Annotated in this window: 57 protein-coding genes and 1 tRNA gene; 29 read left to right on the top strand and 29 right to left on the bottom strand. The window is 62.0% G+C overall.

Features of this window, described 5'->3' with window-relative positions; genetic code table 11:
• Positions 1 to 361 precede the first annotated feature (361 nt).
• The gene (locus R6U53_RS08855) at positions 362 to 2,341 is read left to right on the top strand and encodes an SLC13 family permease (protein ID WP_410322002.1); all 1,980 of its coding nucleotides are present in this window, start codon (positions 362 to 364) and stop codon (positions 2,339 to 2,341) included.
• 635 nt (positions 2,342 to 2,976) lie between these two features.
• Here R6U53_RS08855 and R6U53_RS08850 read toward each other — a convergent pair.
• The gene (locus R6U53_RS08850) at positions 2,977 to 4,002 is read right to left on the bottom strand and encodes an amidohydrolase family protein (RefSeq protein ID WP_410322001.1); all 1,026 of its coding nucleotides are present in this window, start codon (positions 4,000 to 4,002) and stop codon (positions 2,977 to 2,979) included.
• 235 nt (positions 4,003 to 4,237) lie between these two features.
• Between R6U53_RS08850 and R6U53_RS08845 the strand changes: the two genes are divergently transcribed.
• The 4 genes from R6U53_RS08845 to R6U53_RS08830 all read left to right on the top strand — a co-directional run bounded on the left by R6U53_RS08845 (position 4,238) and on the right by R6U53_RS08830 (position 6,277).
• On the top strand, positions 4,238 to 4,531 hold the full coding sequence (locus tag R6U53_RS08845) for a hypothetical protein (protein ID WP_410322004.1): 294 nt from the start codon (positions 4,238 to 4,240) through the stop codon (positions 4,529 to 4,531).
• Positions 4,532 to 4,696: 165 nt separating this feature from the next.
• Entirely contained in the window at positions 4,697 to 4,879 is a 183-nt protein-coding gene (locus R6U53_RS08840) for a winged helix-turn-helix transcriptional regulator (RefSeq protein ID WP_410322003.1), read from the top strand.
• Between the two features lie 457 nt (positions 4,880 to 5,336).
• Positions 5,337 to 5,600: a hypothetical protein gene (locus tag R6U53_RS08835; protein ID WP_410322000.1), complete on the top strand. Its 264-nt coding sequence runs from the start codon at positions 5,337 to 5,339 to the stop codon at positions 5,598 to 5,600.
• 437 nt (positions 5,601 to 6,037) lie between these two features.
• Positions 6,038 to 6,277, top strand: a complete 240-nt coding sequence (locus R6U53_RS08830; protein WP_410321999.1) for a hypothetical protein — start codon at positions 6,038 to 6,040, stop codon at positions 6,275 to 6,277.
• A gap of 308 nt (positions 6,278 to 6,585) precedes the next feature.
• Here the strand turns inward: R6U53_RS08830 and R6U53_RS08825 are convergent, their stop codons facing one another.
• The gene (locus tag R6U53_RS08825) at positions 6,586 to 8,562 is read right to left on the bottom strand and encodes a DUF460 domain-containing protein (protein WP_410321998.1); all 1,977 of its coding nucleotides are present in this window, start codon (positions 8,560 to 8,562) and stop codon (positions 6,586 to 6,588) included.
• A gap of 71 nt (positions 8,563 to 8,633) precedes the next feature.
• Positions 8,634 to 8,715, bottom strand: a tRNA-Ser gene (locus R6U53_RS08820).
• A gap of 142 nt (positions 8,716 to 8,857) precedes the next feature.
• On the opposite strand from R6U53_RS08820, the gene R6U53_RS08815 reads away from it, so the two are divergent.
• A complete protein-coding gene (locus R6U53_RS08815; RefSeq protein WP_410321997.1) occupies positions 8,858 to 9,112 on the top strand; it encodes a hypothetical protein in 255 nt (84 codons plus the stop codon).
• 233 nt (positions 9,113 to 9,345) lie between these two features.
• Here R6U53_RS08815 and R6U53_RS08810 read toward each other — a convergent pair whose 3' ends face one another.
• A complete protein-coding gene (locus tag R6U53_RS08810; RefSeq protein WP_410321996.1) occupies positions 9,346 to 10,086 on the bottom strand; it encodes a hypothetical protein in 741 nt (246 codons plus the stop codon).
• Positions 10,087 to 10,196: 110 nt separating this feature from the next.
• Between R6U53_RS08810 and R6U53_RS08805 the strand changes: the two genes are divergently transcribed.
• The 4 genes from R6U53_RS08805 (at position 10,197) to R6U53_RS08790 (ending at position 13,359) form a co-directional block, all read left to right on the top strand.
• A complete protein-coding gene (locus tag R6U53_RS08805; RefSeq protein WP_410321995.1) occupies positions 10,197 to 10,415 on the top strand; it encodes a hypothetical protein in 219 nt (72 codons plus the stop codon).
• A 12-nt stretch (positions 10,416 to 10,427) separates the two neighbouring features.
• Entirely contained in the window at positions 10,428 to 11,150 is a 723-nt protein-coding gene (locus R6U53_RS08800) for a hypothetical protein (RefSeq protein ID WP_410321994.1), read from the top strand.
• A gap of 84 nt (positions 11,151 to 11,234) precedes the next feature.
• A complete protein-coding gene (locus tag R6U53_RS08795; RefSeq protein WP_410321993.1) occupies positions 11,235 to 12,230 on the top strand; it encodes an NAD-dependent epimerase/dehydratase family protein in 996 nt (331 codons plus the stop codon).
• 70 nt (positions 12,231 to 12,300) lie between these two features.
• Positions 12,301 to 13,359: an NAD(P)-dependent glycerol-1-phosphate dehydrogenase gene (locus tag R6U53_RS08790; protein ID WP_410321992.1), complete on the top strand. Its 1,059-nt coding sequence runs from the start codon at positions 12,301 to 12,303 to the stop codon at positions 13,357 to 13,359.
• Positions 13,360 to 13,376: 17 nt separating this feature from the next.
• Here R6U53_RS08790 and R6U53_RS08785 read toward each other — a convergent pair whose 3' ends face one another.
• From R6U53_RS08785 to rdfA, 8 genes are all read right to left on the bottom strand, one after another.
• Complete coding sequence (locus R6U53_RS08785) at positions 13,377 to 14,141, bottom strand: Nif3-like dinuclear metal center hexameric protein (RefSeq protein WP_410321991.1); 765 nt, start codon at positions 14,139 to 14,141, stop codon at positions 13,377 to 13,379.
• A 44-nt stretch (positions 14,142 to 14,185) separates the two neighbouring features.
• On the bottom strand, positions 14,186 to 14,800 hold the full coding sequence (locus R6U53_RS08780) for a hypothetical protein (protein ID WP_410321990.1): 615 nt from the start codon (positions 14,798 to 14,800) through the stop codon (positions 14,186 to 14,188).
• Between the two features lie 35 nt (positions 14,801 to 14,835).
• Positions 14,836 to 15,636 carry an arginase family protein gene (locus R6U53_RS08775; protein ID WP_410321989.1) on the bottom strand — a complete coding sequence of 267 codons (801 nt, stop codon included), beginning with the start codon at positions 15,634 to 15,636 and terminating at the stop codon, positions 14,836 to 14,838.
• A 12-nt stretch (positions 15,637 to 15,648) separates the two neighbouring features.
• Positions 15,649 to 16,023: a translation initiation factor IF-5A gene (locus tag R6U53_RS08770; RefSeq protein ID WP_410321988.1), complete on the bottom strand. Its 375-nt coding sequence runs from the start codon at positions 16,021 to 16,023 to the stop codon at positions 15,649 to 15,651.
• A 105-nt stretch (positions 16,024 to 16,128) separates the two neighbouring features.
• The gene (gene mch / locus R6U53_RS08765) at positions 16,129 to 17,064 is read right to left on the bottom strand and encodes a methenyltetrahydromethanopterin cyclohydrolase (protein WP_410321987.1); all 936 of its coding nucleotides are present in this window, start codon (positions 17,062 to 17,064) and stop codon (positions 16,129 to 16,131) included.
• 63 nt (positions 17,065 to 17,127) lie between these two features.
• Positions 17,128 to 17,811, bottom strand: coding sequence for an endonuclease III (nth, locus tag R6U53_RS08760; protein ID WP_410321986.1), 684 nt, complete (start codon positions 17,809 to 17,811; stop codon positions 17,128 to 17,130).
• Between the two features lie 90 nt (positions 17,812 to 17,901).
• On the bottom strand, positions 17,902 to 18,363 hold the full coding sequence (locus tag R6U53_RS08755; RefSeq protein ID WP_410321985.1) for a hypothetical protein: 462 nt from the start codon (positions 18,361 to 18,363) through the stop codon (positions 17,902 to 17,904).
• Positions 18,364 to 18,963: 600 nt separating this feature from the next.
• Positions 18,964 to 19,584: a rod-determining factor RdfA gene (rdfA, locus tag R6U53_RS08750; protein ID WP_410321984.1), complete on the bottom strand. Its 621-nt coding sequence runs from the start codon at positions 19,582 to 19,584 to the stop codon at positions 18,964 to 18,966.
• A 150-nt stretch (positions 19,585 to 19,734) separates the two neighbouring features.
• On the opposite strand from rdfA, the gene R6U53_RS08745 reads away from it, so the two are divergent.
• The gene (locus R6U53_RS08745) at positions 19,735 to 21,684 is read left to right on the top strand and encodes an archaea-specific SMC-related protein (RefSeq protein WP_410321983.1); all 1,950 of its coding nucleotides are present in this window, start codon (positions 19,735 to 19,737) and stop codon (positions 21,682 to 21,684) included.
• Positions 21,685 to 22,383: 699 nt separating this feature from the next.
• Here R6U53_RS08745 and R6U53_RS08740 read toward each other — a convergent pair.
• Positions 22,384 to 23,079, bottom strand: a complete 696-nt coding sequence (locus tag R6U53_RS08740) for an SDR family oxidoreductase (RefSeq protein ID WP_410321982.1) — start codon at positions 23,077 to 23,079, stop codon at positions 22,384 to 22,386.
• 92 nt (positions 23,080 to 23,171) lie between these two features.
• On the opposite strand from R6U53_RS08740, the gene R6U53_RS08735 reads away from it, so the two are divergent.
• Genes R6U53_RS08735 through cruF form a run of 3 tightly spaced genes read left to right on the top strand, consistent with a single transcriptional unit; the run spans position 23,172 to position 26,342 of the window.
• Positions 23,172 to 24,650: a phytoene desaturase family protein gene (locus R6U53_RS08735; protein ID WP_410321981.1), complete on the top strand. Its 1,479-nt coding sequence runs from the start codon at positions 23,172 to 23,174 to the stop codon at positions 24,648 to 24,650.
• Complete coding sequence (locus R6U53_RS08730) at positions 24,647 to 25,519, top strand: prenyltransferase (RefSeq protein WP_410321980.1); 873 nt, start codon at positions 24,647 to 24,649, stop codon at positions 25,517 to 25,519. The genes R6U53_RS08735 and R6U53_RS08730 overlap by 4 nt, the downstream gene beginning before the upstream one ends.
• Complete coding sequence (gene cruF, locus R6U53_RS08725; RefSeq protein ID WP_410321979.1) at positions 25,512 to 26,342, top strand: bisanhydrobacterioruberin hydratase; 831 nt, start codon at positions 25,512 to 25,514, stop codon at positions 26,340 to 26,342. Before R6U53_RS08730 ends, cruF begins: the two co-directional genes overlap by 8 nt.
• Before the next feature lie 10 nt (positions 26,343 to 26,352).
• Here cruF and R6U53_RS08720 read toward each other — a convergent pair whose 3' ends face one another.
• The gene (locus R6U53_RS08720) at positions 26,353 to 27,306 is read right to left on the bottom strand and encodes a phytoene/squalene synthase family protein (RefSeq protein WP_410321978.1); all 954 of its coding nucleotides are present in this window, start codon (positions 27,304 to 27,306) and stop codon (positions 26,353 to 26,355) included.
• 119 nt (positions 27,307 to 27,425) lie between these two features.
• On the opposite strand from R6U53_RS08720, the gene R6U53_RS08715 reads away from it, so the two are divergent.
• A complete protein-coding gene (locus R6U53_RS08715; RefSeq protein WP_410321977.1) occupies positions 27,426 to 28,094 on the top strand; it encodes a ribonuclease H in 669 nt (222 codons plus the stop codon).
• On the opposite strand, the gene radB is transcribed toward R6U53_RS08715, so the two are convergent.
• Positions 28,091 to 28,792 carry a DNA repair and recombination protein RadB gene (radB, locus tag R6U53_RS08710; RefSeq protein WP_410321976.1) on the bottom strand — a complete coding sequence of 234 codons (702 nt, stop codon included), beginning with the start codon at positions 28,790 to 28,792 and terminating at the stop codon, positions 28,091 to 28,093. The two genes, R6U53_RS08715 and radB, sit on opposite strands and share 4 nt — an antisense overlap.
• A 134-nt stretch (positions 28,793 to 28,926) precedes the next feature.
• Between radB and R6U53_RS08705 the strand changes: the two genes are divergently transcribed.
• The gene (locus tag R6U53_RS08705; RefSeq protein WP_410321975.1) at positions 28,927 to 29,652 is read left to right on the top strand and encodes a hypothetical protein; all 726 of its coding nucleotides are present in this window, start codon (positions 28,927 to 28,929) and stop codon (positions 29,650 to 29,652) included.
• A gap of 75 nt (positions 29,653 to 29,727) precedes the next feature.
• Positions 29,728 to 30,099, top strand: a complete 372-nt coding sequence (locus R6U53_RS08700; protein ID WP_410321974.1) for a 30S ribosomal protein S8e — start codon at positions 29,728 to 29,730, stop codon at positions 30,097 to 30,099.
• A gap of 101 nt (positions 30,100 to 30,200) precedes the next feature.
• Here the strand turns inward: R6U53_RS08700 and cmk are convergent, their stop codons facing one another.
• From cmk to R6U53_RS08685, 3 genes are all read right to left on the bottom strand, one after another.
• Positions 30,201 to 30,818: a (d)CMP kinase gene (gene cmk / locus R6U53_RS08695; RefSeq protein WP_410321973.1), complete on the bottom strand. Its 618-nt coding sequence runs from the start codon at positions 30,816 to 30,818 to the stop codon at positions 30,201 to 30,203.
• 73 nt (positions 30,819 to 30,891) lie between these two features.
• Complete coding sequence (locus tag R6U53_RS08690; protein WP_410321972.1) at positions 30,892 to 31,722, bottom strand: aldo/keto reductase; 831 nt, start codon at positions 31,720 to 31,722, stop codon at positions 30,892 to 30,894.
• Positions 31,723 to 31,758: 36 nt separating this feature from the next.
• Entirely contained in the window at positions 31,759 to 32,463 is a 705-nt protein-coding gene (locus tag R6U53_RS08685) for a helix-turn-helix domain-containing protein (RefSeq protein ID WP_410321971.1), read from the bottom strand.
• Positions 32,464 to 32,562: 99 nt separating this feature from the next.
• Here R6U53_RS08685 and R6U53_RS08680 point away from each other — a divergent pair, with 99 nt between their 5' ends.
• The 3 genes from R6U53_RS08680 to R6U53_RS08670 are packed head-to-tail and all read left to right on the top strand — an operon-like array spanning position 32,563 to position 34,391.
• On the top strand, positions 32,563 to 33,207 hold the full coding sequence (locus tag R6U53_RS08680) for a metal-dependent hydrolase (RefSeq protein ID WP_410321970.1): 645 nt from the start codon (positions 32,563 to 32,565) through the stop codon (positions 33,205 to 33,207).
• Positions 33,207 to 33,869, top strand: coding sequence for a metal-dependent hydrolase (locus tag R6U53_RS08675; protein WP_410321969.1), 663 nt, complete (start codon positions 33,207 to 33,209; stop codon positions 33,867 to 33,869). Before R6U53_RS08680 ends, R6U53_RS08675 begins: the two co-directional genes overlap by 1 nt.
• Before the next feature lie 18 nt (positions 33,870 to 33,887).
• Positions 33,888 to 34,391, top strand: coding sequence for an N-acetyltransferase family protein (locus R6U53_RS08670; protein ID WP_410321968.1), 504 nt, complete (start codon positions 33,888 to 33,890; stop codon positions 34,389 to 34,391).
• A gap of 5 nt (positions 34,392 to 34,396) precedes the next feature.
• On the opposite strand, the gene R6U53_RS08665 is transcribed toward R6U53_RS08670, so the two are convergent.
• The gene (locus R6U53_RS08665) at positions 34,397 to 34,963 is read right to left on the bottom strand and encodes a hypothetical protein (RefSeq protein WP_410321967.1); all 567 of its coding nucleotides are present in this window, start codon (positions 34,961 to 34,963) and stop codon (positions 34,397 to 34,399) included.
• Between the two features lie 142 nt (positions 34,964 to 35,105).
• Here R6U53_RS08665 and R6U53_RS08660 point away from each other — a divergent pair, with 142 nt between their 5' ends.
• Positions 35,106 to 36,449: an LLM class flavin-dependent oxidoreductase gene (locus R6U53_RS08660; protein ID WP_410321966.1), complete on the top strand. Its 1,344-nt coding sequence runs from the start codon at positions 35,106 to 35,108 to the stop codon at positions 36,447 to 36,449.
• Positions 36,450 to 36,492: 43 nt separating this feature from the next.
• On the opposite strand, the gene R6U53_RS08655 is transcribed toward R6U53_RS08660, so the two are convergent.
• The 3 genes from R6U53_RS08655 to R6U53_RS08645 are packed head-to-tail and all read right to left on the bottom strand — an operon-like array spanning position 36,493 to position 38,828.
• A complete protein-coding gene (locus R6U53_RS08655) occupies positions 36,493 to 37,332 on the bottom strand; it encodes a TatD family hydrolase (protein ID WP_410321965.1) in 840 nt (279 codons plus the stop codon).
• 37 nt (positions 37,333 to 37,369) lie between these two features.
• Positions 37,370 to 38,380 (bottom strand): sodium:calcium antiporter, encoded by a 1,011-nt coding sequence (locus R6U53_RS08650; RefSeq protein ID WP_410321964.1) that lies wholly within the window; start codon positions 38,378 to 38,380, stop codon positions 37,370 to 37,372.
• Position 38,381: 1 nt separating this feature from the next.
• Entirely contained in the window at positions 38,382 to 38,828 is a 447-nt protein-coding gene (locus R6U53_RS08645) for an NYN domain-containing protein (protein WP_410321963.1), read from the bottom strand.
• Between the two features lie 61 nt (positions 38,829 to 38,889).
• Between R6U53_RS08645 and gcvT the strand changes: the two genes are divergently transcribed.
• Together gcvT and gcvH are read left to right on the top strand one after the other, a co-directional pair.
• Positions 38,890 to 39,972 (top strand): glycine cleavage system aminomethyltransferase GcvT, encoded by a 1,083-nt coding sequence (gene gcvT, locus R6U53_RS08640; RefSeq protein WP_410321962.1) that lies wholly within the window; start codon positions 38,890 to 38,892, stop codon positions 39,970 to 39,972.
• Positions 39,973 to 40,231: 259 nt separating this feature from the next.
• Positions 40,232 to 40,615, top strand: coding sequence for a glycine cleavage system protein GcvH (gcvH, locus tag R6U53_RS08635; protein ID WP_410321961.1), 384 nt, complete (start codon positions 40,232 to 40,234; stop codon positions 40,613 to 40,615).
• Positions 40,616 to 40,633: 18 nt separating this feature from the next.
• Here the strand turns inward: gcvH and gltB are convergent, their stop codons facing one another.
• A complete protein-coding gene (gene gltB / locus R6U53_RS08630; RefSeq protein WP_410321960.1) occupies positions 40,634 to 45,157 on the bottom strand; it encodes a glutamate synthase large subunit in 4,524 nt (1,507 codons plus the stop codon).
• A gap of 193 nt (positions 45,158 to 45,350) precedes the next feature.
• On the opposite strand from gltB, the gene R6U53_RS08625 reads away from it, so the two are divergent.
• From R6U53_RS08625 to R6U53_RS08615, 3 genes are all read left to right on the top strand, one after another.
• Positions 45,351 to 45,854 (top strand): DUF5817 domain-containing protein, encoded by a 504-nt coding sequence (locus R6U53_RS08625; protein WP_410321959.1) that lies wholly within the window; start codon positions 45,351 to 45,353, stop codon positions 45,852 to 45,854.
• Positions 45,855 to 45,861: 7 nt separating this feature from the next.
• Positions 45,862 to 46,323 (top strand): hypothetical protein, encoded by a 462-nt coding sequence (locus R6U53_RS08620; protein ID WP_410321958.1) that lies wholly within the window; start codon positions 45,862 to 45,864, stop codon positions 46,321 to 46,323.
• 64 nt (positions 46,324 to 46,387) lie between these two features.
• Positions 46,388 to 46,720, top strand: coding sequence for a hypothetical protein (locus R6U53_RS08615; protein ID WP_410321957.1), 333 nt, complete (start codon positions 46,388 to 46,390; stop codon positions 46,718 to 46,720).
• 9 nt (positions 46,721 to 46,729) lie between these two features.
• On the opposite strand, the gene R6U53_RS08610 is transcribed toward R6U53_RS08615, so the two are convergent.
• On the bottom strand, positions 46,730 to 47,698 hold the full coding sequence (locus R6U53_RS08610) for a phosphoadenosine phosphosulfate reductase family protein (protein ID WP_410321956.1): 969 nt from the start codon (positions 47,696 to 47,698) through the stop codon (positions 46,730 to 46,732).
• A 283-nt stretch (positions 47,699 to 47,981) separates the two neighbouring features.
• Here R6U53_RS08610 and proS point away from each other — a divergent pair, with 283 nt between their 5' ends.
• The gene (gene proS, locus R6U53_RS08605; protein WP_410321955.1) at positions 47,982 to 49,427 is read left to right on the top strand and encodes a proline--tRNA ligase; all 1,446 of its coding nucleotides are present in this window, start codon (positions 47,982 to 47,984) and stop codon (positions 49,425 to 49,427) included.
• 53 nt (positions 49,428 to 49,480) lie between these two features.
• Positions 49,481 to 49,819 carry a cupin domain-containing protein gene (locus tag R6U53_RS08600; RefSeq protein ID WP_410321954.1) on the top strand — a complete coding sequence of 113 codons (339 nt, stop codon included), beginning with the start codon at positions 49,481 to 49,483 and terminating at the stop codon, positions 49,817 to 49,819.
• A 119-nt stretch (positions 49,820 to 49,938) separates the two neighbouring features.
• On the opposite strand, the gene icd is transcribed toward R6U53_RS08600, so the two are convergent.
• Positions 49,939 to 51,195, bottom strand: coding sequence for an isocitrate dehydrogenase (NADP(+)) (gene icd, locus R6U53_RS08595; RefSeq protein ID WP_410321953.1), 1,257 nt, complete (start codon positions 51,193 to 51,195; stop codon positions 49,939 to 49,941).
• A gap of 171 nt (positions 51,196 to 51,366) precedes the next feature.
• On the opposite strand from icd, the gene R6U53_RS08590 reads away from it, so the two are divergent.
• Positions 51,367 to 52,611 (top strand): DNA double-strand break repair nuclease NurA, encoded by a 1,245-nt coding sequence (locus R6U53_RS08590; RefSeq protein WP_410321952.1) that lies wholly within the window; start codon positions 51,367 to 51,369, stop codon positions 52,609 to 52,611.
• A gap of 4 nt (positions 52,612 to 52,615) precedes the next feature.
• On the opposite strand, the gene R6U53_RS08585 is transcribed toward R6U53_RS08590, so the two are convergent.
• From R6U53_RS08585 to R6U53_RS08570, 4 genes are all read right to left on the bottom strand, one after another.
• Entirely contained in the window at positions 52,616 to 52,960 is a 345-nt protein-coding gene (locus R6U53_RS08585) for a hypothetical protein (protein WP_410321951.1), read from the bottom strand.
• A gap of 477 nt (positions 52,961 to 53,437) precedes the next feature.
• Positions 53,438 to 54,721: an RNA-guided endonuclease InsQ/TnpB family protein gene (locus tag R6U53_RS08580; protein WP_410321950.1), complete on the bottom strand. Its 1,284-nt coding sequence runs from the start codon at positions 54,719 to 54,721 to the stop codon at positions 53,438 to 53,440.
• Positions 54,722 to 54,724: 3 nt separating this feature from the next.
• Positions 54,725 to 54,874, bottom strand: a complete 150-nt coding sequence (locus R6U53_RS08575; protein ID WP_410321949.1) for a DUF2080 family transposase-associated protein — start codon at positions 54,872 to 54,874, stop codon at positions 54,725 to 54,727.
• A gap of 199 nt (positions 54,875 to 55,073) precedes the next feature.
• A partial coding sequence (locus R6U53_RS08570) for an aldo/keto reductase (RefSeq protein WP_410321948.1) occupies positions 55,074 to 55,637 on the bottom strand: 564 nt, incomplete at its 5' end.

Genomic DNA, 55,637 nt, shown 5'->3' with positions numbered 1-55,637 from the left:
GTATTTTGAACACTCGACTGACATTATTTTCGGGTGATACGTATACTCTGCTTGCAGAAGTGATTCCGACGATGCCACTCGATTACAACGACTGTGGCGTCAACGACTGGGGAGCGCGTTCAGACGGTGGGCAGGCACATCACCTCGAAGCTATACGGCTCTAAGCGATGCCTCGGCGAGACACGAACAGACCGACTGGCCGTCCCCAGCGACTCGTCGAACGGGCGAACTTTCGAGCTGCTGGGGTTTATCTCATCCAAGCCGACGAACTCCGATTTGCAAGATTCAAGAGAATTCGTCGTTTCCGTGACGCACCCTCTCAAGGAGAACCACTATTATAGAGTCACGAATGAATTCAATTATGTGGTTTCGATCTATCCATTTTGCGTACTTTCATCAACTACTCCCACTCGAACCGCCACTTCCGATCGACGTACTCGTCGTCCTCGCCGTCCTCACCGTTACGCTCGTCCTCTTCGTACTCCAACCGGTTCCCATCGACGCCACGGCGATCGCGCTCATGGTCGCGTTGATTATCTTAGGACCGTGGACAGGGGTTTCCCTCGAGGAAGGTGTCTCCGGGTTCTCGAATCCGGCGACGCTCACCGTACTGGCGATGTTTATCCTGAGTGAGGGGGTCAGACAGACCGGCGTGATTCAAATCCTCACTCGCCGAATGGAGTCGTTCGCGGGTGATAGCGAGACCCGTCAGCTCCTAGCGGTCGTCGGGCTCGCCGGCCCCCCGGCAGGCTTCGTGAACAACACGCCCATCGTAGCCATCTTGATTCCCGCAGTGATGAACCTCGCCCGGAGGAGCAATACGTCACCATCGAAGCTCCTCATCCCGCTCTCGTTTGCCGCGATGCTCGGTGGAACCCTCACAGTCATCGGGTCCTCGACGAATCTTCTCGCAAGCGACGTCTGGGCGCAGGTCGGCGGGCCAAATGCCCAGCCGTTCTCGCTCTTCGAGTTCACACAGCTCGGCGTTATCGTCCTGGCCGTCGGCATCGTCTATCTACTCACCATCGGTCGCTATCTCACCCCGGCGCGGATTCGAGCTAGCGACTCGTCAACCGACGAGTTCGGAATGGCGGATTACTTGACCGAAGTCGTCGTCTTGGAGGATTCAGCTGTGGTCGGCTCGCAGGTTCGAGAGATCCGTGATAAAGACCTCGACTTGGACGTGTTTCAACTCATGCGTAACGGGCAGACGATTGTTCACGGGCTCCAACGCGAACGGATCCGCGCTGGCGACATCCTGTCGGTACGGGCGGATCAGAAGACTCTTATGCAGGTTATCGAGGACGAAAACCTCAAACTCCTCCCCGAGGTGCTCGAAGACGCCGAGAGTGGTGACGAACCGCTTCCGACCGGATTCAAACCGCAACAGCGTGCGTGGAACCCGACGAGTCCAAGTACACCGTCGGACGAGTCGAACTCGGAGGGGGACGGAGAGGACAAGGACACGGCTGAAGAGGTTTCGGATGCCGAGAGTGCTCTCACGGAGATCGTGTTGCTGCCGCGGCCGTGGGCGAGCAGACAAATTAGCGCCCCGGACTTCGAGCGGGAGAACGACCTGACCGTGCTGGCGGTTCGGCGCGGTAACGAGGTGATTAGACAGCGGCTTCGAGACGTGAGCCTTCAGTCGGGCGATGTTCTCCTCGTCCAAGCAAACGAGGACAGCGTGGCGCGCCTGCGCGCTGACCGGAACATCGTCGTGTCCGGGGAGGGACAGTGGGAGGAGTTCGACCGGTCGAAGATCCCCATTGGTATCGGCATCATCGCCGGCGTCGTGGGGTTGGCTGCACTGGAAATTCTACCTATCGTAGTGAGCGCGTTGACCGGCGTCGTCGCCATGTTCTTTACCCGGCTTCTTCGACCGGCGGACGCCTACGAGGCAGTTGACTGGGACGTCATCTTCCTCCTCGCAGGAGTTATTCCTCTGGGTATCGCGGTCGAGGCCTCCGGGACTTCGGACTTGCTGGCGGACGGGATCACGGTTGCCAGCGTCCTGCTACCCCCAATTGCTCTCCTCGGTCTGTTTTACCTCGGAACGGCGCTAATTACCGAAGTCGTAAGTAATGCCGCCAGCGTCGTGTTGATGCTTCCAATCGCAGTCGATGTCGCCACGCGTCTCGACGCCAATGCCTTCGCATTCGCGCTTGCAGTTACGTTCGCCGCCAGCACCCCGTTGCTTACGCCCGTCGGATACCAGACGAACCTGATGGTGTATGGGCCAGGGGGCTACAAGTTCACTGATTTCGCTCGCGTCGGTGCTCCGCTCCAACTGGTTCTCACAGTGGTTACCACTCTCGGGATAGCGTTTTTTTGGGGGCTGTGAGCCCGACACGAATCAGTGTGACACGATGTCGCGTCTAGGCCCGCACGGCTAGACGCTTGCCAGACGGTGACGAAGAGACCCCATCGAGTACGGATCAACAGACTGTCCGAGGAGTCGATGGACCGGACGGTTATCCGAAATGATAACAATACAATTACAAAAGAGAAGACGGGTGAACGTACTCCGCTCAACGATGTGGGAGAGCATATACGTCGAGGACTCATCTCGTGTGTGGCCGACGCTGAACGAAACGAACACCGCGCTACGGACGCCCTCGACAGCGAGTAGATTCTCATGGCCTCGAGTTCCTAACCAGCAGATACCTCGTGTTTCCTTTTCACTGAGCCTATTAGTAGGTGCTCGCCCGGTAGCGTTCCGGACGTACATGTTAGGTATAGCATTGAAATTATTCAGAAATAATATAAATCACATCAGATCTGATCTCTTCTTGAGGGGGTATGTTCTCGTAATCATCTATCCCGTTCGATCCTGGGGAACTGGTCGACGAGGACGGATGGGGAGTGACGTCTGCCGGAAGTACTGTACGTCCGTCAAATTCGGATACCCCTGCTGCATACGACGTGCGTATGCGGCAATCGCGCTGTCGGGGAGCGACGACGGGGTCGACTTCCCGGTCAGCAGATGACTCGCTGAACATCCAACGCGGTCGCCCGACGAACCACTGCATCGACCGGATCAGCGACGGCCGAGAGGTTGTCCGAGTCGCTGTCGAGCACCAACAGCGCGGCCCGTCGATTTGGTTCGATGACGCCACGGTCGAGGCCGACTGCCTCGGCTCCTGCGGTTGTGGCCATCCGAAGCACCGTCCGCGAGGGGAGATCAAACGTCTTCGCGGTGTACTCCATCTCACGAAACATCGACGGCGCGTTTAGCATCACGTTATCCGTTCCGAGCGCAACGTCGGTATACTCAAGCAGGGTCTCGATCGGAGGCCGGCCAACCCCGAGGACGCGGTTTGCGCGGGGACAGACCGCGATGGGGACGTCCTGATCGGCGGCCCGTTTGAGGTGGGCGGCTTCGGCGTGAACCATATGGACCAGCAGGTCTGGCTCCAAATCCAGCGCCGGGTGAATATCGGTAGCGTCCGGCTCGCCGGCGTGGATGGCGAACGGAACCCCGCGCTCCCTGGCGGTCGCCCGTCTGGTGACGAAATCGTCGTCGTTCGCGCCACTGGCACCGAACCCGTCGGCCACGTCCAGAACCGCGGGGTCGTCGCTTCCGAACACGAAGGCCTCGATATCGAGGCCCTCGGCGGCCGCACGTAGCGCCCGGGCACCCTCGATACCGAATTCCCGGAAGTCGAGAAACGCCCCGGTGCCAGTTCGCTGCATAAAGCGGAGTGTCCGGTGCATCTCGCCGATTCTCGTCTCGTGGTCAGCAGCCGCCAGCCGGCGGTGTTTCAGGCTGTCGGGCGGAACCACCGACTCTTCCAAGCCGAGTCCGATGGCCGCCTCCTTGGCGACCGAATCACCAACGTGGGTGTGTGCGTTCACGAACGCCGGCAGGACGATGCGGCTCGAGGTGGCGTTACGCTCGGTTATCTCCTCGACGGCCGTAATACGACCCTCTTTCATGACGACCCGACCGTGAATCGGCTCGAACGACCGGCCGGCGAGGACGGTTCCCTCAATCTCCTCCATGGGATAACCATGGGTGCGAGGAGTATATGAGTCTCGTGACAACACAGGGGTCGGCCGGCGCCGCGCTCTCTCAATCAGGTTGAGAAAGGTGCTGAACACGCCCTCTGTATCGGCCACGGCTTAATGACAGTCACTGAGTAGATCGAAACGACACTGCTGCATACAAAACACGAATGCGTCACCGAGACTACGAACGACCACAGCATTATTCGGCTTGCTTCCCTAATACGTAGGGCTGGCAGACACTCAAAACGGACGAGAGAAGCAAGTAGACGACGAGAACCGACCCGGAGACGAAGTTCCGGACTCGCCTCCCGAGTGCCACCGTCGCGGCTGCACCGAGAGGGCGACGTTTGTCGTCCTCAAACGATATCAGGAAGAAACCGGGCACGGTGCCGTTGAAGCAGAGGCGGTTCTCTGTAAAGAGCATGCCGACGAAGAGAGTCCCACGAATCTTGATGGCAGTTACGCGGATTACGTGTTCCGTGTCGAGCCCCTCCAAGAGCCGCTGGAGATGGACACAGCATGAGCAAACGGATGTAGTTCGACCACGACTGTCGTGCTGAACCCAGCCTATATATAGGGCACGCCGTTTCTGTCACTTGCTGTAAGCCTCCAACGGCGTCCCGATCATACGCTAGTAGTATCACCGAACCCAAAACGGGATACAAGTATGAGCATTTAATTCGATGAAATCGACAGACGAATTATTTGCCGTCTCACAGAGAATGCGCGGCATATATCCGCTCCGCAGATCGCTAAAGAGGTTGGTGTCTCGGCTCCAACGAGTCGGAACGAATTCGTCGGCTCGAAGACGAGGGAATCACCGAAGGGTATCACGCCCAGATCGATCAGGAGAAACTGGATTGGCGATTGACCGATTTCTTTTTATCCACGGCGCTGGGAATCGACATCGGAAGACGAAGGTCTGTTCCATCTGGAGCGTGTCCAACCGTCTGTTCAGTTTGGTCCCGACTGGCCGGAGACCACGTCACCAGTAACAGGAATTGCTGATCGGCATGACGATACCGATCTGATTGCACTCCCAGTCGATGACGACGCTCCGATCGCGCCAAAAACGGTTCAGAAAGAGACCGAGTACCGATATACCACGGAAAGTTTGTTGCTCATCTCGATCGATGAAGAAGACGGAACACGAGCGAGCGCCCCTGGGAGTAACACGGAGAGTCTATCCGGTGACGCAGTGATACTCTTTTTTCCGGACGGGGATCGCAGATGACACCCTTTTTGCGTTCAGCGAATGAATTATCATCGCTGGTACGAACGTGCTGTTGAATACAAAGATTATTTGATCTGCCGGGTGAAGTGTAGGTATGTCTATTGGATCACGTCTTTCGGTACGGCTCGCTGACTTCGGGTCACGGTCGATCATCACACACGCTCTTATGGGACTCGGCTTCGTCGGCGCGGTCATCTCCGGACTGTTCGTTGAAGGTCAATTAGGAGTGATCTCCATGGTCGCGTTCATCAATTTCACCGCAGGACTGTGGATCTGCCAGTCGATCCATTCACTCGGTAACGCCGCGACCGACAGCGAATATAATGGCGTGTTGCTGGAGGTACTCAACCGTGTCTGAACCGGGTATCGACTTTGGTCGGTTCGGCCGCACGTTGGTGTTGATCAGCTTCGTGACTGCAGTTTTTCTGATACTTACCGCCGATCGACTCGGGGGGGAAATATTCCGAATCGGTGCTTTTGCGATCGGGACGGTGGCCGTTGTCACTGCCATCGTTGGGTTTTTGATTGCCGCCGGGAGCGCTATCGAGGCCTGAGTTTCTCCTCACCGTGAACAATCGGACGTACCCTCGAAGTCCGATAACGCATCAGGTATCCCAACGATCAAATTTTCAAGATCGTATATGTCACGGGGAAATTAATTCGAGGGAGTGACGATGCTCTCCCCCCAGAATTCAGCTGCCGATCCTGATAACCTCTGGATCGATTGAACCGTGCAAAATTCAAGCCACGTCTCTTGCACAGGGGATTTATGGCCCTTCCGACCCAATATCATTTATGGGTAATTCTGATGAAAGCCCGTCGAGGGGTATAGCGAAGGGAATAGACGAGAGTGGACTGGGACCGGCCGCGCTAGCTTCGATCGGTTCGGTCGCTCTAGCCCTGTACTACTATTACGTCCGTGGCGAGGAACAACGGGGGCAGTTCGTCGGTCTATGGCCGATGACGATCCTGGGGATGGCGACATACCTCAAACTGGAGCAGATAAGAAAACAGCTCGAAGAAACCGACGAATAAGTGGGTGGACACCACGGTTCGCCGACTAACGTGGGGTGTCGTTGGCAGTGTGGTGTTGTATCTTGCTGGCATGCGCACGCTGTATATTGCTATCGAAACCCACCGTCGTTCGAGGGGTGATCACTAGGTCGTCGACGTAGTGCGTCGCGTCCGATTCCCACGCGACTGCGGATCCGAAGACAGGAAAGAGCGTATCCGTCGAGCACGTCGGCGTCGTCGGTTCGAAAGCGCATCAGTTCCGACGCTCGGAGAGCAAAAGCGGTTCCCAGAGCCGGTCGAATCTCGAACCGCCACACAGAGTAGAGGGATCACTCGCGGCTCGGATCTCGGGCCCGGTGTTCGCTGATCAATTGATCGATCTCGGCTGCTTTCCGGTCGCGTCGCCGTTCTTCGGCGCGGTCACGCCACGCGTCGATGACCGCCTCGACCTCGCGCTCGCGAGCGACCGCGAGTTCGTCGATCTCCTGAACGGACACGTCCTCAGCGGGGGCGACGGGAACGTCGTGTTCGAAGAGGATCTCGTCTGCCTGCTCCGAAAGTCCCCCGTCGCGGAGCACGACGCGCGGTTCGTACGCTGCCAACAGCTCGGCGGTTTCTCGTCCCGCACCGCTCGCATCCCGGAGATAAATCACGTCGTTGGGGGCGATACCGTAGGCCTCGTCGGCGCGTTCGATGGCGCCCTTCGTGAACTGCTCGATAGGCTTTACTGAGACGAGGCCACGCTTCTTTTCCGCCACGTCAGCGAAGTTCGAGTGGTCGAGTTTCCACAGTTCCTTGAGCCGCTCGAGTTTGTCGTCAAGGCGTTCGTTTTTTGCCTCCGCTTCGGCGAGTTCGCGCTTGAGACGCTCAGTCTCGCGCTCCAGTCGTGTCACTTCCCGACGTTCTCTAGCCTCACGGCGTTCCTCGCGGCGGGCGTCCGACAGTTCTGACTCCAATTCGGCGATCCTGTCGTCCTTTCGTGAGACGGTGTCGTTCAATCGATCGACGTGCCCTTCGAGCCGCTCAACCCTCGTTTTGAGCCGTTTGATCGCTCTCTCTTCGTCCGTGAGTTCGCGTGGATCGTGCGTCGTCGATTCCTCCTCTGGATCGTCGTCGTCCCGCATCGCGTTGAGCACGGACTCGACGCTCTCCTCGCCGGCGACGACGCGGGCGATGACCTCCCCGCGATCGAACTGGGGCGGGACCTTCGCGGCGATCCGCTCGAACTGGTCCTCGTGATCGTCGAAGGCGAACAACGCCGCGGCCATCGCGTCCCGCTCGTGGTCGTTGTCGTAGGTCTCCTCGCGCGTCCGGTGGAGCTTTTTGTCCACCGAGAGGTCACGCTGGGGGATCCATCCCGCGGCGTCGAAGCTTCGCCGGATCTTCTCGACGGTTTCGGGGATTGGTTCGACGTCGGCCGCGACGACGATCGGTCGACCGTGTTCGATGATCCACTCGATCACCGTCGCCGTGTCGGCGGTTCTGCTCGACCACACGTCGAGTACGGCACCGTCGAGATCGGTCAGCGCGACCGCCGTTGTCGTGCCGGGGTCGATGCCGACGACGACGTGATCACGGCGCTTCGCGAGGGGTCGATACTCGATCCCGTCGCGGCGCTCGCGCTCGATTTCGATCCGAGTGTCGCCGGATCGACGCCCGGAGACGGGAATCTCGTCGGGCGTCGCCTCGACCTCGAAGACGGCCCGTGAGTAGCCACCGTACTTTTTTGTCACTTCCTGCTCGTAGTCCAGCGCCGCCTCGTCGAGTTTGGATTCGACATCCCGCGCCGTCGTCTTGACTGACCCGTGGATGCGGCGTGTAAACCGGTCCTCGCTCCAACCGCCGCTACCGGTCGAGCGCCCGCGCGAGACCTTGACCGTCGTCGTGTTCGTGAACGCCGAGACCTCGTAGCCGACGTTTCTCGCCGCGAGTCGTGCGGCCGCCTCGGCCTCTTTCATCGGTGCCTTCCCGTAGCGGACGCCGTGGCGGGCGGCGACCCGCGAGAGCGGTTCCGGCCGTTCGTCGCCGGTCACCTGTACGAGTTTCGTCTCCGAGGGCAGTCCTCGAAGGAAATGGACGAGTGCGGCTTTGTCCTCCGCGAGTTCGTAGGTGTTGTCGGTCGCGACGATCGCCGGCTCCTCGCTCTCGATTCGGCGGCGGAGTTTCCGCAACGAAACGACGTCCCGGTCGATCGATTCCCCGTCGTAGGTGACGACGGCGTACGCCGGAGCGTCGCCACGAATGTCGCCGCTTTGAATGTCGACGCCGAATATGAGGTCGTCGAGAGCGCTCGTTCGCGTGCTCACGGTCACTGGTAGGGATCCAGCAGTCATAAAGCCCGTGCCGGGTGTCGGTTTGTGCTCACGCGCAAAAACGACGGTGGGACTGGGATTCGAACCCAGGAGGCTTGCGCCATCTGCTTTCAAGGCAGACGCAATAGTCCGCTCTGCCATCCCACCCATAAGGTAGCTGTCAATTACTGTCCCCTGTAGCGGTTTGGGGCCTTCTGAACCGAACAAACCATGAAACCACGTAGTTCCAATACGGCTCGGTTGAATCGGATTCAGAGTGTCCAATCCCGTTTCTATAGGGGGTGTATCGATGTCTGAGCGCGAAAAAGTTGAAGGTATCGTTCTCATTTACGAACCAGTGGAGGAGTATCTGAATCAACGAGAGATAGTTGCCTACAGGAACCACCGGGAACGACTAATCAAATGGCTTGCTACCCAAGGGAAGAATCCTGAAGCTCTCGAAGGCTATGCGAAAGATACCTTCGCAACGTATGCAAATATCATCTGCACATTTCATCGGGATGTATGGGAGAAAGAGAATCACCTACTCACTATCAAGCCGTGATATTTCGAGAATACAGAAGAGCTAAAAATTCAATTTTGCTGGAATTGGCATTGTTCCACTCCACCACTAGGTTTATTGGCGTAAACTTATTTGAGGGTAGAAGGTCCAAAACGGCGAAATTCAGGAACAATATAGGAGGCTTGCGCCATCTGCTTTCAACACAGACGCAATAGTCCGCTCTGTCATCCCACCATGCCTCGGAATTGTCGCCGACACCGTATGAGTTCTGTCGGTTATCGACGAAGTTTCAACGAACCGTCGGCCTCGGCCGTCACCCCGAGATCGCTGTCCGCGATCCACGACGCGAGGTGCGGCGGAACGATCGCCCCGGCCTTCGCTCGGGTCCGAACCTGTACAACGAGTTCCGCCAGGTCCGTCGCTGTCCGAAGATACGGCTTGGTTTCGAGAAAATCGACGTCCAGACCGCTATCGAGGGCGCGGTCGGTGAGCGTTTCGAGCGCCGGCGGCGCGTAACTGTCGGCGTAGTCGATCGGCTCCGAAAAGGCCGCGTAGGTTACCCGGCCGCCGGGAGCGGGGCCGAGCACGACAGGGGAACTGCGGAGCTTCATCGCCGCCCCGTCGATGTCCGTTCGGGCGAGCAAGGCGGCCTCCGGGTAGGTGATGCCGACCGATCCCACGCCCTCGGTTTCGAGGAGGTGCGTCGCCGTGTTTCCGACCCGTCCGGCGAACGTCTCGCCGACCTGCACCTCGAATCGCACGGAGTCGGCGTCGACGACGCCGTCGAGGACCGATCGGATCTCGGCTTCGGAATCGACATCGATTCCGAGGGCGTCCCCGGGGCGGTAGTTCACCAGGAGTTCGCCACCGCTTCGCTCGGCCGCGAGGACCGTATCGCAGAGGAGTGCGGTGTAAAGATCGACCACGTCCGTCCCGGAGAGCGGCGACGATGTGACGAGGTTCGGGAGCACTACGTCTGAACGGGGTGGATCGGCGAGCACGGCGACGGTGGTCATAGAGCTGTGTTCGTCCGCCGCGTATATCCGCCCTGCGGAAGGCAGGTGGGTACCCACACGAAGCCGCGTCGGGTGGTGGATTTTATGTATCGTCGAGTGCACGAGGAGGTATGGACTGGCTGAAACTGCTTTCGAGCGTGCTAGTGGTGCTCGTCGTACTCTGGAGTGCTGGCGCGACCGTCGAGTTGTTCTTGACGACGTTCTCCGTCGGCGCGAACGTGACGCCCGCGGCGGTGACTGTAGCCCTGCTCGTCGCCGTTCTCCTCGCGACGATCGCGATCGGCGCGCGAAGCCGCCAATGGCTCGCGAACCCTCGTTCGTACTGGTAGCCCCCGCCTCAAATGCGCAGCGTCGCCATCAACGTCGGAGCGAACACGAACCAACCGGGGTTTCGAGGCCCGATCTTCGATGATGGGCGTTTCGAGTACCTCCCGATCCCCGAATCCGAACCAATCCGTCCGGACGCCGAGGTGCCGACTTACGGCGATCTGTCCCTCCGGACGGACGTGAGCGACGTCGCGGAAACGCCGATACACCTCGATCCGACGTTCGCCGACGTCCAGGGCTGCTCGTCGTACACCTACGGCGATCCGCACGGGGTGAAAGCCCGGCCGCTCCTCGAACTCGATGCCGACGACGTCGTCTTCTTCTATGCGACGCTCTCGACGTTCGGTGACGATCCGACCGAATGGATCGCGCCGGAATGGGGGGCGTACCTCATCGGACACTTCCGACTCGCCTGCGACCCGGTCGCTCCGGAGACGTTCGATACCCTCACAGACGAGGAGCGAACGTGCTTCGAGGGGAACGCCCATCTGAAACGCGACCCCTTCGATGCGGAAGTGCTCCTGTGTGGCGATCCGGACGGTTCGACGCTGTACGAAACGGCGATTCCGCTTTCGAGCCGTAAGGCCGGTGTCGACGCGAATCGGCTGGTCACCGAATTGTCGAGCGATTCTGGGAACGGGCCGTGGTGGCGACGGCCGATGAAATTCGACCGAATCGGAACAGAGCGGATACTCGACATCCGCCGAAGCGGCGAGCGACTCAGTTGCTTCGAGTGACGTGAGTCGATCGGCAGTAAGCAGATTGTAAATCGAGCTGCGTCGCACCAGTTCACTTTTCGCCGTGGCTTTCGAAGCCGCCGTATGTCGGATCACGCACTCGTCATCGGCGGCACTCGATTTATCGGTCGCCACACCGTCTCGGAACTGCTCGACGCGGGCTACGAGGTGACGATTTTCAACCGCGGTACCCACGGGAATCCGTTCGACGACACCGATGCCGTCGCACACGTAGCGGGTGATAGAACGAACGAGTCGGACCTCCGTCGAGCGAGTCTGCGGATCGATCCGGACGTGATCATCGACTGCATCGCGTACAAACCGCGCGACGTTCACGCCGCGACGGAGATATTCAACGACGTCGACGCGTACGTGTACGTGTCCTCCGGCGCGGCCTACGGCGAAGAGCGAATTCCGAAGCGAGAGGACGAGACGCCGCTCCAATCGTGTTCCGTCGAGGAGGCGACCGACGATACCGATTCGAGTTACGGCCCCCGGAAAGCGGAGGGCGATCGAGCGGTCTTCGCCGCCGCCGACCGCGGCGTGAACGCGATGGCGGTCCGCCCGCCGATCGTCTACGGACCCCACGATTACACCGAGCGGTTCGCCTACTGGGTCGACCGCGTCGATACCTGCGACCGGATCATCGTTCCGGGCGACGGCTCCGATCTGTGGCATCTCGCCTACGTGAACGACGTCGCACACGCGCTACGGCTCGTCGCCGAACGCGGAACGGCCGGTGAAGCGTACAACGTCGGCGACGGGCACGCGCCCGTCCTCCGCGAGTGGATCGACCTCATCGCGGCTGGCTGCGACACGGACGTCGAGCCGGTGTTCGCGAGCGATCGGGAACTGGGCACGGTCGGTCTCTCGACGGACGCGTTCCCCCTCTATCGCGGCTACCCGCACCTGCTCGAAACCGCGAAGCTACGGGAACTGGGTTGGGAGCCGACGCCACACGAACGAACCGTTCCCGAGACGGTCGCGGAACACCGCCGTTCGGATCGAACCGGCCGTGAACACGGACCGGAGCGGGAGGTGGAAACGCGTTTGATCGGCGTGCTGGAGACGATAGCGTAGCCTCCGATGGGTCGAAGAACGATGGAGACGAGGGGAGAACGGTTTTACCTCCGCCTCACGCAGAACCGGTATGTTCGATAAATCGACGTGGATCCGCCTCCCGCGGAGCGTCGTCGTCGGCCACGGCGTACTCGATCGGGTCGTCAGCGTCGTCGAAGAACTCTACCTCGACGGGCGGCCGCTCATCGTAACGAGTCCGACGCCGAGGGATCTCGCCGCGGACCGGCTTCGCGCGGGGTTCGAGGACGTTGGCATCGACCCCGCGGTAACGGTCGTCGAATCGGCGACGTTTTCCACCGTCGAGGACGTGCTGGCGGCCGCCGATACCGCCGACGCCGGCTACCTCATCGGGCTCGGAGGTGGCAAGCCGATCGACATCGCGAAGATGGCGGCCGACGAGCGGGGCTGTGGACTCATCTCCGTTCCGACGGCCGCCAGTCACGACGGCATCGTCTCCGGACGCGGATCGGTTCCAGACGGTGACACTCGACATTCGGTGGCCGCACACCCGCCGCTGGCGGTGATCGCCGACACCGAACTCATCTCGGCGTCGCCGTGGCGGCTGACGACCGCCGGCTGTGCGGATATTATCTCGAACTACACCGCGGTCAAGGACTGGCAACTCGCCCACCGACTGAAAAACGTCGAGTACAGCGAGTACGCCGGGGCGCTCTCGCAGATGACGGCCGAAATGCTGGTCGAGCGGTCGGATTCGGTCAAACGCGGGTTGGAGGAGTCCGCGTGGGTCGTCGTGAAGGCGCTCGTGTCCTCCGGCGTCGCCATGTCGATCGCGGGGTCCTCACGACCCGCGTCGGGAGCCGAACACCTCATCTCTCACCAGCTCGACCGACTTGCACCGGGCACTGCGCTCCACGGCCATCAGGTCGGGGTCGCGTCGATCGTCACCGAGTATCTCCACAGCGGCGAGGGCGGCGAGTGGAAACGAGTCCGAGACGCACTCGCTGGGATCGAGGCCCCGACGACCGCGGTCGGGTTAGGCATCGACGACGAGCAGTTCATCGAAGCGATGATCACCGCCCACGAGATCCGCGACCGGTACACGATCCTCGGCGACGGAATAAAGCAGTCGGCGGCCATCGAGGCGGCGACGGTGACCGGCGTCCTCTGACTGAACGCGTTTCCCGATCACAGCCCCGTTGGGCGGTCGATGTACGTCGTCTCGATCCCCCAGCCGTCGACGAGATCGCGGAGCGCCCGGACGCCGAACGTCTCCGTCGCGTAGTGGCCGGCCAAGAACACGGTGAGACCGGCTTCTCGGGCCTCGTGGTAGGCCTGTTGTTTCCCCTCACCGGTCACGAGCGCGTCGATCTCCGACTCGGCGGCTTCCCGGATCCAATCCGTGCCCGACCCGGTGACGATGGCGATCTCTTCGATCGTTTCGGGGCCGAAATCGAGCGTTTGGACGGTCTCTCCGCCTGTGTCCAGTTCCGAAAGGCGCGTCTCGATCTGATCGACCGGACGGGGAGCGGGTAGGTGAGCGCGCTGGCCGATAGTGACGCCGCCGTAGTCGCCGAACGGGCCGCGAGGTTCGGCACCGAGAAACGATGCCACCCCGGCTGCGTTCCCCAGCGTATCGTGCCCGTCGAGCGGGAGGTGCGACACGTACAGCGCCAGGTCGTTCTCGATGCAAGCCGCGATTCGATCGTATTCTAGTCCGGTGACGCGCTCGATATCGCCCCAAACGAACCCGTGGTGAACGACGAGCACGTCCGCATCGACGGATGCGGCTTCCCGAACGGTCGCCTCGACACCGTCGACCGCGAACGCGGCGTGTTCGATCGTGCCGTTTCCGGAACCGACCTGCAAGCCGTTCGGACTGGCGTCGACGGCCGCGTACGCGTCGTGGTCGAGTCGTTCGTTCAGTCGCTCGACGAATTCGGATCGATCCATGTTCGAGCCGTCTCGCGGCGTCGTCTTGTATGCGACGACACCGATCACTCGGCGCCAGTGTTCGCCCGACCAGTCGTCGTCGCCGTCCCTTCGGGGTTGTGGACGGTGAGGTCGAACCGGGTCGTCTCGACGGTCGTCACCGTCTCGCCTTGGTGCCCGACGACATCGATCCGCATCGTCAGTTCGACCTCGGTCGTCGTGGAGGCACCGGGAGCAAGGTCGCCGCCGAAGTCATCGAGCGTCACGTGCGTTCCCGTCGCGGTCACGTCGAGTCGATCGAACGCGAGCGATGCGGTCCCCTCAGTCTCGTCGAATCCATCGGTGTCGACGGCGATAGAATCGTCGTCGACGGACGCGTCGAGCAACACGTCGAACCCCGGCGCGTCCACGAGTGCGGCCGAAATAGTCACGTCGATCGAGTCGATGCCGCCGCCGAAATCGATCCACTGAATATCGATGGTCGGTTCGACGGTGACGGCCTGAAGCTCGCCGTCGTTGCGCTCGACCCGAACGTCGTCGGCGAGAAACCGATCGTCGGCTTCGACCGCCGCGACGGGTCTCGATCCAGCGTACCCGAGCCCCAATAGGGTAGTGAGGCTGGCCGAGAAGGCGGCCACGCGTGTGAGCACTGTGCGTCGGTCGAGGGCGTCTCCGGACATGGTACGTCGAGGTGGTCCCGTGTTCGTATATAAACTCAAGCGTCGGCGTGTGAGAAGACGAACTCCTGGAGTAGTTTTCCGCCGAGTGCGGCCGCCTGCCCGTCGTCGCGATCGTTTACCTCGACGACGTCGAATCCGATCGATCGTGGGGCGACCGTTCGGACGACGTCCCGCAGTTCCCCGGGTGACAGCCCGAACGGCGCCGGCGTCCCGGTTCCCGGCGCAAAGCCCGGGTCGGCGGCGTCGATGTCGACACTCAGGTACGCGTCGCCGTCGAACGTGGGCTCCCACGCCCCCACGTCATCGGCATGGATCACGGTTACGTCCGCCTCGGCCGCACGATCCCACTCGACTTCGCTCCCGGTCCGGACGCCGAGCAGTATCGCTTCGTCGACGATTTCGAGTGCGCGGCGTGTTACCGTCGCGTGCGAGCGTTCGTTGCCGGCGTAGGCGTCGTACAGATCGAGGTGCGCGTCGAGACAGACGTACACGTCGGGATCCGCGGCGCGAACGCCCGCGACGGTGACGGTGTGTTCACCCCCGACGAGCAGCGGAAGCCGCCCCGCAGCGCGGTGATCGGCGAGATCTCCTTCGAGAAAGGAGAGATACTCAGCGGCGTCGTCCCACGCGGTCAGGTCGCCCGTGTCGGCGACGAGATCACCGAAGTGTCGGTCGGTTCGACGGTCGTATCCGTCGAAGGAGCTCGAAAATTGCCGGATCCGATCGGGACCGAACCTCGCGCCCGGACGAAACGTCGTGGAAACGTCTAACGGTGCGCCGACTATGGCGTACGCGGCGTTGTTCAATTCGGCGGCTGCCCCGGGAAAATCCGTCATCGTTCGCGCGGTTCAGATGACCTTGCGCTGGCCTTCGAACTCGAGGTACTCTATCTCGTCGTCGGGGGACGGGTCGAGGTCCTCGGGAATGCGCATCGTGATCGTCTCGTAGGTTTCCAGGTCCATGACCTGCATATCGTTTCCGGAGACGGCGACGACCTGCCCCTGCTTGCGGTTTACGATCGGGACCCAAATTTTCGCATCGACCGGCTGAGTGAAATTGCGCTTTTGCCCGTCGAAGACGCCAGTGCCCTCGACTCGGGCTTTCGCGCTACCGTGTTTTCCGGGCTTCGAGGTGCTGTAAGACGTGATCTTCGAGGGGACGTCGTTGATCATCACGTAGTTGCCTTCCTGGAGTTCTCGGACCTCAGTCTGCTGTTTCGGCATACCAACCGGTTCCCGTTGGCGGAGTATAAACAGTTTGGATATCCACGGGCGGGCTACTCGACGCGGACACCCGTAGCCGAGAGGCGAACGTCGGACGAAGGGATCCTACCTCAGACCGAAGCTCTCGGCCAAGATCGCCTCGTCGATCCGACCGGCAACTTCGACACCGCCACCGACGATATCGACGGTGACGTGCGCCGGAGCGAACACTTCGACAGGGAGTTCGTAGAAGTCCCAGCCGTGTTCATCGAAGATGTCCGAGAAGGGCGTGCCGAACGCCTCGCCGGCGGTCGATGCGACTTCATCGAACCTGTCGAACGGTTCGTCGACGGTCATGTGGACTCGTGCGCCGTAGGCGAGCGCGTCGTTCGTCCGCGCCATCGCCGCCTCGTCACTGGCGGGGACCGGCGCGACCGGCGCGGAGGCGGTCACCGACAGCATGTCGAGCGGATCGTACCCGAGTTCGGAGAGTCGGAAGGCGGCTAGTTCGCCGGCCCGTGCCGCGAGCGTCACGCTGCCGGTGATGCTCGCCGTCGAGAACGTCGGCAAGAAGACGCCCGACGTCGGAACGCCCGCCCGATCGGCGACGTGCTCTGCGACCGCCTCTGTCGGTAGCCCGTCGCTTTCGACTGCCAAGACGGCGAAATCGGACGTGTCACGGTATCCCATCCGCTGGTACTCATCTTCCTCGGCAACGAGCGCGCGGGCGGGCCCGCTCCCAAGCCCTTCGAACCCGTCGACGGATAGCTCCCATCCGGCTTTCTGTGCGGCCAAGAACGCCATCGCTGGATGGTCCGTCGAGACTTCGACGTTGGTTCGCGGGGTCTCGTCGACCTCTCCGACCCCCGTCTGTACCGTCGCCAACCCGCCGGTCTGGATTTCGGTCAACAGCAGACCGGCTTCGACACCGCCGACGGCATCGACACCGAAATCACAGACGACCGCCCCGTTATCGAGCTCGTGGACGTCGATCGCGAGTTCGTCCGCGAAATCGATCGCCTCGTCCACCAACTCGACGGCCATCCGATTGAGACTTTCCATACCACGAAGTCAGTCGGTTCCGAATAAAAGGTTCGTGGGTCGTGCCTCGCGCGATCCCCGAGGTCACCACGCGTTTCCGTCGGCGAGATCGACTTCGCTATCGAGTTTCGACGAGGGGCAGATATCCTCGAGGACGCAGGCGGAACAGTTCGGGTTTCGGGCGGTACAGGTCTCGCGACCGTGGCTGATCAGCAGGTGTGTGAACTCTTTCCAGTCGTCTTCGGGGACGATTTCCATGAGATCCGATTCGATTCGAGGGGGCGAACACTTCCCCGTCAGTCCGAGCCGGCGCGAGATACGTTGCACGTGCGTATCGACGACGATTCCCTCCACGACCTCGTGGCCGTGCTGGAGGACGACGTTGGCCGTTTTTCGCCCGACTCCGGCGAGATCCGTGAGTTCCGACATCGTATCCGGGACCCCGCCACCGTGGAGATCAACGATATCGCGGCAGGCGGATTTGATGTAGCTCGCTTTGTTGTTGTAGTACGTGATCGAGTCGATGGCGCCGGCGAGTTCGGACTCGTCGGCCTCGGCGAACGCCTCGGCGCTATCGTAGGTTTCGAACAGCGAGGCGGTCACGCTGTTGACGCGTTCGTCGGTACACTGTGCGGATAGAATGACGGCGATGAGAAGCTCTAACCGGTTCGAAAAATCGAGCGAAATCTCCGGATCCGGATACCGATCGTAGAGCCGATCCAGCGTTTCGACGACCTGTTCTTCGCGTGAATCGAGCGGCGTACCCATATCCGGAATCGGGACGGCGCCCCCTTGGGTATGTCGGGTCGACTTCGCGACGAGACGGTCGCCGGAAGAGAACGTTCGGGACGATGGCGGTTACAGCGCGGCGGGGACCGCGATCGGCGCTGATCGATCGCGCCAGACGGCACCGTTTTTCGGTGTCCCGCCGATCGCCGTCGCCGAAAACTGCGCCGAGATAGTCCACAGCGTCTCGTTTGCCGATTCACACTGCAAACAGACGAGCGAAACGCAGTCGAGACCGTCGATTTCACACTCGATACCGGTCCACCGTTCGGCGACAGCGGCGATCGTTCCGTGGGTTGGTTCAGTTGCAACGATTCCGCCCGGAAGCGTCCAGTCGTCACCGTCCGGGACCGCGACCACTCCGCCGTCGCCTTCGATTTTGACACGCACTGCAACGCCCTCTGGACGGTCTCCGATGACGGCGAATTCGTCGGGATCGACACCGACGGTCGTCTGTTGGACGTCGAAGCCGTCGTACCACTCGTAGAGTGCATCGAGGTATTCGGATGCACCCCCCGAGCGCGAACAGTTCATGTCGGGCGAATGACCACCGGAAACATAAATCTGCGGTATTGTCCGCGGTTTGAGGACAAAATAGACCTCGCTATCGCGTCACGATCAACTGACAGATATAAATACATAGAATTGATACTTTTATTATCATTCTCCTGTCCGGGGGACAGTAGATACGTAGCAAGCGCGGTGCGTTGGACGCCCATCGCGGTTCGATCGAGACCGTTCGCTCGGTTCGACGTGGTTTAGCGTGGATCGATTCGCGGTTCGCGGCAATGAAGTAGCTCATAAATGTCTCGCCAGCGGCGGACTCAGATTCGCGTTCATCCGTGGACTGCTGAAACGGTTGGCCGCCCCGGTCCCAATGATTAGATAGAATTCGATCCCCACTGGTGTTTGCGGGCGAGAGCGATAGTGTTAATAAGAATATATTAAATAGATCAATTGTAACGTACGTTTTGCGGTGCCCTCCGATCGGTCGCGTGGCGAGGTACATGCTTCCGAATGCATAACACATTTAGTGCTGTTACTGAAATTCGTCCGAAGGAACGTCACGACCCCCACCGCGACGGTGGGGTGACACGAACGAATCCCGAACCGATCGGCGGCGCATATGCTAATCTACTCCGTACAGTTACAGTGTCCGCGTTCGAGCAGTTCGATGGCGCTGAACTGTGTATTACAGTCCTCACAGACGACACGAACGTCCACCAGAGTCCGAAACGTCCCGAGTTCGAGATGTCCGCTGGCTCGCAACTGATCGAGTTTTCCCTCGGTGACGGAGTCGACGCGACCGCGGAGCTGTTGAATGTTTTTGATCTCGCGCTCGACCGGATCGGTTTCGTCCGGGGTGTATTCCGCACCGCGGTGTTTTTTCAAATACGTCCGGATCGCTTGGTACGTGACGAAGTCCTTCTCGACCGCTTCGACGTCGAGGCCGTCCCGTTCGAGGCGACGACGAATGCGTGTCCGGTCAGCGCCACTAGAGTCGCTCGTGAGGAGTCGGTAAATGTTCGCGACCTCGCCGTCGAGTGGTCGGATGTCGGCGTCTTCGAGCGCGCGTTCGAGGATCTGTCGGTTGAAAAACTCCGCTAGTTCGCGGAGGCTTTGGCGATCCTCATCCGCGGTCCAGCGCCGCTCCAGTTCGGCGCCGAGTTCCTCCATGTCGTATTCTTGAAGCAGACGAGCGACCTTGCTCCGTCGCCCCCGTCCGGATCCCGGACGGTCGTCAGCGTCGTTCATGGGTGACGAACGGAATGTACATGTTAGTATTTTGTGTTCGCGTACCGCCACTGTTGGCGAGTTCAGGCCGTAGGATAGTACGCGCTCGAAATGAGAGCAGGATCAGCGCGTTTCATCATATTTATTTCCCGAGACATTGTTAGGGGAAACATGAGCACGGAGCAGACAGTAGCGAAGGCGCAATTATCCGTCCGAAACATCGGCGGGATCGACGAGACGTCGGTCCAGTTTATGCCCGGCGTGACGATTCTGGCCGGCGAGAACGCCACGAATCGGACGTCCCTCCTGCAGGCGATTATGGCCGCGCTCGGGAGCAACAATATCTCTATGAAAGGCGACGCGGATACCGCGAGCGTCGAGATGACGATCGACGACGAAACGTACGTTCGCGAGCTAACCAGACAGGGAACGACGATCACTTCGGATGGGAACCCGTATTTGGAGGACCCGACGCTCGCGGAGCTGTTCGCGTTCCTTCTCGAATCGAACGAAGCGCGTCGTGCCGTGTCCACGAGCGCGGACCTGCGCGACCTCATCATGCGACCGGTCGATACCGACGAGATACAGGCGAAAATCGACCGACACTTACAAAAACGGGAGGAGATCGAATCGGAGTTGGAGGAACTGGACAGCCTGAAGAACCGGCTGCCGGCCTTAGAGGAGGATCGCACTCGTCTCAAAGGGGAGATCGAGGCGGCAAAGGAAGATCTCGCGGAGAAAGAAGCCGAGTTGGAGGACCGAGACGCGAACGTCGAACAAACTCGCGAGGAAAAAGCCGAACTCGAGGATCGCCTCGCGGAGCTCCGTTCAAAGCGATCCGAACTGGAGGACATCCGATACGAACTCGAAACCGAGCGTGAGAGCCTCGACTCGACGCGATCACAAAAACGGGATCTCGACGGCGAATTCGACGAGTTGCCTGACGCCCCGGTGGGGGAAATCGAGGAGTTAGAATCGCAGATCGACAGGCTCCGAGAGCAAAAGCGAGGGCTCGAATCGGAGATCAACGAGGTCCAAAGCGTCATCCGGTTTAATCAGGAGATGCTCGACGGCGACGACGGTGGTCTCCTCAACGCGCTCGAGCCGCCCACGGGCGACGACGAGTCCGAAGTCACCGACGAACTCCTCGCGAACGAGCATGTAACCTGTTGGACCTGCGGCAGCGAGGTCCCACACGAACAGATCGAAACGACAGTTACCCGCCTGCGAGAACTCAGTCAGAATAAACTCGGCGAGATAAGCGACATCGAGGATCAGTTGGACGCTCTCACCGACGAAGTTCGGGATCTCGAAGAGAAACAGCGTCGACGCGAGCAGTTACAGCGCCGTCGATCCAGCCTCAACGGCGAAATCGATCGTATCGAATCCTCGATCGAGCGGCTCACCGACCGACGCGAAGAGCTTCAGACCGAGATCGAGGACCTCGAAAGCGAGATCGAAGACCTCGAAGACGACAGCTACGAGGAGGTGCTCGACATCCACAAAGAGGCCAATCAACTCGAGTACGAACTCGGACGCCTCGAGAGTCAGTTCGACGACGTCGAGTCGGAGATCACGCGCATCGAACGGCGTCTCGATGAGGAGTCCGCGCTCGAAGAGCGGCGCGAGGAGATCATCGCTGAAGTCGGAGATCTGCGGACAAAAATCGACCGGATTGAGGAGCAAGCGATCGAGGGGTTCAACGAGCACATGGACTCCGTACTCGATATCCTCGGGTACAGCAACCTCGAGCGGATCTGGCTCGAACGCGTCGAACGCGAGATCAGGGAGGGCCGGCGAAAGGTCACAAAGAGCGTCTTCGAGCTCCATATCATCCGTCAAACCGATGGCGGCGTGACGTACGAGGACACGATCGATCACCTAAGCGAGAGCGAACGGGAGGTCACCGGACTCATTTTCGCACTCGCAGGCTACCTGGCTCACGAGGTGTACGAGACGGTTCCATTCATGCTGTTGGACTCCCTCGAGGCCATCGATTCAGATCGGATCGCCACCCTGATCGAGTACGTCGAAGGGTTCAGCGAATATCTGGTCGTCGCGCTCCTGCCCGAAGACGCCTCGGCGCTGTCCGACGAGTATCGGCGCATCTCCGAGATCTGAAAGATCTCTCGTCGGACCCGGGCAATTCGGGTGGGACCGAATATCCGGTTCGGACGTGTGTCACCCCGGTGTTTGGAACGCCTTGCGTCGAAACCGATGGGTGAGCGGATCGAGGGTCTCGCGTTCTCCGGGCCACGTAATCGTGATCCCGGTTGATCGGTACGATGGCCCGACCGGAGCTTTTCGAGCCGAGTGCCTCACGTACCACCCATTGCCGTCGATTCCGTGCGTGCCGTTGCGTTACCTACCGGGGGATTCGAAACGTCCTATGGCCCGCTCGAGTGTACTCCCGCGAAATTCGCGAGTTTCGTACCATCGCCCTTGTCGATCGATCGGCGGCGACGCGTCCAGTCCGATCTTCGGTGCCTCCCAGTGGGATTCGGATGTTCGAGTCACTGTGTCGCGCTCAATGGCGGTCGCGTCGATCAACAATTGTGTACCTACTTCTCCAGCCGCGTAAGGTACAATTACAAAATTTCATACATAAAATATAACAACTAAATTATTAATATGTGGCACAAGACTAAAAGAACAAACAGTCTAACGTTGTGAACGTATATATGATATCGGATCGGCTAGTATAAAGAAACTGACGGAGTTAATTAATATATAACATATTGAAATTAGTAACACGCACAGATTACTAACGCATATATTATACTTTATACACCATCTTATTTAACTAACTCGCGTCCGACCTCATCGTATCTGCCGTCTCCACTCGGCCACCTCGACGACGGTCCCGCGAATTGTGTCTGCGTCGGCCTCGGTCGCTGCCCACCAGAACATCGGGGCGATATCCTCTGGTGTGCGCCCGCCCGCGTGATCCGTCAGCTCGGTCGCTACCTGTCCGAGGTCGAGGACTGTGGCCGCCAACGAAGCATCGGCGGCGAACTGGCGAACGATCGCTTCGGCGCCCGCTTTGGAAACGGCGTACGCGCCGTATCCAGCCAGTGGTTCGCGGGCGATAGATCCCGACGGAACCAGTACCCGGGCGTCATCCGTGAGGTGCGGTATCGCCTCGCGGATCGTACTGAACACACCTCTGACGTTCGTTCGGATCGTGTCGTCGAACGCCGAATAGGAGACGCCATCGAGCGGCGTTCCTCCTGGCGAACCGTGATAGACGCCCGCATTCGCGACGACGCAATCGATCCCCCGACTCTCGCCGGCGCGAGCGGCAGTCTCCACGAGCCGCTCGACGTCGAACTCGTCGCGTACGTCCGCTCGCACCGGAGTCACCGCCCCCCCGGAATCTTCGATCTCCGTCGCGACCCCCTCGATCGGTTCCCGGTCTCTGGCGCAGGCGACGACATGAACGCCCCGCCGTGCGAACGTCGCCGCGACCGCGCGTCCGATTCCGCGCGAGGCACCCGTGATAACTGCTGTATCCATGCGGACAGTTCGGACGGCAGGGACAAGGTCGTTTTCCTGTGGTATACCCCACCACACCCGTTTTAATGTGGGTTCCCGCCTTACAAACAGGTATGTCACAATCCCGTTCCATCGCGGTCGTCGGCTCCGGCTTCGGTGGACTCTCGTCGGCGTGTTATCTCGCCGACGCTGGCTTGGACGTGACGGTCCTAGAAAAGAACGAGCAGTTGGGGGGACGCGCGTCGGTGCTGGAGGCGGACGGATTCCGGTTCGACATGGGACCCTCCTGGTATCTGATGCCCGATGTGTTCGAGCGGTTCTTCGGCCACTTCGACCGTGAACCGAGCGACTTCTACGAACTCGAACGGCTCGACCCCCACTATCGGATCTTCTTCAAAGACGGCGACGTCGCCGAGGTCACCTCCGACCGCGAGGAGATGCGCGAACTCTTCGAATCCTACGAACCCGGGGCGGGCGAGGCGCTCGATGAGTATCTCGAAACCTCGGAGTCACATTACGGGGTCGCGATGGAGCAGTTCATTTACGAGGATCGACCCCGGATGCGCGATTGGATCGACCTCGACGTGATGCGTGCGGCACCGATCGGCCTTCAGTTGCTCGGAACGATGGACGACTACGTCTCCGGCTATTTCGACCACCCAAAGCTCCGCCAGATCATGCAGTACACGCTGGTCTTTCTCGGTGGTGCGCCAAACAACACGCCCGCGATCTACAACATGATGGGCCACGTCGACTTCAACCTCGGCGTCTACTATCCCGAAAACGGGCTTCGCTCGGTCGTCGACGCCTGCATCGAGTTGGGCGAGGAACTGGGCGTCGAGTACGTCACCGACGCCGAAGTCACGGAGATCGTCAACCGGCGCGACGGGTTCAGAGTCGAGTCCGAGGCCGGCGATTTCGACGCAGACTACGTCGTCAGTAACGCCGATTACGCCCACACCGAGCGCGAGTTGCTCCCCGAACACGAACGACAGTACGACGACGACTACTGGAGCTCGCGGACCTACTCCCCGTCGGCGTTTCTGCTGTATCTCGGGGTCGAGGGCGACGTCGAGCCGCTCGAACACCACACGCTTGTCTTGCCGACCGACTGGGACGAACACTTCGAACAGATCTTTGGCGACCCGATGTGGCCGGAGGATCCCGCCTATTACCTCTGTGTCCCCTCGAAGACGGACGACAGCGTCGCGCCGGACGGACATTCCAACCTGTTCGCGCTCGTCCCGATCGCTCCGGGGCTTGACGACACAGACGATGTCCGGACGTGGTATCGCGACCTCATCCTCGAGGACATCGCCGAGCACACGGGCGTCGACCTCCGCGATCGGATCGTCTTCGAGGAACAGTTCTCGGTCGCGGAGTTCGCGGACAGGTACAACAGTATGCAGGGGACGGCGCTCGGACTCGCACACACCCTCCGGCAGACCGCGCTGTTCCGGCCACCACATCGGTCGGAGGCCTGTCCCGGGCTCTACTACACCGGATCGTACACCACGCCCGGAATAGGCGTACCGATGTGTCTGATAAGCGGTGAACACACCGCTAACGCGCTTCTCGACGACGCAGTATGACCGAATCGGCAATCGATCGCGTACTGCCGACGAGAGAGACCACCGCGGGCTACCTGCTCCGCCTTTCGAGGCCGCGCTTTTGGCCCTATCTCGCGGGCCCCGTCGTCGTCGGCATCGCCTACGCGGCCGGGACGCCGTCGGAACTGTTCGCACCCATCGCGGTCGCGCTGTTCGCGTACTTTCTCGTCCCCGCGAACGTATTTCTCTACGGAATCAACGACGTTTTCGACGCCGATATCGACGCCGAGAATCCGAAAAAAGACGAGCGTGAAGTCCGGTATCGCGACGACCGACTCGTTCCCGGACTCATCGTTCTGTCAGGAGCGTTTGGGCTCGCGTTCGTCCCCTTCGTGCCGACAGCCGGTGCTGTGGCGATGGTCGCGTTTCTCGTTCTCTCCGTCGAGTACAGCGCCCCGCCGTTGCGTTTCAAGACGACGCCGTTTCTCGATTCGATCTCGAACGGGTTGTACGTTCTCCCGGGAGTCGTCGCCTACGTCGCTGTCGCGAAAACCGCCCCCCCGATCGCCGCGATCGTCGGCGCGTGGCTCTGGACGATGGGTATGCACACGTTCTCAGCGATCCCGGACATCGATCCCGACCGCGCAGCGGGGATCGACACGACGGCGACGGTGCTCGGCGAGTCGCGAACGTACGTTTACTGTGGTCTGTGTTGGCTCGCGGCCGCGATCGCGTTCGGAACGGTGCACCCGCTTTTCGCCGCGATACTGGGAATATACCCCGTGTTCGTCGCCTTCGTCGCGGTTTCGAGCGTCGATGTCGACCGTGCCTACTGGTGGTTTCCGGTACTCAACACCGCAGCCGGTGCGACCCTTACGCTCGGCGCGCTGTGGGTGATGCTGTATGGCTAGCGTCGGACTACCGGCCAGAGCGCGCCTCGAACGTCGACTCGACGAAGTCGTCCTCGATAACCGGTTCACCATCGCGGTTGTCTTTCCGGCGATCGGAGCGGTGACGCTTCTCGCATCCGCGGAGGCGCTCCTCCCCGAACCGCTGGCGTTCAACCCCTACTTCTTGCTTTTCGGGATCGCCGTGATGCGGCTACCGCTCATCGCCGGAATCGCCCCACTCGTCACCCGAACGGGGGTCGCCGGACTCGCGATCCTCTGTGGATACACCTACGCGATCGAGTTCGTCGCAGTGATCACCGGGTATCCGTACGGCTCCTTCACCTACGGGGTCGATCTCGGGCCTATGATCGGCGGGCAGATTCCGGCTGCGCTCCCGCTCTTTTTTCTCCCGCTAGTGGTCAACGCGTATCTGCTGTGTCTACTGTTGTTGGGGCCGTATGCGGAACGCGTGCTCGTTCGCGTTCCGGTCACCGTCCTCGCAGTTGTCGGGATGGATCTCGCACTCGATCCAGCCGCCGTTTCGCTGGGCTTTTGGGCGTACGAGGGCGGCGGCGCGTACTACGGCGTGCCGTGGACGAACTACGCCGGATGGGTTCTCTCGGCGACGGTCGCGGTCGGGGTGCTGGACGCGGTCTTCGATCGTGAGTCGCTCTTCGAGCGGCTCGAAAACTGTCGGTTCATGCTGGACGATCTCGTCAGTTTCGTCATCCTCTGGGGTGTCGTCAACGCGTACTTCGGAAACTGGATCCCAGCGATACTGGCGGCGGGGTTCGGATACGGCCTGTGGCTGACGGACCGATTCGACGTGCCGACCGGACGGTAGTGTCGGACCCTTACCCCGTCGGGAGCAGGTCACCCGGGCGTCGAGGCGCGGGTTCTTCTTCGATCACCGGAACCTCGCTCACCTTCGCGAAGACGACTTCCGGGTCTTTGTGCCACATCCAGTACCAACGCGTCTTCGCGACGAGTACGAGCTTTCGGACGGTGCTGATCGACGGCGTTTCGGTGACTGTGTCGTAATCGAGGTTCCGGATGAGCCGATGGTGGTCGGCATAGAGGATCGCCGCAGTGAGGACGGGGAGCTGACAGTCGACGGGGAGATATTTGATCCCCGGAACTCCTTCACGGTACAGGTCCTCGGCCCGTCGCATCTCCCGTTTGATCGCGGTCCCCAGCTCCTTGGTGAATCGGTGCCGTTCGATGTCGTTCGGATCCGCACCGCACTCCTCGAGTGTCGTCTCCGGGAGGTAGATCCGATCGCGGTCGGCGATGTCCTCTCCGACGTCCCGAAGGAAGTTGGTCAGTTGGAACGCCTCACCGAGTCGGCGAGCCTTCGGGAGCGCGGCGTCAGTGTCGTCGGTTTCCATGATGATGGTCATCATGACGCCGACCGCCGCGGCCGATCCGCGCATGTACGACTCGAGTTCGTCGTACGTCTCGTACCGCGATTTTTCGATGTCGGTCCGCATCGCGTTGATGAACCGTTCGATCTCCTCGTCGGGGATACCGTATCGCCCTCTGAGTTCGGAGAACGCGTTCAATACGGGATCGTCGGTCGCTTCGCGGCCGAGCGCGGCCTCTCTGATCTCGATCAATCGATCGTGTTGTTCGGCCGGCGTCGACCCGTTCGGATTATCGACGACCTCGTCGGCGACGCGGAAGAACGCGTACAGCACGTAGGTCGGATGACGAACCCGCTCCGGGAGCAACCGCGTCGCGTAATAAAAGGTCTTCCCGGTCTCTCTGTGTATGGATTTGCTCTGTGCAAGCTGGGACGAGTCGACCATTTGCTATCGGTTGATAGGGCTGGAAATACCTTAGGTGTTTGTACGACGGCACGAATGCGTCGAACCACGACGGCGAGATCGACCGTAGATTTATATAATGACGATACCGAACCAACCGTATGGCCGCCTATCGCCGGCCGGCGCTGCGAAACCTGTTCGACGAATCGCCAACCCCGCACATTGCGCATCCGCCCCACACGCACTGTCGGGACTTTTATATCGCCACGGACGGCTCGTATCGTCTGGATCGAGACGGCGGACTGGGTGTCGTCATCGAAACGCGCGATGGCGAGTGTGTGGCCCGCCTTTCGGTACCGGATTCGGTGCCGAACAACAACGTCGCCGAGTACCGCGCGCTTCATCTCGGATTGGACGTGCTCGCCGCGCGTTCTCCGCGGAACGTCCGCGTCGGCGTCCTCGTCGATCACGATGGTCTCGCCGCGAACATCAATCGAGCTATCCTCGCGACACGCGGTCCGAACACTCGGCCACCACATCCGGTTACGATTCCGAACGGGACGGGCCACCACTGGCGAGGGATCCGCGCCCGAATCGCCGGATTCGATGAGCTTCGAGCGGCACAGATCGATAGCGGTGAGAACCCAGCCCATTCGCTCGCGAACGCACCGGACCAGTACGCGCACGTCAACCGCGAACCGGATCGGTGTGTGCGTCCGTACATCGACGACGCGTCGGAGCCGTCGCTGGGTGAGCAGTATCCCCCGCCCTCCCGGGCCAACCGTAACCGATCCAGCAGTCCGCCCGGCGGCGAGCAGGCGTCGGATTAGGCGGCGTCGTCGACCGATTCGATGCCAGTTTCGGTGATCCTGAAGCGCGCCGTCTCCCCGGCGGCTTTCGAACGGTGTTTTTCGAGCGTAATCCGCCGATTTCCCCCGCGGAACCGTTCGAGTCTGAGGACGACGCCCGACCAGTGGGTCAACGTATGCCCGCCGAGCGGTCGCGAGCGTCCCGAGTCGGTTTCGGGATCCGAATACACCTGGTTGGTGATGAGCACCGCGATATCGTGTCGTCGAGCCAACGCGAGGAGGTGCGTGATCTGTTTGGCGACCGTCCGGAGCGTCCGGCCGTCGTCGTCGTCGTCTCGTTCGAGCCGGTAGAATCCCGTCGCGCTGTCGAGTACGATCAGATCGACCCGCTCGGAGAGGTCACCAGCGTCCCGAACGGCTTCTCGCTGTTCTTCGAAGTCGACGGCGTCGGAGATTATCACCCGGCCCGTGATCGCGTCTATGTCGTCGCCATCGGCCGACGCCTTCGCGAGCGCCTCGAAGCGATCGAGCGAGATACCCTCCGTATCGATGTACAGCGCCGTTCCCCCGGCGGCTGCCACCTGAATGGTCGACGACAGCGCGACGTTCGTCTTTCCCGATGCCGGCGGCCCGTACACCTGTGTGACGACGCCGCGTTCGAGGCCGCCGCCCAACAGCGCGTCGACCGACCCACATCCCGTCGATATCGGCTCACTCACACCGGGTCGTTCGGCGCGTTCAGTTAAAAATCCACGTAAGCCGGGGAGCGTGATCACACATCTCGCCGAGCGGGGACGCTCGTGGGCTAATCCGAGCGTCGGCGTTAAGTTCTCGAACCACCTACGGCGGACCAGTGATCGTCGTCGCAACGGCCGATTTCGAAGTGTATCACGGCGTCGTCGGTGAGTTACGCGACCGTAACGTCCGGTTTACCACGATCGAACCCGACGGGGACGTCCCGAAAGCGGCGGCCGTCGCCATCGTCGGCCCGGAAGACGACCACCCTTCGATCCCGACGGTTCGAGCGGGTCCGGACTGTCCCCATCAAGCGGTCGAGGAAGCGTTGGCGATCCTTCGCGGCGGGGGCGGGCGGACGGTCATCGGGGTCGATCCCGGCGATCGTCCGGGGATCGCCGTGCTGTCCGGAGAGACCATCGTCTCGGCGTTTCAGGTCCCGATCGAGGAGACGGCCGCGGTCGTCGAACGGGAAATCGACGGAGAGAGTGATCCGCTCGTTCGCATCGGCGACGGCGCGCGGCTTCGCGGAGCGCGAATCATCGACGCGCTCGACGTACGCCCCATCGAGCTCGTCGACGAAACGGGGACGACACCGTACCAGGGCGAAGGCGTCCGCGGGATGGGCGACGTGCTCGCGGCGGTCAACATCGCCCGGACCGAGGGAGAGGTGATCGATTCAAGGGAGATCGAACCGACAGCCGGCGAGATTCGGATGATACAGAACCGCTCCCGGGAGCGGAGTGACGACCACCGGTCGATCGACGAGTCGCTCGCCAGGCTGGTCGCGCTGGGAGAGCTGTCCATCCCGGAAGCGCTCCGTCGGCACCGCGACGACGAGTAGCGGTGTCGCCTCCTCGGATAGCTCGGACGGCTCCAACCCGAGCCATTCAAGTACGCGCCCGGACATCTCCATTATATGAACCACGCTCGGTCCACGAAGAAGCGAACGGGTGGTCGGCGGCGCCCGACCCGCAAAAAGCGCAAGCACGAACTCGGCTCCGCGCCGACCGAGACGCAGGTCGGCGAACCGAAGCTGAAAACCGTCGAGACGCAGGGCGGGAACGCGAAGGTTCGCGTCGTCAAGACGAACGTCGCGAGCGTCGCCACCGACGACGGCGTCGAGGGTGCGACGATCGAGGACGTCGTCGAGAACGCCTCGAACCCGAACTACGTCCGTCGGAACATCATCACGAAGGGCGCGGTCATCGAAACCGATCTGGGCCGTGCGCGCGTCACCTCGCGCCCCGGACAGGACGGACAGGTCAACGCGGTTCTCCTCGAGGAGTAATCGCCCTCGATTCTTCGGTTCTCGGTATCCCGTAGCCGGCGGCTCGCGCGTCGATAGCGATGAAAGACGATACTTCGTGCGAGCGATCCGGGACGGTCGAGTTATTCGGAGATGTCGACCGACGACGTCTCGAACGCCCCCTCGTCTTCCTCGGAGTCGTACGTCTCGATCGCCGTTCGGACGAGCTCGAAGACGCCCTCCTTGCTCCATCGGGCGGTGTTGACCTGGAGATCGTAGAACGTTCGATCGTCGAGGTCGATGTCGTAGTACGACTGGTAGCGTCCGGCTTCGTTGACCTCCCTGACGCTCATCTCGGCGGCCGTCTCCTCCCGGTCGCTGATTCGAGCCTTCCGTACCTCCTCGGGCGCGTCGAGCCAGATCCGGAGGTCGGCCCGGTTGCCGGCGAGCCAGCCGGCCAGCCGGGATTCGAGGATGAACGGCTCGTTGACGGTCCCCCATGTCTCCGCGATCGAGAGCAGCCGGCGATCCAACGCGCGGTCGATCGTATCGGACGCTTGAGCCTTCGCCGACAGTTGCGTGAGCGTCATATCACGGTCCTCGGCGAGATCACGGAAGATGTCCCCACCGGAGACGTACGGACACCCCATGGCTTCGGACAGTCGAAGACAGAGCGCGGTCGCACCGCATCCCGGCGGCCCGGAGACGGTGATGAAGAGGTTTCTATCGACTTCGGATCGCGTGTCGTCGTGTACGGCCATACGAGCGGTTCGTCCTTCGAGTCCATAAGGGAGGCGGGAGGTGCATGGGGCGATCGCACGTCGGAGGACTCGGCTACAGACAGCCGAGTTCCCGAACTCGACTCCGGACGAAGCCGGCTATCGCGCGTGGTTTCGACGGTTGATAGATCCGCGCCATCTCCTCGTCGGTCAACTCGAAGTCGAAGATATCGAGGTTCGCGGCGAGATGCTCACGACTCGTGGCCTTCGGGACCGTGACGACGTTCGGCTGTTGGACGAGCCAACGCAACGCGACCTGTGCCGCGCTCTTGCCGTGGACGGCCCCGATCGATTCGAGGACTGGATCCTCGGGCACCGCGCCGTGTGCGAGCGGCGAGTACGCGGTCAGCGTGATCCCGTGGATTTGGCAGTAATCGAGAAGCCCCGTCTGCGACCAGTAGGGGTTGTACTGAACTTGATCGGCCACGATTCCGTGTTCCGAGCGGTCCCGTGCGCGCGACAGCCGATCGATCCCGAAGTTCGAGACCCCGAGGTGTCTGACCGTGCCCCGATCGACGAGTTCGTTCATCGCGGCGAGCGTCTCCCGAAGCGGCGTCATAACGTTCGGCCAATGGATCAAGAGCAAATCTACGTACGTCGTATCGAGCTTCGCGAGGCTCTCCTCGACGGACCGTATCACGTCGTCGTACGCCCGGTTTCTGCTCCCGAGTTTCGTGGTTACGAACACGTCGTCTCGATCGACGGCGCTCGTTTTGATCGCCTCGCCGACCTGCCGCTCGTTGCCGTACTCCTGGGCCGTATCGAGATGCCGGTACCCGAGTTCGAGGGCAGTCCGAACTGAGCGCCGGCAGACATCACCAGTTAGCCGCCACGTCCCGAGTCCGATCGAGGGGATTTCGACGCCGCTGACGGTCGTCGTGTCCATGTCCGGCGTACGAACGCAGCGGGCATAACTCTGTATTTAGCGGAACTCGCGGAGCGAGTCGAGCAGCGAGTCGATCGGCTCCGTCGTGGTTGCGAGCGAGACGCCGTCCGCGCGCGCCAAGGCAGGAGCGTGCTCCCAGAGATCATCGGGGTCGAGTCCGTGGAGGACGACTGCGGATGGAGTGGGCGTCACGACTCGCAGGGCGACGAGCGGTGACTCACCGCGGGTTACGTCGGTGAAGACGAGCGCTCGATTGGTCGATTGACCGTAGAGACGGTAAAACTCCTCACTGGAGAGACGTCTGATCGCTTCGACGCTGTTGATCACGGTGTGGCCGGCGATCGTTTCCGCGCTCCCCTGAACAATAGACGCCGCATCGATCGCGGCGTAAAACCGCGAGATCGGGACCGTCGCCGAGTACTCACGGAGGTCGTAGACGACGTCCTGATCGAAGCCCGCGGAGACGACTCTGGCGTGTTGACGGACGCGATCGCCCCCGCGTCGTTCGTCGATATTCAACAGTCCGCGTACGACGCGACTGACGACGCGAATACCGGGGTTCTCCCGGCGTCCACTCTCGTAATCGGAGATGACTGAGGCGGAGACGCCGAGTTCGTCCGAGAGCGTCGTCTGTGCCACGTCGAACTCCTCGCGCCACTTTCGGAGGGTCGCGCCCGGGTCGTCGGATAGCGTCACCTCGCCGGCGATTCGCTCGGCGAGCTCCGCACGCGGGTCGCGCATATTCGAAGGTGGAGGCGGGACCGTATAAACCGTCCGTCCCGGTGTGGAACGATCCGAACCGCCACCGAATTTATGCTCGCCCCTCCCGAGTGGACGACAATGCCGCCGACACTCGTCACCGTCGCGGTCGGTGTCCTTCTCGGCGTCGCCCTCCTCGGTGGAGCCTTCGACCGCCGCTCGCTCGCGATCGTCGCCGGTGCCGCTGCGATCCCGGACCTGGACGCACTCTTCGTGCTCAGCGGCCTCAGTGTGACGAACGCGGCGTTTCACTCGGTGCTCATCCCATTCGGTGCGGCCGCGGGGCTGTATTACGACACCCAGGTTCGAGAGCGATCGCGGCTCGTCGATCGGTACGGCCCGTACGGCGTCAGAGTCGCCTGGGTGGCGGTCGCCGCCTACGCCGTCGCCGGGATCGGCCTCGACGCGTTCAGCACCGAGAGCGTCGCACTCCTGTATCCGATCTCGGGACGGTACTACGCGATCCTCGGACGACTCGTCGTCTCGACGCAGGACGGACTCGTCCAGACGTACGTCACGCTCGGCGAGGGGGGATTGGGGATCGAATCCCCAGGTACAGTCGGGACGTACACGGTCGAATCGCCGCTTTCGCCGACCGACGGGGAGCGGCGAATCCACCTGGTCGACTCCGGCTGGCAAGCGGTCATCGTCGCGACCGCGATCGCCGCCGTGCCGATGAAGTATCTGATCGAGCGTCGGGATCGACTCGACGAGGAGGTGGCCTGATGCCGTCGTCGGTCGTCCACGCCGCGATCGCGCTCTCGCTTGCGGTCGGCTTACTCGGCCGGTTCTACGATCGTCGTGCGCTCGCCGTCGTTCTCGCGGTAGTGCTTCTCCCGGAGTTGGATACCGCGATCGGGTGGATCATGGCCGGCGCACACCGAACCGTGTTGCATACGATGATGATCTCGATCATCGCAGCACCGGTGCTCTACTGGGAGACGACGCGCGCCGAATCGAGGATTCGGAATCGGTGGGGCGCGCGCGGCGTCCGGATCGCGTGGGTCGGGCTCTTCGTCCACACCTTCGCACACATCGCCATCGATTGGTCACACCTCGCGGGGATCAACGTTCTCTGGCCGTTCACCGACCGATTCTACACGCTCGACGGCGAGATGTACCTCTCGACGACGGAAGGGTTCGTTCAGACGTTCGTCGAGATATCGCGGGATCCGGAAACCGGATCCGGGGTGATCGACGCGGGAGCGGGCGGAACGCGGGCCGAAACGCACGTATCGAACCCCGCCCAGCCCTCGGCCGATCCGGAGCCGGGACCGGTCGATCGGCGGTTCCCGATCGCCGTGCAAGGGTGGCAGCTTTATTTCGTACTCACCACTGCGTTCGCGCTCGTTTCGAAGAAGCTTCAGTCCTCTGCGGACAGCGTATAGACATGAGCGGTGACGTAAATGAGTGAGACGACGCTTCGACCCTACGATCCGAATGCGGAAGCCGATCGCCGTACGCTGTGGGAGTTGAAAACTGCGTTCGAGACCGAACTGGGCGAGATGGCCGACAACGAGCCGAAGGCTGCCACGTACGGCGCAAAGCTCACCGACAGGTACAGGTCGCGGTGGCTGTCGTGGGTCGATCGGTGCATCGAAGACGACAAGCGCTGTCTGCTATTCGCTGTGGAGGACTGTGGCGCAGTCGGGTACATCTTTCTTCTGCCCGAACGGCTGGCGTTCATCTGGGACTCGGCGGTCGTCAACGAGCTGTACGTCGTCGAAACGCGCCGAGGAGACGGCGTCGCCGATGCGTTGTTAGGACGGGCCATCGAAATCGCGGCCGAACAGGAGTTACCGCTGGATCGATTGCTGTTGGACGTCAGCCACGATAACTCGCGAGCGAGGCGGTTCTACGAGAGACACGGCTTCAAGCCGTGGGGTGAGATCGTCGCCAAGGATCTGTAACCCCGTTACGACGAGGAGGCAGTCACGGACGCGATCACGCCACCGATCGCGCCGAAGAAGACCGGATAGACGAACCCTGCGATGAGGATCGCAGGGATGAGGTCTGGTGCCCCCGACGCGTCGCCGACATCGACGGTGAAGAGCACGGTACCCACGATCGCCGCAACGAGATAGCCGGGGACGACGAGCGCGCCCGCGATGGCGCCGTCTTTGGCTTCGGTCGCACCGCTGTATCGACCGAGTGCCAGTCCCGCAACGATCAACAGGGCAGGCGGGATCACGTACAGAAACGGCGTGAATCCGTCACCGCCGATGAAGCTTCGGGGCGGGGAGAACGGTCCGAGGCCGCTGTAGGAGATGTCGACCAGGTGAGCGTTATAAAACACCCATCCGACGAGCTCGTAGACCGGGGATTCGCCCTCGAAGAATTCGATCAACTGGTTGAGCGGCGACGATTCGATGTCGGTCGCGACCAGGAGATACGTGAGAACGTAGCCGAGCACCCACGCGGCGACACCTGCGACGGCGCTTTCGACGAACGGACGACTCGTAGCGTCGGGTTCGGAGGACATACCACCAGAACCGATGAGAGGGATTTAAAAATGTCTTGTGGCTACCGTGCGAACGGATCGCACGTATGGCGTCGGCAGTAACGAGTTCGGATCGAATCCCGGACGGCAAAGCGTTTATCAGATACACATTCTTGTATCTGGTATGAAATTTGGGGTATGGCACAATGGCACAACGAACGTGCCGCTGAAGGAGGCGGACGAGGGGCTCGTCATCCCCGACGCATCGGTACGTGAACTGCATCGAGATCGTCAACGAATCACGAGAGAGCGCATCGAACACGGGATACTGGCGGAACGACGCGGCTTCGAGCGGCTGACGTTCACCGAACACCACTTCGTTCTCACGGGGATAGAGCTCTCACCGAACCCTCTCCAATCGCAGACCGCGATCGCCGCACGAACTGATGAGATCAAACTCCGGCAGGTGGCCAATATTCTTAGCTGGCACGACCCGATTCGGTTGGCCGAACAGACCGCGTTGCTCGACGTCATCTCGGACGGCAGAGTCGAGGTCGGCATCGGTCGGGGCTACCAGAGTCGCGAGAACGAAACGCTGGGGCAGTACTGGGGCGGCACGATCCAGGACGACGAGAAGAATCGGGCCTCGTTCGAAGAAAAGTTCGACCTCGTCCGGCGAGCGTGGACCGAGGACGTGCTGACGCACCACGACCAGTTCCACGACGTGCCGCCGACGTGGACTCGCTGGCACCACCCCCAAGAGCGGGCCTACCTTCACGACCCAGTCAGCGAGTACGACGTCGGGGATTTCATCGATTGGAAGGAAGGATCCGTGACGGAGACGGATCTCGACCCCGGGTATCCGAACGTCGTCACCGCCGGAGAGTCGACGTTGCGAGCGATCTCAGTGTTCCCGCGCCCCATTCAAGAGCCGCATCCCCAACTGTGGGAACCAGTCGGATCGCCGCGTTCGATCGAGTTCGCCGCACGCAACGGTATCAATCCGTATCTGGCGGGCGCGCGTGATCCGACGGATATCGACAAGGTGGTCGACATCTACTACGCTGCCGCTGAGAAAGCGGGGTGGCCCGATCATCGGCCCGAATACGACGGGGAGGCGTTCGAGCGTCCGTGGGACGAAGCGCGCCAGCGCGGATTTTCGATCTACGTTCCCGTGTTCAACACAGAAATCGCTGACGAAGAGACGTACGAGCGGTGGCTGCAGGGGATCAAGGCGTACTGGCAGTATCTGGGATTTTTCGGGTTCGCCGGGGGATTACCGGAATCAGCTGGTCGTCATCCGATCGAACAGCTCCGAGAACTCGATCCGGAGGTGTTCATAGAGCGAGGGCTCTACGTCGCCGGCAGCGCCCAAGACATCATCGACCGGCTCGCGCATATTTCGGAGGTACTCGGCGGGGAGACCATCGCGTTCGACATCGCGTTCGAAAGCGTCGGTCTCACCGGCGAGGAGGCAGACGAACAACTCGAGGCGTTCGCCGAACGGGTGATGCCGTATTTCGAGTAGCGTCGGTCGGTGGGATACACCGAACGGTATCTGCTCAAACGCCTCACCGGCTCAGCGTCGCGATCGTATCGATCCCGTACACCCGCGCCGGCGTTTCGACGTGCGCCCGCCGGAGTGCTTCCTCGTACCCCGCCTCGGCCAGCCAGCGCGTCCGTTTGGGGACGGTTTTCGGACCCAACACCGCACCGGGTCGGTCCGGGTCGTCGATGAAGTCGGTCTCCATGAAGAAGGGCCACTCGCCCCCACAGGCGCGTTCGAGCTCGTCTTTGTGCGAGATAACGCTCGGAACCACTCCCTCGACGTAACCGCCGGAGTAGTGTTTGACGACGCGCTCGCGGGGAAGTCCCTCGGCTTCGGCCCACTCGGCGACGTCCTCGAAGTCCTCGCCTCCTTCGGTGTGGAGTTGGACCGCACAGCCGACCTCGGCGGCGCGGGCGAAGGCGTGACGCATCACGGTGTTCGAAGCGTCCCAGACCGCGTCGTCGACCTCGTAGTGTGGCCGCCCGGACTTGATCGCGAGCGCCGGTCCCGAAGCGACGTACTCGGCGGCGACGTCGATCCCAGCTTGCATCAGTTCGGCGGCCTCGTCGGGATCGTATCCCCGGTCGAGCAGTCGCGAGATGAGCGCCGGATGCACGCCGAGAACGGGCCAGGCCCGCCCGGAAAGTCGTTCGTCGGCCTCCTCGGTTGCGTCGATCGTCAACTCGAAGCTCTCACCGAAGCCGTCCTCGTCGTCGACGTCGCCGACGAGATGCCAGGAGGGTTTGTTGAGTACGTTGAGGTGCGTTCCGCCGGCGCGTGCGAACTCCTCGGCCGCGTCGACACCGCGGCCGTTGACCGGATCGAGGTGGAGGTGGTTGTCGAGAACCGGGCCGTCGTACATGATCTCCGGTTCGGCTTCCTGTTTGAAAACCGCACCGTTATATGATATCGACGATGCCGACGCTTTCGAGCAGCAACCAGCCGACGAAGCCGACGTAGAGAGCGAGCATGGTTGTCGCTTCGCGGTTCGTGATCTCCATGCCCGTCCGGGCGAACCCGAAGAGGATGATCGTCGCGACGACGAGAAACGCCATCATCGGAACCGTGGCGGTGAACGACACCGGCGTCGTCCCGGCGAGGATGACACCGGCCGGAATCGCCACGAGGAGGTCGAAGACGTTGCTTCCCAGTACGTTCCCCAGCGAGACCGCGGGTTCGTCGATCCGTGCGGCGGCGACGCTTATAAGCGCATCCGGGAGACTCGTCGCCGCGGCGACGACCGTGAGCCCCCACAGAAACGAGGGCGTGCCGAACGCGTCACCGAGACCGATCGCGGAGAAGACGAGACCCTCGACACCGGCGATAATGAGCGCGACGCCGCCCAAGAGCAGCCCCCACTGGGTGAGAATCGACCGACGGGTGAGCGTCGTGCTCGGCGTGTTCGCGTCGCTGACGTCGAGGTACTGGACGAATATATACAGCCCGTACAGCAACAACAGCGACATCGCGAGGGGTCTCGTGACGTTCCCCTGAAGCCCCGCGCCGTCGGTCGGATAGTAGATGACCGCGAGCGCGAAGATGAGGAACAGGGCGGCGACCGAGAGCATGTAAAACTGCGCCTCCTTATAAACGACGTCGCGGCCGGTATCGAGCGTGCCATCGGCTAAGAGTGCCGACAAGGCGGGTATGACCAAGATGTTGAACACCGCGGAGCCGACGATCACGCCGATCCCGAGTTCGAACTCACCGTAGCGAAGCGTCGCGATGATGGTACTCGCGATCTCCGGTGCCGAAGAGCCGACGGCCGCGAGGACCGCCCCCTGAATCAACCGCGGCAGTCCGTAGTGGCGGGCGATGCGGCCGGAGGAACGCTCGAGCGCCGACGAACCGGCCCAGACGACGACCGTTCCGACGAGACCGATACCGAGAAGTACGGGGATGCTTGTCATGTTATTGCAGGGTGATCTCGCGGTGTGCCGCGTTTCGAAGCGCGTCCGAGCGACCGTGCGTTCCGGGGGCGACCGCCACCGTTCGAAGTCCGCGTTTCGCGGCGATTTCGAGGACGGGCTTGAAATCGGTGTCGCGGGAAACGACGATCACGGTATCGATCCGATCGTCGACAGTGGCTTCGACGGCTTCTACGGCGAGTTTCACGTCCACGTCTCCGCTGGTCGTAACGACCTCGAAACCCCTCGCTTCGGCGGCTTGGATCAGCCCCGAGCCGGCGTTCGCGTCGACGTAAACCCGGGCGACTGCGACCGTTCCCTCCCCCCCGGCGATCTCGCGGAGTTCGTCGAGGTCGACGTCGAATTCGGGGCGGAAGACGTTCGGACCGTCGACGAAGATACCGACCCTCGTTCCGCGACCGCGGCCGACGAGTCGCTCGACTAGTCCCATACGCCGTCTCGGCGTCGCCTCGACAAATAAATACTTACTTTCGGATCACGCATGAAGTCTCATGACACTCCGGACGCCGCCGCTGGGGCAGCACCACGCCGACTCCGGCGCGAAACTGACCGCCTTCGGCGGCTGGGAGATGCCCGTGGAGTTCGATTCGATCCGAACCGAACACCGCGCCGTTCGAGAGGCAGCCGGAAAGTTCGATGTCTCTCACATGGGCGAGCTCGAGGTTTCCGGCCCCGACGCCACGGAGCTTATGAACCGTCTGACGACGACCGACGTCACCGCACTCGGTCCCGGCGAGGCACAGTACGCGACCATCACCGATTCGGACGGGATTGTGCTCGATGATACCGTAGTGTATCGGCTTCCCGGATCGGGCGGGACGATCGACGCCGAGTATCTCTTCGTCCCCAATGCGGGCAACGACGATCGGATGTGCGAGCGGTGGGTCGAACACGCCGACCGGTGGACCCTGGACGCGACCGTCGAAAACGCCACCGAGAGCTACGGCATGATAGCGGTACAGGGTCCCGAAGCGATCGAGCGTCTCGAAACGCTCTGTGACGCTCCGGGGGACGTCTCTCGATTCACCGTCGAGCCGCGAACGATCGCGGGGGTCGACTCCCTGCTCGCCCGGACGGGCTATACGGGGGAAGACGGGGTCGAACTCCTCTTCGACGCCGACGCCTCTGCGGCGATCTGGACCGCACTCGAGTGTCAACCCTGCGGACTCGGCGCGCGCGACACGCTCCGTCTGGAGGCGGGCTTTCTGCTTTCCGGACAGGATTTCGACGCGGCGGAGAACCCTCGAACGCCCTACGAAGCCGGGCTGGGATTCGTCGTCGATCTCGACACCGAGTTCGTCGGGCGGGACGCGCTCGCGGCCGCGACGGACCCCGACGAACGGCTCGTCGGATTTCGACTCACCGAACGGGGGATCGCCCGACATGGCTACGAGATTGTTTCCGACGGCGAACAGGTCGGAACGGTCACCAGCGGAACCATGAGCCCGACGCTCGGCGAGGCGATCGGGCTCGGCTACGTGCCGACATCCCACAGTGATCCGGGGACCGAACTCGAGATCGCGATTCGCGGTGAGATGAAGCGAGCTGTCGTCGAGGACCTCCCGTTCTACTGAGCGTCGGCGATGTCGACACTGCGGATTTCGAACCGCGCGCCGCCATCGCTTCGCTCGACGGCGGTGGTCGGCCACCCGTGTGCGTCGGGTATCTCCCGTGCGCTGCCGAGACCGAAAGCAGTTAGATCGTGGACAGGTTCTACGCCCGGGCCATCGAGATCACGGTCGCGTCGTGGCAGTTCGGGCGGATCCCGAACGCGACCGCCTCACCACTCCGAGAAGCCGATAACCATACAACCCCGCCGCGGATACAACACCCATGCGCTTTGAGATACCCGACGACTGCCGGTATTTGGAAACCCACGAGTGGGCCCGACGCGACGGGGACACCGTCCGAATCGGGATCACGGATTTCGCACAGGACGAACTTGGCGACATCGTCTTCGTCGAACTTCCGGCCGCGGGAGAGACCGTCGAGGCGGACACCGAGTTCGGTGTCGTCGAATCGATCAAGGCGGTCTCGGACCTGTACGCACCGGTTTCGGGAGAAGTCGTCGCCGTCAACGACGACCTCGCGGATGCGCCGGAATTCGTCAACGACGATCCGTTCGGCGACGGCTGGATGCTCGAGATCGATCCGTCCGACGAGGCCGAGTTCGACGACCTCCTCTCACCCGACGAGTACGAAGCACAAACTGCCTGAAACGACGTTCCTTTTGGATCAATCGTCCGATACGACTTGCCCGGCCGCGTCGTGTCCGGCGGTCGGTGTCGCCGAGTTCGGAAGTTCAGTTCGAACGTCGGCTTCCTCGTGTTCTTGGATGATGTCGGCGTACGCGTCGGGCATGACTTTGACGAACTTCTCGAGTTCCTCGTCCCAGTTGTCGAGGATGTACTCGCCGCGGTCCGAGTCGGTGTGCGCGACGTGGTTTTCGACGAGCCGTCGGAGCATCTCCTGATCCCTCCGGTCGAGTTCGTCGCTCGTCGAGACCATACCGTAGTTCACCTTCTCCTCGAAGTCGCCGTCTCGATCGAGGACGTAGGCGACGCCACCGGACATCCCTGCAGCGAAGTTCTTTCCGGTTCTGCCGAGACAAGCCACGACGCCGCCGGTCATGTACTCACAACCGTGATCGCCGACCGACTCGACGACCGCCTTGACGCCGGAATTTCGGACGGCGAAGCGCTCGCCCGCCATCCCGTTGATGTAGGCCTCGCCCTGGGTCGCGCCGTAGAGGGCGACGTTGCCGATGAGGATGTTCTTCTCCGGCTCGTAGGGGGCATCGTTCGGGGTGTTGATCACGAGCTTACCGCCCGAGAGTCCCTTGCCGACGTAGTCGTTCCCGGTGCCGGTCAGTTGCATCGTGATACCGTCCTGAAGGAACGCACCGAAGCTCTGTCCGGCGGTGCCGCCGAAGTCGACGCGGATCGTGTCCTCCGGCAGGCCGTCGGTTCCGTAGCGCTTCGAGATCCGGTTGGAGAGCGTCGCGCCGACGGCGCGGTTGACCGTCGAGATGTCCCGATCGATGTGGATCGGTTCACCGGTTTCGATCGCTTTGGCGGCTTCCTCGATGAGCTCCCAATCGAGTGCGTCGTCGATCTCGTGGGTTTGTGCTTCGGTTTTGTACCGGGCGTCGCCGGCCGGTTCGGCGAGCACGGCCGAGAGATCGAGCTTTCGCGCTTTCTCCTGTTCGACGTCCTTGCGCTGTTTGAGCACCTCGACGTGGCCGATCATCTCCTCGACGGTTTCGAAGCCGAGCTCCGCCATAATCTCGCGCAGTTCCTGGGCGATGAACGTCATGTAATTGATCACGTGCTGTGGTTCACCCGGGAAGCGCTTTCTGAGGTCTTCACGCTGCGTTGCGACGCCGACTGGACAGGTGTTCTCGTGACACTGTCGGGCCATCACACAGCCGGAAGTGACGAGCGGCGACGTTCCGAAGACGTACTCCTCGGCGCCGAGAAGTGCCCCGACGGCCACGTCGTAGCCGGTCTTCATCCCGCCGTCTACGCTGACGCGAATCCTGGAGCGGAGGCCGGTCGAACAGAGCATCTGGTTGGCCTCGGCGAGGCCGAGTTCCCAAGGGAGGCCGGCGTTCTTGATCGAGGTCTTCGGCGACGCGCCGGTCCCGCCGGAGTGCCCCGAGATGTGAACCACGTCGGCGTTAGCCTTCGCTACGCCGGCGGCGATCGTGCCGATTCCGGCCTCGGAGACCAACTTGACGTTGATGTCTGCCGCCGGGTTGGCCGCCTTCAGATCGTGGATGAGCTGTTTGAGGTCCTCGATCGAGTAGATGTCGTGTAGCGGCGGCGGCGAGATGAGTCCGACGCCGGGCGTCGAGTACCGTACGTGGGCGATCATCTCGTTGACCTTCTTGCCGGGCAGGTGGCCGCCCTCGCCGGGCTTCGATCCCTGCGCCATCTTGATCTGCAGTTCGTCGGCGCTAGTCAGATACGTCGAGGTGACGCCGAAGCGGCCGGAAGCGACCTGTTTGACGGTACATTCTTTTTCCGTTCCGAACCGTTCGGGCGGTTCGCCACCCTCCCCGGTGTTGGATTTTCCGCCGAGTCGGTTCATCGCGATGGAGTTGTTCTCGTGGGCTTCGGGCGATATGCTCCCGAGGCTCATCGCGGCCGTCGAGAACCGTTCGACGATCTTTTCGATCGGCTCGACGTCCTCGATGTCGACGGAATCGCGATTGGAATCGAACTCGAGAAGCCCTCGGAGCGTCTGGAGGTTCTCCGTCTGGTCGTTCATCATCTCGGCGAACTCGAGGTACTCCTCGTAGTTGCCCTGCCGGACCGCCTTCTGGAGCGTTCCGACCGACTGTGGGTTCCACTCGTGGAACATGCCCGAGGAGCGGTGCTCGTACTCGCCCTGATATTCGAGTTCGGGATCGTCGCCGAAAGCGACCTCATAGCGCGTTCTGAGGTCGGATTCGACGTCTCCTATATCGACGCCCTCGGTCCGGGCCGTCGTCCCCTCGAAGTACTCGGCGACGAAGTCCGAACTGAGACCGACCGCCTCGAAAATCTGTGCGCCCTGATAGGACTCCACCGTCGAGATACCCATCTTGGCCATCGTCTTCAGGAGTCCGTCCTCGACGGCTTTGATATACGCCCTGATCGCGCGCTGTTCGTCCGCCCCGTCGGGACCGGCGACGATGTCGGCGATCGACTGGTAGGCGAGATACGGGTTCACAGCACCGGCCCCGTAGCCGATGCAGGTCGCGACGTGGTGAACGGCCCGCGGGTCCCCGGATTCGAGCACGATCCCGACGTGGTTTCGGAGCCCGTTTCTGACGAGGTGGTGGTGGACGCCGCCGGTCGCGAGCAGCGCCGGGATGGGGACCGCGTCGGGACCGGCGTTGCGGTCGGAGAGGACGATAACGTCGTGTTTGTGGGCGGCTTTGGTCGCCTCCGCACGGATGTCCTCGACGGCCGTTTCGAGGTCCGAATCAGCATCGTACGTGATGTCGAGGACGTACGTCGAGAGGTCGTCGTCGAGTTGCTTGATCGCGCTCGTCTGTGCGTCCGTGAGGATCGGCGAGTCGACGACGAGCTGTCGAGCGTGTTCGGGCGTCTCGTCGAGCAGATTGCGCTGGTAGCCGAGACGCGATTCGAGCGAGGTCACGAGCTCCTCGCGGATGTAGTCGAGCGGCGGATTCGTGACCTGCGCGAACAGCTGTTTGAAGTACGTAAACAGCGGGCGGTTGAACTGTGAGAGGACGCTGAGCGGCGTGTCGTCGCCCATCGAACCGACGGGGTCCTTCCCGTCTTTGGCCATCGGCTCGATGAGGTGTTTCATCTCGTCTTCGGTGTAGCCGTACAGGGCCTGATGTGAGCGAAGCGATGGGGTCGGATCGCGCGGTGCAGCGTCCTCGTCGTCGGCGATGTCGTCGATCACGACCTGTTCGTCGGCGACCCACTCGCCGTACTTCTCGTCGACGAGGTCGTCGAAGATCTCCTCGTCGGGGATGACGCGTCCCTCCTCTGGATCGGCGACGAACAGTTGACCGGGCTGGAGCCGATCGCGACGTTCGATCTCGCCGAAATCGTACTCGAGCGCCCCGGCCTCGCTGGCCATGACGAGCGTGTTGTCACTCGTCACGTCGTATCGGCAGGGTCGGAGACCGTTTCGGTCGAGCACCGCACCGATCCGGTCGCCGTCGGTCGCGGCCACGAGCGCCGGGCCGTCCCACGGTTCGACGAGCGACGCGTGGTAGTCGTACCACTCGCGACGGTCCTCGGAGACGCGGTTGGCGTCGACGCGCCACGCTTCGGGGATGAGCATGCGGAGCGCGTGTGGCATCTCGCGGCCGCCGGCCATCAGGAGTTCGAGCGCGTTGTCGACCGAGGCGGTGTCTGATTGGTCGGGATCGTTGATGATCGGTCGGAGGGTTTCGATCTCGTCACCGAAGTCGGCGTGTTCGAGGTCGTCCTCGCGGGCGCGCATCCAGTTGATGTTGCCCTGAATCGTGTTGAACTCGCCGTTGTGGATGATCGTCCGGTACGGATGTGCGAGGTGCCACGCGCCGAGCGTGTTCGTCGAGAAGCGAGCGTGAACCATCGCGAACGTCGAGCGAACGCGCTCGTCGAGCAGATCGGGGTAGTAGCTCGGGAGCTGTTCGGCCGTCAGGAGCCCTTTGTAGACGACCGTCTTGCGGTCGAGCGAACAGATGTAAAACCGCGCTGCGCCGTCCAGATCCTGTGTCTCCATCTCCGTCTCGAGGTCGCGACGGCCGACGTAGAGCGCTCGATCGAAGGCGTCATCGTCAAGTCCTGAGCGAACGAAACACTGGACTACAGCCGGTTCCGACTCCGTGGCCGTCTCGCCGAGCGGCTCGCTGTCGGTCGGGACGTTCCGCCAGGCGAACACGTCGAGTCCGTGTTCGGAGAGCAGACGTTCGGTGATGTCTTGCAGATCGGCGATGGCATCAGCGTCCTTCGGCATGAAGATCGATCCGACGGCGTATTCGCCGGCGGCCGGAAGGTCATCGATTTCGTCGGCGAAGAACTCGTGTGGCGTCTGCAAGAGAACGCCCGCACCGTCACCGGTGTGCTCGTCGGCACCGGTCGTTCCGCGGTGTTCGAGGTTTTCGAGCAGTTCGATACCGTCGGCTACCGTTCCGTGGGTCCGGTCGCCGTCGAGGTCCATGACGACGCCGACGCCACAGTTGGCGCGGTAGTCGTCGGGATCAGCGAGCCCGGCGGTGCTCGCTGGATGATCAAATGGCTCAGACATACGTCGCTATATCAGGTGCCTAACTAAGAGGCTTCCCCTCAAAGTATAATGGTAGGTTTATTCCATACAAGGAAATATTATGTAATTGATCTCGATATATAGAATCATTATATTTTACGCCGGAATGGAAAACACGGTGTATCTATCGCTTCGGGAGCGGCAGATTCAACTGGCGGGACGCGAATTTGTGGACATGTATTCGGTCGTTGGCTGCCGGGACTGTCACGCCCTTTGGATCGTCGAGGGGCGACCGAAGACGACGGAGTGTCCGCGCTGTCAGCGCCGTCACCAGTTCGGAAAGCTGCGGACGTTCGCCGAGACCGACACCTCCGAAGCGGCCGCCCGCGCCAGGAGTTCGATGCTCGCAAAGCGGGCTGACGACGGTGAGTTCGTCGACCCCGAATCGATCGACGTCGAGGCAGTCGGGATGGACGACGACGACTTTCTATCGGCGTCCGGTATCGACCCTGAGGAGGTGTCGACCGCCGGGAAACGAGCGGGGCGCGGACGCTCTTCGCGAAGCCGAAAACAGGTGATCCTCGACGGGTTGGACGAACTCGATGCGCCGACCGAAAGCGACGTTCTTGAGTACGCGATCGCGGCCGGGGTTCCCGAATCGTACGTCGAGCGGACGCTCGAAAAGCTCCGACGGACGGGTGAGGTGACTCGTTCAAACGGCGTCTATCGGCGACTGTGATGACTCCGTGCGAATACGCGTTGACGAAGACGTCTTGCAGGGGGCGCCGATCGTGAGCGACCGCGACGACCAGTATCGGTTCTATCCCGAGGACTTCGAGGACGGAAACGATCCGACCCGGCGTGAGATCGCCGCGGCTCCGTTGGTCATCGTTGCCTGTCTCGGCGTCGGGGTCGTGTTGTTTCTCGCCGATCCGTTCGTCGATCCCATTACCGTCTCCGGGACGGACTTCGAGTTCACCGTTCTCGCGGCCATCGTATTCGCGGTCGGACTGTTCATCGGGAGCAGCGTCTACGTTCGGCAGGGGAGACGCCGACTCGGCTTCGTTCACGCCGTCGGCTCGCTCGGCTGGTTGCTGCTCGTCATCGGCACCGCGTTTTCGAGTACGGTCGCACTGGCCGCGGGCGGTGGCGCGCTGGTGTTCGGGGCGGCCGCGTTGGTCCTCATGACGTGGCGATCGTCGGCCTGATCGGCACCCTCGGCTGGATGCGGCGATCCGGAGCCCCTTTGTGAGGTTCACCCCCAGGAGGCGTATGAAACACGAACCCACTCGGTACAGTCGCTTGCTCGTCTTCGTGGGGCTGTTGCCGCTTTTGCTCGCCGATCTGTTCGTCGGCCTTCCGGACGGGGCCTTCGTCGGTGGCGGCGCCGTCGTCATGGCCGCCGCGGCGATAATTCACTTCTACGGCGGCGAACCGCTGGCGGGTGCCGGCTGGCTCGTCTTCGGGGCGGCCCTAGGGCTCGTATCGCTCGTCGATCCGACCGCGAACGCGCTCTATATCGTCGCGTTCGCGCTCTTGCTTCTCGGCGGACTCGCCCTCCTCGTGAGTCAGCGGACGGTGGATCGTGGGGCGGAACGCGAGTAGCGACCGAACTTACATGTAGCCGAGATCGCGCAGTCGCTCCATCAGGTCCTCTTTGTCCTGGGCGCGACCGGCGCGTTCGGTGGTGTTGTCGAGGTCCTGCAACCACGCGGGGCTCTCGTCGCTCTTCTCGGTCGAGATCTCGCTGCCGAGCGATCGGAAGCCGGCGAAGTATTTCGGCGAGACCGGGATGTCGTCGTGGGTGAGGCCGTTCGGTAAGTCGTCGTAATCTTGGGGAACGTAGCCGTCGTCAGGGAACTCGGGGACGGTTTCGGGGACGACGTAGTACCAGAAGGCGTCCCAGACGTCGCCTTCGTCGAACTGCAGGATCGGCTGAATCCGGTCGTGCGGCGGGTAGATCTCGGGATCGTGTCGCGGTGAAAAGAACGTCTCGTCGGCGCGAGCCTCCTGTTCGTCCCAGCGGATCCCCGAGATGATCCCGTCGATGTCCCGCGCTTCGAGCGTGTTGTTCAGCGCGACGGTCTTGAGAAGGTGGTTTCCGACGTATGTGTCGAGCAGGAAGGGGAAGGTGTCTTCCTCGTACTCCAAGATGTTCCGGACGTGGTGTCGGTTGTGTTCGCTCAACGCGGCGATATCGATATCGTCACCCGGTTCCAGCCCGTGCTCGTCGACGTACTCGCCGATGTCAGCGTTGCGCGCGAACACGACCTCGAGATCCCACTCGTCGGCCCAGCGATCGACGAACTCGAGGAGGTCCTCGAAGTGTTGATAGTGATCGATGAAGACCGCAGGCGGCAGGTCGAGGCCGTATTCCTCGGCGACTTCCTTGACGAAGTACAGGGTCAGCGTCGAGTCCTTTCCGCCGGTCCACATGATAGCGGGGTTTTCGTACTCCTCGAGACCGGTCGCGACCACTTCGATCGCCTTCTCGATTTTGTCCTCCAGTGTGGGGTAGTCCTCGGCGGATTCGCCCTCACCGTCGGTGTACGATACGTCGACGTACTCCGGGAACTCGCTCATGATCTGTAATTAGATATAATTAGAAGCCTAAAGGGTGTTTCGGGTTCGGCGAAGCCGGCGTCGGGCGTTGGCGTGGCGTCACGGGATGGAACAGTCGTTTCCGCGTTCTACGGGCCCTGTATCGCGTGGGCGGGCGTCGGGCCGCATCGGCCGCGGGTGAACCCGCGGCGCCACGTGCGTCGCCGACGGATCCCGACAGAATATAAAGGCGCGCCGCCGAACGGGGACCAGCGCGCGTCCGTTCGATTATCCGCGAAGACCGAACGCGACCACGACATAACACATGAGCGAACAAGAACTCGGAATCACGGAAAGCAAGGAACACAATCCCGGCGAATGGTACGCCGAGGTCGTCCAAAAGGCCGGCCTCGCCGACTACGCACCGATGGGTGGGTTCATCATCACCCGTCCTCGTGGTTACGCCCTCTGGGAGCGGTTACAGGGGTATCTCGACGGCTGGTTCAAAGAGACCGGCGTTCAGAACAGCTACTTCCCGATGTTCATCCCCGAGTCGTACCTCGAACGGGAGAAGGACATCGTCGAGGGGTTCGATCCCGAGGTCGCGTGGGTGACCCACGGCGGGCACGACGAACTCGAGGAACGACTCGCCGTTCGACCGACCTCCGAGTCGATCATCACGCCCTTTATCGCCCAGTGGGTCCGCAGCCACCGAGATCTACCGATGCGGCTCAACCAGTGGTGTTCGGTCGTCCGCTGGGAGGCGACGGAGACGAAGCCGTTCTTCCGGACCAAGGAGTTCCTCTGGCAGGAGGGCCACACCGCACACGCGACACACGAGGACGCCTGGGAAGAGATGATGACGCGGCTACACCAGTACGAGCGCCTCTACGAGGACGTTATGGCGATCCCCGGAATGTTGGGCCGGAAACCAGAACACGACAAGTTCCCCGGCGCGCACACGACGACGACGATCGAGGCGTTGATGCCCGACGGCAAGTCCGTCCAAGCGGGGACGAGCCATCACCTCGGAACGTCCTTCGCCGAGGCGTTCGGCATCGAGTACACCGACGAGGACGAGATCGAGCGGACGGCCCACACCACATCGTGGGGGCTCTCCTGGCGCGCGCTCGGCGCGCTCATCATGACGCACTCGGACGATCAGGGACTCGTCATCCCGCCCGAACTCGCGCCGACGCAGGTCGTCGTCGTCCCGATCTGGCAGGCGGACACCGAAGACGCGGTCAAAGAGTACGCCGCGGATCTCGCGGCCGAACTCGACGGGGAGTTCCGCGTCGACTACGACGACCGCGACGGGCGAAACCCCGGATTCAAGTTCAACGAACACGAGCTGAACGGCGTCCCGCTTCGCATCGAAATCGGGCCCCACGAAGTCGACGACGGCGAGGCGACGCTGGTCCACCGTCCCGACGGCGAGAACGAGGTCGTTTCGCGCGAAGAGATCGGCGATGCGGTCCGCGACGCCCTCGATACGGTCTACGCCAAGCTCTACGCGGCCGCCGAGGAGAATTTAGAAGAGAACGTCCGCGAGGCCCACGGTCGCGGCGAGATCCTCGGGACGATCGGCCGCTACGGCGGCTACGTCAAGACCGGTTGGTGTGGTGATGAGGACTGTGAAGCCGTTATCAAAGACGAGATCGCAGCCGAGATCGTGATGCTACCGCTCGACGACGAAGAACCGGTCCACGACACCTGTGGGATCTGTGACGACGGGGCCGAAGAGACGGCGTACTTCGCCAAATCGTACTGATCCAACCGGTCCGGTCACCGATTCTTTAGTGATCAGGGCGCGAACGCCTCGACATGGATCGAGTCAGATCGTCCGACGTGGAGGCCGCAGAACCGGTCGAAGACGTCTATCTCGAACTGCTCGCGTCGGGCGAGCACACGAGCATGCAACGCTTCGAGATCGAGCCCGGGGCGACGGTTCCCGAACACAGCCATCATCACGAACAGACCGGCTTCGTTTACGAGGGCGAGTTGACGTTTATTTCGGGTGGCGAAACGGTCGTCGTCGAAGCCGGCGATTCGTTCACCATCCAGGGTGAGGAACCGCATTCGGCCGAAAATCGGGGCGACGTGCCAGTTCGAGGCGTCGACGTGTTCTCGCCGCCGCGTACCGACCCCGACTGGGCAGAATAGAGATCGACACGGGCCGGACTCGCCAAGACCGCTACCCGATTTTCGAGTGGCGTTCAGTCCGTCGAGCTATCCACCGCACCGACACGCAAAAATACCGAATTAGACGGTTCGGCGACCGATCAGGCCAGTTCGTGTATGTTCTCGACGACCTCTTGGGCGTACTCGCTGGTCGCGAGTTTCTCGCCGCCTTCGATCTGTCGCTCGATGTCGTAGGTGACCTTCTTGTCGACGATCGTCTGCTCGACGGCGTCGCGGACGAGGTCCGCGGCGTCGCCCCAGCCCATGAAATCGAGCATGAGACGGCCCGAGAGGATCATCGCGGTCGGGTTGACCTTGTCCTGGCCGGCGTATTTCGGCGCGGAGCCGTGGACCGGTTCGGCCAGCACGCGACCGTCGCCGAGGTTCGCGCCGGGGGCGATACCGAGACCGCCGATCTGTGCGCCACAGGCGTCGGAGAGGTAGTCACCGTTGAGGTTCGGCAGCGCCAACACGTCGTATTGGTCCGTCCGGGTCAGGATCTGCTGGAGCATGTTGTCGGCGATGCGATCGTTGACGACGACTGCTCCTTCCGGCGGCTCGCCGTCGCGCTCCTCCCAAAGCGTGTCCTCGGTGATGACCTCGTCGCCGTACTCTTCCTCTGCGACCTCGTAGCCCCAGTCGCGGAAGGCACCTTCGGTGAACTTCATGATGTTCCCCTTGTGGACGAGCGTGACCGAATCGCGGTCGTTCTCGAGGGCGTAGTCGATCGCTCGGCGGACCAAGCGTTTGGTGCCGAACTCGGTGATCGGTTTGATACCGATGCCGACCGGGCCGTCGTGGATGGTCGAATCGAAGCCCATCTCGTCTTCGACGAACGCCTTGACCTGCTCGACCTCGTCGGTGCCGGCTTCCCACTCGATACCGGCGTAGACGTCCTCGGTGTTCTCCCGGAACGAGACCATGTCCATCTGCTCGGGACGTTTGACCGGTGACGGAACGCCGTCGAGGTGGTACGTCGGACGGATGTTGGTGTACAGATCGAGCTTCTTACGCAGGGCGACGTTGAGGCTGCGGAAGCCGGCGCCTACGGGCGTCGTCAGCGGGCCCTTGATCGCGACTTTGAACTCTTCGATCGCCTCGACGGTCTCGTCGGGGAGGTTCTCGTCGTAGCGCTCGCGAGCGGACTCGCCGGCGTAGACACGCATCCAGTTGATCTCTTTTCCCGTTGCCTCGGCGGCCGCGTCGAGAACGGTCTGTGCGGCGGGGCCGACGTCGGTTCCGATCCCGTCACCGTGGATGATCGGAATGATCGGATCGTCCGGTACGACGAGTTCGTCGTCCCCCGTGACTTCGACCGTCGATCCCTCGTCAGGTACCTCGATTTTGTCGTATCCCATACCGAGCGCGTTCGGAGGGCCCCATGAAAGGCGTACCGCTATCGCGGCGAATTTTGCATGAAAGATGAGTAAAAATCTACGGAGGTGCAACCGGGATCGATCGCACGAACGACCGATACAAGCGAAGCCGGGCAGCCGACGTTTTATACGACAGTGCGCCGGACACCGAGTATGACCCTCGACCCGGTCCACTTCGACGGCATCGCGCGGCTCGCGGGCCGGATCAACCAACACGTCGATGCGACCGAGCACGACGCGTTTGCCGAGACGGTCTTTTCCGAGTTCCTCGATCCGTTGCGCCACGACGGCCGTCCCATCGTCGAGCCGATCGACGAGGTGCGGCGGCGACGAATCGACATCGAGGACGTCGCCTTGCAGGATCCGCCGTTTCCGACTCAGCACGGTCTCGACTCCGGAACCATCAACCCGACGACGTTCACCAACGGACTCGTCCTCGACGTGGCGCAGGCGGCGATGGCCGCGGTGCCGTCGGATCTAGAGTTGCACCGCTCACGGACGGTCGTCACGACGGCGCACTCGAACGATCCCACGGTCGACTGCGACGAGGACGAGTGGACCGGATTCGACGGCGGCTACTCCCGCGGACGCGTCCTGCAAGCGCCGCGCGTCAATCGCTACGAGGAGGCAGTCGTCCACGCGCTCTCGCTGTATCTCGCCGAGGTATCCCACGCCGCGCTACAGGCGGAGGTCGTCGAGGACCTGTTGATCCTCGACGGTCCGATCTACCCGAAGGGGCTACTCGCGTGGGCGGATCGTCACCCGGAACTCGCGGACCTGCTCGTCGAGGAGGAGCGTCCGCGGGACGTGATCGCGCGCTACATCGAGTTGGTCGAGCGGTTCGCGGATCGTGACGTCCCGCTCCTCGGATTCGTCAAAAACGGCGGGTCGAAGGCGATCACGCGCGCCGTCCGGAGCAAAGCGCGCGCGCCGTGGGCCAACGACGCGGCCTTTTTCAAACGCGTCCTTCGTCGCACCGACGACGACGGCGAGACGCTGACCGATCAGCTGACGTTCACCAACTGGTTCGTCTCCCGGTGTGGCGTCGACGAGCCGCTGTCGACTCATGGAGACGCGCTCGGCCTGGAACGATCGCGCGCACTCGGCGCGTACGAGGTGACGTTCTTTTGCGTGTACGACCCCCGAATGGAACTCCTGTTCCGCGTCGAATCCCCGGCGGTGTTCACGCGTGATCCGGAGACGCGCGAAGCGCTGACGATGCAGGTCCTCCGCGACATCGCCCACGAGAGAGGGCCGCCGCTCGCGGTGGCGAAAGCCGACGAACTGGCCCGCATCAACCGCGAGGAGAAAGCCGCCCTGACGCGGGCGATAGAGCAGCGCTTCGACGCGGACCGCGACCGGACGTACGACGACGAGCGGTGGGGGCTCGTCGTGTAGGTGGCTACGGAAGCGGATCGTCGACTGCGTCCACGAGTTCGATCTCGACGTCCGACTCGGAGATTCCGAGTCGGGCGAACTGCGTCCGTATGTGAGCGCGCGCCGCTTCGATCGCCCGATCGCGATCGTCGAATCCCCGCGGCATCGGCGATTCGAAGGCGATCCGTATCTCCTCGCCGTCGATCCGCTGGATCCGGCCACCGCTTTCGACCTCGTAGAACGAATCACAGATCCAGACGTAGGGCGCATCATCGTCCGGTGCGCCGCGGTACGTCGGTGGATCCTCGCCGGGCCCGTAGAGCGTGCCGGTCAACGCCGTCCCGCCGGCCGAACCGCGAATGCGGAGCATATCCCCAGGTACGGGGAGTACGGATAAAAGGCGTGCGGCGGTACGTGCGTCAGGGAACCGACGTTCATCGGATACTCACTTCGCGAACGTCGCGAACGTTGAGACCGGTTTGTGCTCCGTTGTGGCGGCACTCCACGTAGACGAGCCGGTCGTCGCAGGCGTCCAGTCATAAGAGATAGGTCGACTCGCCGGGGATATCTTCGGTGATACGGACTTGCAAAACATCGCCGTTCTCGCCGCGTTCTCCGGTCTCGTACACGTCGCGTAACTAGTTCGAGACCCGTATCCTGCCCGGCTGGGAGCGTTCTTATCGTAATCGTCGCGACGGGGGCGTTTTATATTTCGCTCGAACTCGGCAATTGAGTCCGACCGTCGCGTAGAAGTGCTGGTACGTCGCCAACGGGATGCCTGCGATGAGTATTTACTTAACCGGAAACCGCCCCTGCTGCGGCACCGAGTGTTGTGAACTACCCCACCCTACTCGCTCACCGCTGACGCGGTTCGCTCCTTGAGGGTGGGGCTTCCTGTTTCCACGACGCGCTTTGCAGATACCGAGGTATCCACAGCGAGCGCAGTCTCCACAGGCGTTGACGAGAGCGGAGCTCTCGTTCGCCCAGCAGAACCGTTCGGTTCTGAGGACGTTGATTCGGAGTGACCCACTCCTATATCTTCGAGACCGCGAGAAAGAATGTTCCACGCCGCGTTCGCGTCCCTGTCCGCCTCGAACCCACACGAGGGACACGAGTGTTCACGAACCCACAGCGGCTTATCCGTCTTGACGCCGCAGGACGCGCACTCCTTCGTCGTGTCTTTTGAGTCAACCGCGACGAAGTACGTTCCTTCGCGCTCGCACTTGGATTGAAGCATCCGGAGGAACGTTCCCCACGCCGCCCCCGCCCGGTTACGGGAGCTACCGGGGAGTTCAATCAACCCTTTCGCATCCAAGTCCTCGACCGCCACGAGGTCGTACTCAGTGGCGTAGTAGTTCGACAACTTGTGAATTAAGTCCCGACGCTTCCGCTTGAGGTCGGCATGGCATTCGGCAACGACCTGCCGTTGTTTCTCCCAATTCCCAGAGCCGTAGTCCTTCCGCGAGAGGTCGCGTTGAGCGCGTTCGAGTCGTTCGCGCTCCTCGCTGAAGTCGGGGCTTTTGATGGCGTACCCGTCGGTGTCGTGGGCGTACGTGAGAATCCCCACGTCGATTCCGACGACCCTCTCGGGATTCTCCGGCTTCTCTGGTGTATCCTCGTCCACGGCGATGCCGAACGTGGCGTACCACTCGCCCGTGGGTTCGCGTTTGACCGCGACCTGTTTGACGGTCGCGTTCTCGGGAATGTCTCGGTGGAGGTGAATCGGAATCTCCCCGATCTTGCTCAACCACAACGTAGGCCGGCCACTCGTATTCTTGAGTTCGAAGCCGGACTGGTTGTAGGTGAGTGACCGATACTCCCGAGGCGGTTTCCACTTGAGCATTCCCACGGCGCGTCCGTTCTCCTTCTGCGCTTTGAGCGTGGAGAGGTTGTCGTAGACGCGCTTGACGACCATCTGGAGGACTTTCGAGTGAACGTCTCTGAGGTCAGTCCACCAGGTTTTGAGGTCGGGGAGTCGCCCCTGCACCTCGTAGCGGGCGGGGATGTCGTCTGCCTCGTTGAGCAGGTGGAGGACATGGTTGTAGAGTTGCCTACAAGTATCGACGTGGTGCAGAAGTGTCTCGGTGAGGGCTTCCGTAGGGTTGAGTCGATACTTGTAGTTGTACTGCATGGACTATTCGTTTGAGTCGGGTTCGGAGACGCGGACGACTTTCACGTCAGCACCACGCCAGCGTTTGGGAACGATGACGTGGGCGCTATTGCCTGACGGTTTTGCCGTTCCGTCGAGGACTTCCTCGCCTTCGATTTCAAACCTATTCATCACCGATGTATAGACTTTGGATAGACATAAAGGTAGCGGTGGGCCTGTGGGTCGGGCGGTGAACGTGTTTGAGAATCGTGCGGCGCTGTATCCCCTCCCTACTGCGCTACTCGGTCGCTTCGCTCCCTGCGTTGCTCCTTGAGGAAGGGGAATTAGCGCCTAATTCCAGTTAAAACGGCTCGTGAAGCGTCGGTGGTGGATCTCACTCGTGTCCCGAGACGCGGACCGGTTCGTAGGGTTCCTCCAGCCACTTCACGTCGGCGGGGGAGAGGTCGATATCGAGCGCCTCGACCGCGTCCTCTAAGTGCTCGACGCTGGTCGTGCCGACGATCGGCGTGTCCACCCACTCCTTGTGGAACAGCCACGCCAGCGCGATCTGGGCCATCTTCACCCCCTTCCCCTCGGCCAGTTCCGCGACGCGTTCGTTGACCGTCGGACCGCCGCCCTCGCGGTAGGGATGCGCGTAGAGGTGCTCTTCCGTCTCCCCGCGGAGCGTGGCGTCGACCGACTCGTGCGGTCGGGTGAGGTAGCCGCGCGCGAGCGGGCTCCACGGCATCACGCCGATGCCCTCTTTTTCACAGAGGGGGAGCATCTCGCGCTCCTCCTCGCGGTACGCGAGGTTGTAGTGGTTCTGCATCGTGGCGAACCGCTCGTACCCCTCGCGCTCGCTCGCGTGGAGCGCCTCGGCGAACTGGTGGGCCCACATCGAGGAGCCGCCGACGTACCGCACGTCGCCGCGGCGGACGGCGTCGTCGAGCGCCGCGAG

The organism is Natronomonas sp., assembly GCF_046483325.1.
Lineage (GTDB): Archaea > Halobacteriota > Halobacteria > Halobacteriales > Haloarculaceae > Natronomonas.
The sequence above is the reverse complement of the archived record's forward strand: the minus strand, read 5'-3'. Positions and strand labels throughout refer to the sequence as shown.

Bases quoted from the DNA above. Each gene is read 5' to 3' on its own strand.
- R6U53_RS08675 (WP_410321969.1), top strand. From the start codon at position 33,207: ATGCCGTCGTCGGTCGTCCACGCCGCGATCGCGCTCTCGCTTGCGGTC.
- rdfA (WP_410321984.1), bottom strand. From the start codon at position 19,584: ATGAACGACGCTGACGACCGTCCGGGATCCGGACGGGGGCGACGGAGC.
- R6U53_RS08735 (WP_410321981.1), top strand. From the start codon at position 23,172: ATGTCACAATCCCGTTCCATCGCGGTCGTCGGCTCCGGCTTCGGTGGA.
- R6U53_RS08755 (WP_410321985.1), bottom strand. From the start codon at position 18,363: ATGAACTGTTCGCGCTCGGGGGGTGCATCCGAATACCTCGATGCACTC.
- R6U53_RS08590 (WP_410321952.1), top strand. From the start codon at position 51,367: ATGACCCTCGACCCGGTCCACTTCGACGGCATCGCGCGGCTCGCGGGC.
- R6U53_RS08670 (WP_410321968.1), top strand. From the start codon at position 33,888: ATGAGTGAGACGACGCTTCGACCCTACGATCCGAATGCGGAAGCCGAT.
- R6U53_RS08770 (WP_410321988.1), bottom strand. From the start codon at position 16,023: ATGCCGAAACAGCAGACTGAGGTCCGAGAACTCCAGGAAGGCAACTAC.
- R6U53_RS08730 (WP_410321980.1), top strand. From the start codon at position 24,647: ATGACCGAATCGGCAATCGATCGCGTACTGCCGACGAGAGAGACCACC.
- R6U53_RS08655 (WP_410321965.1), bottom strand. From the start codon at position 37,332: ATGTACGACGGCCCGGTTCTCGACAACCACCTCCACCTCGATCCGGTC.
- gcvT (WP_410321962.1), top strand. From the start codon at position 38,890: ATGACACTCCGGACGCCGCCGCTGGGGCAGCACCACGCCGACTCCGGC.
- R6U53_RS08580 (WP_410321950.1), bottom strand. From the start codon at position 54,721: ATGCAGTACAACTACAAGTATCGACTCAACCCTACGGAAGCCCTCACC.
- R6U53_RS08805 (WP_410321995.1), top strand. From the start codon at position 10,197: ATGGACTGGCTGAAACTGCTTTCGAGCGTGCTAGTGGTGCTCGTCGTA.
- cmk (WP_410321973.1), bottom strand. From the start codon at position 30,818: ATGGCCGTACACGACGACACGCGATCCGAAGTCGATAGAAACCTCTTC.
- icd (WP_410321953.1), bottom strand. From the start codon at position 51,195: ATGGGATACGACAAAATCGAGGTACCTGACGAGGGATCGACGGTCGAA.
- R6U53_RS08600 (WP_410321954.1), top strand. From the start codon at position 49,481: ATGGATCGAGTCAGATCGTCCGACGTGGAGGCCGCAGAACCGGTCGAA.
- gcvH (WP_410321961.1), top strand. From the start codon at position 40,232: ATGCGCTTTGAGATACCCGACGACTGCCGGTATTTGGAAACCCACGAG.
- gltB (WP_410321960.1), bottom strand. From the start codon at position 45,157: ATGTCTGAGCCATTTGATCATCCAGCGAGCACCGCCGGGCTCGCTGAT.
- R6U53_RS08615 (WP_410321957.1), top strand. From the start codon at position 46,388: ATGAAACACGAACCCACTCGGTACAGTCGCTTGCTCGTCTTCGTGGGG.
- R6U53_RS08785 (WP_410321991.1), bottom strand. From the start codon at position 14,141: ATGGATCGATCCGAATTCGTCGAGCGACTGAACGAACGACTCGACCAC.
- R6U53_RS08745 (WP_410321983.1), top strand. From the start codon at position 19,735: ATGAGCACGGAGCAGACAGTAGCGAAGGCGCAATTATCCGTCCGAAAC.
- R6U53_RS08790 (WP_410321992.1), top strand. From the start codon at position 12,301: ATGTTCGATAAATCGACGTGGATCCGCCTCCCGCGGAGCGTCGTCGTC.
- R6U53_RS08740 (WP_410321982.1), bottom strand. From the start codon at position 23,079: ATGGATACAGCAGTTATCACGGGTGCCTCGCGCGGAATCGGACGCGCG.
- R6U53_RS08855 (WP_410322002.1), top strand. From the start codon at position 362: ATGTGGTTTCGATCTATCCATTTTGCGTACTTTCATCAACTACTCCCA.
- R6U53_RS08715 (WP_410321977.1), top strand. From the start codon at position 27,426: ATGGCCGCCTATCGCCGGCCGGCGCTGCGAAACCTGTTCGACGAATCG.
- R6U53_RS08850 (WP_410322001.1), bottom strand. From the start codon at position 4,002: ATGGAGGAGATTGAGGGAACCGTCCTCGCCGGCCGGTCGTTCGAGCCG.
- R6U53_RS08685 (WP_410321971.1), bottom strand. From the start codon at position 32,463: ATGCGCGACCCGCGTGCGGAGCTCGCCGAGCGAATCGCCGGCGAGGTG.
- cruF (WP_410321979.1), top strand. From the start codon at position 25,512: ATGGCTAGCGTCGGACTACCGGCCAGAGCGCGCCTCGAACGTCGACTC.
- proS (WP_410321955.1), top strand. From the start codon at position 47,982: ATGAGCGAACAAGAACTCGGAATCACGGAAAGCAAGGAACACAATCCC.
- mch (WP_410321987.1), bottom strand. From the start codon at position 17,064: ATGGAAAGTCTCAATCGGATGGCCGTCGAGTTGGTGGACGAGGCGATC.
- R6U53_RS08690 (WP_410321972.1), bottom strand. From the start codon at position 31,722: ATGGACACGACGACCGTCAGCGGCGTCGAAATCCCCTCGATCGGACTC.
- R6U53_RS08720 (WP_410321978.1), bottom strand. From the start codon at position 27,306: ATGGTCGACTCGTCCCAGCTTGCACAGAGCAAATCCATACACAGAGAG.
- R6U53_RS08835 (WP_410322000.1), top strand. From the start codon at position 5,337: ATGTCTATTGGATCACGTCTTTCGGTACGGCTCGCTGACTTCGGGTCA.
- R6U53_RS08660 (WP_410321966.1), top strand. From the start codon at position 35,106: ATGAAATTTGGGGTATGGCACAATGGCACAACGAACGTGCCGCTGAAG.
- R6U53_RS08775 (WP_410321989.1), bottom strand. From the start codon at position 15,636: ATGACGGATTTTCCCGGGGCAGCCGCCGAATTGAACAACGCCGCGTAC.
- R6U53_RS08795 (WP_410321993.1), top strand. From the start codon at position 11,235: ATGTCGGATCACGCACTCGTCATCGGCGGCACTCGATTTATCGGTCGC.
- R6U53_RS08810 (WP_410321996.1), bottom strand. From the start codon at position 10,086: ATGACCACCGTCGCCGTGCTCGCCGATCCACCCCGTTCAGACGTAGTG.
- R6U53_RS08830 (WP_410321999.1), top strand. From the start codon at position 6,038: ATGGGTAATTCTGATGAAAGCCCGTCGAGGGGTATAGCGAAGGGAATA.
- R6U53_RS08700 (WP_410321974.1), top strand. From the start codon at position 29,728: ATGAACCACGCTCGGTCCACGAAGAAGCGAACGGGTGGTCGGCGGCGC.
- R6U53_RS08815 (WP_410321997.1), top strand. From the start codon at position 8,858: ATGTCTGAGCGCGAAAAAGTTGAAGGTATCGTTCTCATTTACGAACCA.
- R6U53_RS08680 (WP_410321970.1), top strand. From the start codon at position 32,563: ATGCCGCCGACACTCGTCACCGTCGCGGTCGGTGTCCTTCTCGGCGTC.
- R6U53_RS08665 (WP_410321967.1), bottom strand. From the start codon at position 34,963: ATGTCCTCCGAACCCGACGCTACGAGTCGTCCGTTCGTCGAAAGCGCC.
- R6U53_RS08650 (WP_410321964.1), bottom strand. From the start codon at position 38,380: ATGACAAGCATCCCCGTACTTCTCGGTATCGGTCTCGTCGGAACGGTC.
- R6U53_RS08610 (WP_410321956.1), bottom strand. From the start codon at position 47,698: ATGAGCGAGTTCCCGGAGTACGTCGACGTATCGTACACCGACGGTGAG.
- R6U53_RS08800 (WP_410321994.1), top strand. From the start codon at position 10,428: ATGCGCAGCGTCGCCATCAACGTCGGAGCGAACACGAACCAACCGGGG.
- nth (WP_410321986.1), bottom strand. From the start codon at position 17,811: ATGGGTACGCCGCTCGATTCACGCGAAGAACAGGTCGTCGAAACGCTG.
- R6U53_RS08625 (WP_410321959.1), top strand. From the start codon at position 45,351: ATGTATTCGGTCGTTGGCTGCCGGGACTGTCACGCCCTTTGGATCGTC.
- R6U53_RS08780 (WP_410321990.1), bottom strand. From the start codon at position 14,800: ATGTCCGGAGACGCCCTCGACCGACGCACAGTGCTCACACGCGTGGCC.
- R6U53_RS08585 (WP_410321951.1), bottom strand. From the start codon at position 52,960: ATGCTCCGCATTCGCGGTTCGGCCGGCGGGACGGCGTTGACCGGCACG.
- R6U53_RS08645 (WP_410321963.1), bottom strand. From the start codon at position 38,828: ATGGGACTAGTCGAGCGACTCGTCGGCCGCGGTCGCGGAACGAGGGTC.